The organism is Spirillospora sp. NPDC048819, from assembly GCF_040650055.1.
Lineage (GTDB): Bacteria > Actinomycetota > Actinomycetes > Streptosporangiales > Streptosporangiaceae > Spirillospora.
Map to the genome: position 1 here is coordinate 1 of NZ_JBEZGN010000057.1, position 40,734 is coordinate 40,734.

Below are 40,734 nucleotides of genomic sequence, written 5' to 3' on the forward strand. Positions count from 1 at the left end.
GAGCAGCAGATCACCGAGAAGAGGAGGGCCACGACAGCCCACTACGCCGGGGCCAAGGTGGCATAACCAGTCTCCACACTTTCAGGGGATTGACATTGCCGAGGTCGTCAGCCAGATGAATCAAATCAGGCAAATCGTGCTCCACCACCGCACCATCGTAGGCGTCGCGGACCTTCGCCGGGCGAAAGTTCAACTACCTGCCCCGCCCCGTTCTCCTGCGCCGAAGTCCCGCACGGACGCTTCCTGGGTGTGTCGTGGTGATCCACTGCGTGCGGCCGTCCGCCGATATTCGCGGAACGAGCGCGGAACACGTACCCGGGGTGGGGCAGCGGAGGGCGCAAGCGTTACGCAGGTCGTAGGGACGCTTGGCGAGCGGAGTGGCGAGCTGCGCAGCCGTCAGGGCGTGTTCACGAGCCCGCCGCCAAATAGACTCGTAACTGACCGGAGCGAGCCGGTTGCCCCGCTAACTTCGGAACAACCGACTGTCGTCGTCCGGGCGCAGCGCGACCGACTTCGGCGCCGCTGCCTTTCCGTCCAGATTGACCGCCATCCGGTCAAGGGGCGGGCGGCGCTTGGGCCGCTGCGCGGCCCCGCGCCGGGCCGCGCAGCGCGACGCGCCCGCCCAGTCCGTCGGCGAACGGCCGTCACGGGGTCGCGCCGCCGCCCTACCAGCCCACTGAGCGGCCAGCACCGTGACGGCTCCTGACGAAACGCACTGCGTCACTCACGGCTCCCACCAAAATTCCCACGACAGCACCCATGAGACCAGTGCCGATCGCGCTGTCACCAGATTCGTACCCGTTGCCCACCCATCCCCACGTCGCCCCTAGGCCTACGCCATTGAGCAACCCGACGAGCCATCCGAACCCCACTCGCATAGAGCACTCCCCACCTGACGACAACTCCCCGTAAGCCTTCAGAAGAACGCACCACGTTGTCGAGCCCAAGCCGCCCCCAGCACGCGTCTCCAACCGGCCGTGGCTCGGGGAACAGGTCTCGTCGGGCCGGGAGGGGAAGGCAGGGGGAACGACGCCTACGGGCAGCAGGGGGCCGCGCGCCGGGCGGGTGCGGGTCGGTGCGCGGAACCAGTGCGGAACGGACGGCCCCGTTCGTGCAGGGTGGGGCCGTCCATTTGCGGTCAGGGGTGGCTACTGTCTTCTCGGTCACTCCACCCTGCCGAGGGCGAGCGACGCGCACCCTCGCCGGGCGAAGCTTCATCTACCGGCCCCGCACCGTTCTCACCTGCGTCGGAGTCCCGCCCGGACGCTCCCTGGGTGTCGCGATGATCCACTGAGTGCGGCCGTCCCCCGGTATCCACGGAACACGTACCCGGGGACGGGGCAGCGGAGGGCGGTTACTACGCGGTCAGGTGAGATCGAATCAGATCGCCGATGGCGCGGGATTGGGCCGCGTCTTCGGGCTCGTGCATGTCGTCTGAGACCCCAGCCCAGTACTCCAGCACGGAGATCACCCAACTCCACCGATCACGTGGCAGCCTCACCGTGACGATCTCATCAGCCGGTGGCCAGGTCCCAGAGCGTCGAACACCTGGCGTCGACCCCGCGACCTGATGCCAGCCTGCCTCGCGGACGCTCGTTCCAATGGCCCTTATTTCTTCCCAGTCGGGCCTCTCGTACTGTGTGTTTATTTCGTTGTCGGTCGTTCCGTCGATGATGTGCCATTGCCACATGGGCAAGCTGATCGATAGCTCAGCATCCTGCGAGGAAGGAGAGGAATCCATGGCGAATCATGATCGCCAGGCAGGCGATCAGCGTCAACGGATGTCCCGCGAGGTTCGGAGCAATGGTGGAGCGGATGGGGCTGTTCTGGACGGTGAGTCCGTCCGTTTGGGAGCGGGTTGCTGCTCGGCTTGGTCGCTTGGCCTGCCGTCTTATCTGCGCCGGGGGCCCGTTCGGGAACTGGTCAGGAATTGAGAAGCGGGTACGGGTGGCCCGTGGCTAGCGTCAGGGCATGGACATCAAGTTGCAGGTGAGCGCCATCATGCTCGGCGTCAAGGACGTCGCACGCGCCAAGAAGTTCTATGCCGAAGGGCTGGGCTGCGAGGTCGTCCAGGACTACGGCGGGTTCGTCAAATGCGACCTGGGCGAAGGGTCGTCGTCGCTGGCATTGTACGAATGGGGCGCGGCGGCGCAGGACGCCGGCGTATCGGCTGAGGGGTCCGGGTTCCGCGGCTCCTCGTTCCACTTCATCACCGACTCCAGAGACGCGGTGGACGAGGTCATGCGCACCGCGGTGGCCGCCGGCGGCACCGTGGTCAGGGAGGCGGCCGCCACCGAGTGGGGCGGGTACTTCGGCTACTTCAGTGACCTTGACGGCTACCTGTGGAAGGTCACCACCGCCGGCTGAGCGCCGGTCCTGGCGCACGGGCGGTGCGCCAGGACCGGGGTTGCTCTCAGCCGCCGGCGACGGCGGGGATGATCGAGATCTGGGCGCCGTCGGGGGTGGGGGTGTCCAGGCCGTCGGCGAAGCGGACGTCCTCGTCGCCGACGTAGACGTTGACGAAGCGGCGGATCTTGCCGTTGTCGTCCAGGATGCGGGCGGAGATGCCGGAGTAGCTGGATTCCAGGTCGGCGACGACGGCGCGGAGGGTGGCGCCTTCGGCCTTCACCTCGGCCTCGCCGCCGGTGTAGGTCCGCAGGATGGTCGGGATACGGACGGACACGCTGCTCATGGTGCTCCTCTCAGGCCAGGCCGGCGGCGCGGAACGCTTCCAGGGACGGGGCGATGTTGGCGGACGGGGCGACCACGGGCGCGACGGCGTCCAGGGTCTTCAGGCCGTCCCCGGAGTTGATGATCACGGTCTCGGCGGACGGGTCGAGCGTGCCGGCCTCGACGAGTTTGCGGAGGGTCGCGACGGTCACGCCGCCAGCGGTCTCGCCGAAGATGCCCTCGGTGCGGGCCAGGAGCCGGATGCCCTCGACGACCTGCTCGTCGGTCACGTCCTCGACGGCGCCGTTGGTGCGGCGGGCGACGTCCAGGACGTACGGGCCGTCGGCGGGGTTGCCGATGGCGAGGGACTTGGCGATCGTGTCGGGCTTCACCGGGCGGACGACGTCGTGCCCGGCCTTGAACGCGGCGGCGACAGGGCCGCATCCGGCGGCCTGGGCGCCGAAGACGCGGTACGGCTTGTCCTCGACCAGGCCGAGCTTGATCAGTTCCTGGAACGCCTTGTCGATCTTGGTGAGCTGGGAGCCGGACGCGACCGGGACGACGATCTGGTCGGGCAGCCGCCAGCCGAGCTGCTCGGCGATCTCGTAGCCGAGGGTCTTGGAGCCCTCGGCGTAGTACGGCCGGACGTTGACGTTCACGAACGCCCAGTCGTCCTGCTCGCCGGCGATCTCGGACGCGAGCCGGTTGACGTCGTCGTAGTTGCCGTCGACGGTCACGAACGTCCCGCCGTAGACGGCCGTTGTGATGATCTTCTGGCTTTCCAGGTCGGACGGGACGAACACGGCGCTGCGGATCCCGGCGCGGGCCGCGGCCGCGGCGACGGCGTTCGCGAGGTTGCCGGTGGACGGGCAGGCCAGCACCTTGAAGCCCAGTTCGCGGGCGGCGGCGAGGGCCACGGCGACGACGCGGTCCTTGAACGAGTGGGTCGGGTTGCCGCTGTCGTCCTTCACCCACAGGCTCTGCAGGCCGAGGCTCTCGGCGAGGTTGTCGGCGCGGACGAGACGTGTCAGGCCGGGCTCGGTGTTGGGCGTTTCGGCCACGGTGGACGGGACGGGCAGCAGCCCGCGGTACCGCCAGATGTTGCGGGGCCCGGACTCGATGGCCGCGCGGGTGACGCCGCCGAAGTCGTAGGCGATCTCCAGAGGCCCGAAACACTCTTCGCAGGCGTAGAACGGGCCGAGGTCGCGTGTGGAACCGCATTCGCGGCAGACGAGGCCGGTAGCGGGTCCGAGGTCAGTGGCAGGCGTGAGTGCCATGAGGGCGAGGCCTTTCTCCCCATCTTCCCTGCGCCACCTTGGTCGCAGGCCGGAGTTGGCACCATCTCCCGGCCGGCCCCGCAGGATCGCGAGTGCGCCTGAGCCGAGTGGTTGCCGGGGCTTCGCAGGGCCGGTCCCTCCACCCCTCTGGATGAGCAATATTCAGTTGTGAAAGCGAGCGCGTTTTCAGCGCGTATGCATCGACTTTACATGATCTGACCGGATGCCAGACAGCCGGGTCCACTGGCTGAGACGTTACCCGGACGCGTTCTTGATCACGCCGGTTCTTCGCGGCGGGCGGTGCGCTGGGTGGGGTCGAGGAACACGTGCCGGACGGCCGGGAGCCGCTCCCGAAGCCTGCGGTCGATCTCGCCCGCGACGTCCTCGGCCTCGTCGGCGCTGATGTCGTCGGAGAAGTTGACCTTGGCGGCGACGAGGATCTGCTCGGGACCGAAGTGCATGGTCAGCAGCTCGTCCACGCCGGTCACACCGCGGGAGCCGAGGATCTCCGAGCGGATCTCGCGCTGTGCCGCGGGGTCGGCGGCCCGACCGATGAGCAGGGCCGTGCTCTCGCGGCCGATCCCGAACGCGAGGACGACGAGCAGCAGGCCGATGAGGACGGAGGCGAGGCCGTCCCACAGGTCCGATCCGGTGATCTCGCGGAGCGTCAGGCCGGCGGCGGCGAGCACGAGGCCGATCATCGCGGTGCCGTCCTCGAACAGCGCCGTCTTGAACGTCAGATCGGGCGACCGGCGGACGTGCTCGACGAGCCCCCGGTCGTTCTCGCGGGTCTCCTTGCGCGCCTGGTAGACGGCGCGTGTCCAGGACGTCCCCTCCAGGACGGCCGCCAGGCCGAGGACGGCGTAGGCCAGCCACACGCTCGTGCCGGTGCCGCCGCGGCCCATCATGGTCAGGATTCCGTAGGAGATGGAGAACCCGGCTCCGGCCACGAAGATCCCGAACGCGGCGAGCAGCGACCACACGTACCGCTCGTTGCCGTATCCGAACGGGTGGCGCCGGTCGGGGGGACGTTCGCTGCGCCCCAGGGACGCGAGAAGGAAGCCCTGGTTGAGGGTGTCCCCGACCGAGTGCGCGCCCTCCGCGAGCATCGCGCTGGACCCGGCGAGGACGCCGGCGATCAGCTTCGCCATTGCGAGGACGAGGTTCGCCGCACCGGCGACGAGCACGGTCTTCATCGTCTCGGCCCTGCTCATCCGCGTCGACTACCCGTGGCGGTTTGCCCTAATCCAGGCGGGTTCGGCTTTGGCGTGCACCACGTGGGTCACTTTGAAGCGCCTCGGTCCCAACTGAGACCCTGCCGGTATGAGCCAAGTGCTGGTGGCATCGAACCGGGGCCCGGTGTCGTTCTCGTCCTCCGAGGGCGGTGCGCTCACCATGCGGAGGGGAGGCGGCGGGCTGGTGTCGGGCCTCGCCGCCGTCACGGGAGCGCCGCGGAACCCCGGACCGCTCAGCCCGTCCGCCACCGGGACGGCGTCCGAGGCGTCGGACGTGCTGTGGGTGTGCGCGAGCCTGGGCGAGGCCGACCGGACGGCCGCCCGCCGTTCACCGGACGGCCGCATCGACCTGGCCGGGTACGAGACCGGCGGCGCGGCGGTGCGGATGCTCGACATCCCCGAGGCCACGTTCCAGCGCGCGTACAACGCCGTGGCCAACTCGACGCTGTGGTTCGTCCACCACCTTCTGTACGACACCCCGCGCAGCCCGCACTTCGATGCCCGCGCCCGCCGCGACTGGCAGTCCTATGAGGCGTACAACGCGGCGTTCGCCGACGCCCTCGCACGGGACGCCGCACAGGGCGCGAAGGCGGCGATCCAGGACTACCACCTGTCGCTGGCTCCCCGGATGCTCCGCGACCGGCGCCCCGACCTGAAAATCGTCCACTTCTCCCACACGCCTTGGGCGCCGCCCGAGTACTACAGCCTGCTCCCAGACGACATCGGCACGCAGATCCTTCTGGGCATCCTCGGTGCCGACCACGCGGGGTTCCTCACCGAGCGGTGGGCTTCGGCCTTCCTCGACTGCTGCGAACTGGTGCCGGGAGCCCGCGTCGACCGTGCCGCCCGAACGGTCACCTGTTCAGGACACGTGACGCATGTAGGCGTCCATGGCCTCGGCATCGATGGGACGGCACTGCGCCAACGCGCCGCGGAACAGGACGTCGTGGAACGGGCGCGCGCGCTGCGTGAGCAGGTGGGCGACCGTCAGCTCATCGTGCGGATCGACCGGACGGAACTGTCCAAGAACATCGTGCGCGGTCTCGCCGCCTATCGCGAGCTGCTCGTCAACCATCCCGAGTGGCGCGGACGCGTGGTGCACCTCGCGTTCGCCTACCCGTCCCGCTACGACCTGCCCGAGTACCGGGAGTACACCGCGGCCGTCGAGCGGATGGCGAAGCAGATCACCGACGAGTTCGGCACTGCGGACTGGGATCCGCTGATCCTGCAGGTGAACGACGACTATCCGCGTTCCCTCGCCGCCTACGGCCTGGCCGACGTCCTGCTCGTCAACCCCATCAGGGACGGGATGAACCTCGTGGCGAAGGAGGGGCCGGTCCTGTCGGAGCGCGGCTGCGCGCTGGTGCTGTCCAGGGAGGCGGGTGCGGCGGCCGAGCTCTCCGAGGACGCCCTGATGGTCAACCCGTACGACGTGTCGCAGACCGCCGAGACGCTCCACAGGGCCCTGCTGATGCCGCACGCCGAGCGCGCCAGACGCTGCGCCCGGCTCACCGCCGCCGCGACGGCGCTCCCCCCGCAGCGCTGGTTCGCCGACCAGCTCGCCGCTCTCGACTGACGGCGCTCACTCCGCGGCCACCACGGGCGGCCGGGATCGCCGGGGCGGCCGGGGGGACGTCGCAGGTCACATGGTGGGGCTGACGGTGCTCTCCGCCACGAGGAGGCATTCGACCGGGTTCGGTTCGTGGTGCTGTTTCCAGCGTTCACGCAGGGCGGCCTTGCGCTGCGCGATGCGGCGGTGCGCGCTGGTCCGGGTGAACCGGACGAGCTGGGACGCGGGCGGTTTCGGCAGCCCGCTCGGCTCGTAGCCGTACTCGGCGAGCCGTTCGCCGAACGCGGCCTCCGCCAGGCTGATCTCCCAGGGGTCGAGGCGTTCCGCCCAGGATCCGATGCGGCTGGTCGTGACGGAGTCGTGCGTCCGTCCGTGCCACTTCTTGCTCGCTGAGACGGTCCGCTTGGCCAGGCCCTCGGGGTGGGTCATCGCCGGGTCGAAGTCCTCGCCGAGGAACCCGCAGAGCCGGGTCAGCTCGTCGGCGGGGTCGGCGACGAGCCGCTCGTACTGCATCTCGTAGTAGGTGTCGGGACCGAGGCGCTCGGCCAGCCGGCGGCCGTGGTCGATCGCCTCCCGCCACGCGGACACCGCGTGGTGGAGGTCCTTGTCGTACCAGGGCATCTCCATCAGCGAGGCGACGCAGTCGCGGCCGTCCCGGACGAGGTGGACGAACTGCGCGTCCGGGAACATCCGCAGCAGCGCGCCGGCGTGCCGGAAGTAGCTCGGGCGCTTGTCGCCCCAGCGCGGCTTGCCGTGCCGGCGGGCGTAGGAGCGGAACACGACGCCGATCGCCGAGCCCAGCGTCGGCGGCCCGGCGACGATCTCGTCGACGACCTCACCGGCGTCCAGGCCGAGCGTGTGGAACTTGGTGGTCTTCTCGGCCGTGATCCACTCCGCCAGCGCGCGTCTGTTCTCCCTTTCCTGGAGGTCACCGAACTCGCACCGCCGCGCATAGGCGGGAATGAGGAACTTCGTCTCCGCCGGGATCGCGATGCGGGCGTGCGAGTGCAGCATCAGCTGCAGCAGCGTCGTCCCCGAGCGGGGACAGCCGAGGACGAAGATCGGGCGGTCATGGCGGGGGTCCGGGCCTGATGACATGCACGGCATGGTGTCCCACGCACCGGGCCCGCGACCCAGGTCATGAGGGCACCGTTGCCCGCCGATTACCGACGTTTGACGGTGCCGCCCCACGCTCCCGCGCCCGCGGCCGCCCGCCCGGCCCGCGCGTCACGGGCCGCGACCGGCCACGGTCAGGTGTAGGACTCCCCCAGCGTCTGCCTGACCTGCTTGCGCGCCTCGTGGATGCGGGACTTGACGGTGCCGAGCGGAAGGCCCAGCTGCTCGGCGATCTCCGCGTACTCCAGCTGGGAGACGTCCCGCAGGACGAGGGCCTGGATGAGGTCGGGCTTGCGGGCCTCCAGGTCTTCCATGGCGTCCAGGATGTCGACCCGGGAGCCCGCGATGACGCTGGTACGGCGCGGATCGGGGCGCTGCTGCGGCAGCTCCCCCGCCTGCTCCACCGAGCGCCGCTTCAGCGACCGGTAGGTGGAACGGGCGGAGTTGGAGACGACGACGTGCAGCCAGGTGCTGAACCTCGACCGCCCCTCGAAGCGGTGGATGTTCCGCGCCACCTGCAGCAGTGCGTCCTGGCATGCCTCCTCGGCGTCCTGCCGGCAGGGCAGGAAGCGGGAACTGTGCCGCAGGACGTCCGGCTCGATCTTGCGGAGGAGCTCGTTGAGGGCGCTCTGGTCACCCTGCGCGGCCTTGACCGCCAGCTCCTCGGTCCTCTCGTCGAATGCCATGCCGCCTCATTGCTCGTTCGCACACTCACCCCGTTGTTGGGATGATACGGGTGTGTCTTTCCCACCATCAGTAGGCCGTTACCGGATCGACCGCGTCCTGGGTTCGGGGGCGTTCGCCTCTGTGTGGCTGGGCCAAGACGACGCTCTGGACTCCCAGGTAGCGATAAAAGTCCTGTCTGGCAGCCTGATCGACGATCTGGACGTGCGCAACCGTTTCCTCGAGGAGGCCCGGATCCTGCGCCGGGCCGACTCCGAGCGCCTCGTCCGCGTCCACGACATCGGGGAGCTGCCGGATGGCCGCCCCTACTTCGTGATGTCGTACGCGGACCGCGGAACGCTCGGCGACCGCATGCGCGAACGGCCACTTCCGGTCAACGAGGCGATCGCCCTCGCCGAGGAGATCGCGCACGGGGTCGAGGTGATCAACACGCTGGGCGTGATCCACCGCGATCTCAAGCCGTCCAACGTGCTGTTCCAGTCGACACCGGACGGCGGCGAGAAGCTGCTGATCGCCGACCTCGGACTGGCCAAGGCCCTCGCGCACGCCTCCGGCGCGTTCACCCTGCCGGTCGGCACGCCCGGGTACATGTCGCCGGAGCAGGCGCGGTTCGGCGGCGGTCTGGACGTCCGCGCCGACGTGTACGGGCTGGGCGCGCTCACCTATCACATGATCACCGGACGGGCCCCCGGCCCGGCGCCGGTCAAGTCGCCGCCCAGCGAGATGCGCGAGGGGATCACCCCGGCGTTCGACCAGGTGATCCTGCGCGCCCTGGAGGTCGAGCGGGAGAACCGGTGGCCGACCGCCGAGGCGTTCGCCGAGGCGCTGTCCACGCTTCGCCCTACGTCGATGCCGGGCGCGCCCGCCCCCTCGTACGCGCCGCCGGTCCCGCAGATCAACGCGGACGCGACCGTCCAGGACTTCTACCAGGACGGCACCCAGGCCCGGCCGCCCGGCCCCGGCCCGGGGCCCGTGCTTGGCGCGGGTCAAGCCGTGACCCCCGTCCAGGGCCAAGCGCAGAGCCCTGTCCAAGGCCAGGGGCCTGTTCAGAGGCACGCGCCCGTCCAGGGGCAGCCGCCCGGCCCGCAGGGTGGCCCGCGGGAGATGCGGACACGGCTCGACCAGCCGGCGGAGGACGACGTCCGCACGTCCGAGATGCGCGTCCCGCCGGGGCCGCAGGGCGGCGAGCAGACGATCGTGGACGACCCTGGCGGGCGCGGCACGCCGTTCAGGCAGGCCGAGCCCCCGACCGCACCCGACAACGACAATGACCGCACGGTCGCGATGCAGTCTCCGCCGCCCCCGCAACAGCAGGGCGGCCCCGGCGGTGACAACAAGACCGCCGTCTTCCCGACGCAGCCCCCGCAGAACGGCGCCCCTCAGCAGGGCGGCCCCATGCAGCCGATGGGCCCGGGGCCGGGCGGCCCGCAGCCCTACCTTCAACCGGGCCAGCCGGGGCAACCGGGGCAACCGGGGCAACCGGGGCAACCGGGCCCGCCGCCTCCCACCGGTTTTCAGCCGCCGCCCCCTGGGCCGGTCCAAGGCCAGGGCCAGGGGCCCGGCGGCGGCAAGGGCGGGCTGATGAACAAGCTCCGGGGCGGCGGCGCTCCGGGACGGCCCGGCGGCGGTGGCGGCGCCGGGAAGAAGTTCGTCACTCCATTGATCATCACGGTGGTCGTGCTGGCGGTCGCGCTGGTCGGCGGCCTGACCCTCGGCCTGCTGTTCTCCGGCGACGATGGCGGCAAGGGCAAGGACAAGGACGAAAAGTCCGAGATCCCGAAGGACTTCGCCGCGATATCCGACACCTCGGGCAAGATCAAGGCCGCGGTGCCGAAGGCGTGGCCCAAGGACCAGAGCGAGCAGACGTGGACTCCGTCCACCGTCGGGCTCAGCGACGGCGGGCCGCGTCCGGTACTGCGCGCGACGCCGGACAAGGCCGCGTACCTCGGCAACGGCAAGGGCCCCGGAGTCTTCATCGGCGTGACCACGGACGTGCGCGACGGGCAGCTTCCCCCGCCGAGCGCGGCCGTCCATTCGCAGTGCACGAAGGCCGCCCCGGAGAACTACACCACTCCGGACAAGGCTCTCAGCGGGACGATCACGCGCTTCACCAACTGCAAGACCGGCACGCCGTCCGTCACCGAGGTCGGCCTCAAGGACAAGTCCGGCAAGTTCGGCCTGTGGATCCGGGTCAAGGAGACCGACGACCGCAACGCCACCAAGGACATCCTGGACAGCCTCAAGATCACCGGCCCCTGACCACCACACGCCCCGGGCCCTTGACGGCCCGTCACTGACGATCGGGCGGGGCCGGCTCCCGGTCCCCGCTAGGCCGCGCCACGGTCGCGAGCGCGCAGACACGGCCGAGCACACCGCAGGTACGGCCGACCGAGCATGGATGGTCGGCCGCCTAGGTGCGGCTGGGCGGGCGGTCGTGCGTCTTCGCGTGCCCGCGTCCCGCGTGACCGGGCCCGCCGCGAGGTCGGGCAATGCTGCCGCTCAACGGCGATGCCTCCTCCCTGTGCCCTCTCCTGGCGCGCATCCGCGCGTCCGCGCATCGACGAGCTCAAGACTCGGTGTTGCATCGCGACCTATTCCGATATATCGTTAAGCCATCGCAACCGATCACTAACGAAGGGGACTGCGATGCGTGACAACATGATGAGAGGGCGCGGAGGCCCTCGGGGGCCCCAGGAGCGCGAGCGCCGCGGAGACCAGTTCGGCCCGTGGGGGCCCGGCGGTCCGGGGTTCGGACCCGGGCCCGGCCATCGCGGACGCGGTGGACGCGGGCGGCGGACCCGGCGCGGCAACGTCCGGGCGGCGCTGCTCGCCCTGCTCGCCGAGCGGGCGATGCACGGCTACGAGATGATCCAGGAGCTGGACGGCCGCACCGGCGGTGTCTGGCGGCCGAGCCCCGGCTCGGTCTACCCGACCCTCCAGATGCTGGAGGACGAGGACCTGGTCACCAGCGAGGAGCAGGGCGGCAAGCGGCTGTTCTCCCTCACCGACGCGGGCCGCGAGGCGGCGTCGGGGCAGGCCACGGCCCCTTGGGACGAGGTCACCGCGGCCGCCGGCGAGAACGCCCTGCGCGGGCGTGAGGCGGTCGGCCAGCTGATGGGCGCCCTGCACCAGGTCATGGCGGTCGGCAGCGAGACCCAGAAGGCGCGTGCGCTGGACGTCGTCAACGACGCCCGCCGCCGCCTCTACGGGATCCTCGCCGACGACCCCGAAGCCGAATGAACCGGCTCACCGGTCGGCGCGACACAACGCGCAAGGCCGGCGATCGACCGGAACCGCCGCGGCCGGACGGGCGCGGCGGTTCCGCATGCGTTCGGGCCGGGCGGCGGTGAGGTCAGCCCGGGAAGGGCACCGGCTTGGCGCGCTGGTCGGCCATGTACAGCTGCTTCCACACGTACAGGCCCATGTCCTCGCGGGCGATGTCGTTCTGGACGGGGACGTCGACCGTGGCGCGCACCAGGTACGTCGCGCCCGGCGCCATGTACTTGTCACCGCCCTCGCCGGGGATGAGCGCACCGCCCGCGAGCCTCCGCACCACCTTGCTCTTCGTCGGCGGAGTGCACATGTCCTCCGGGACGCCGGCCTGCGGCATGCACCGTCCCCGCGCATCGGGCGTGACGAGCTCGCGCTTGACGAAGACGTCGCCGGGGAAGTCGAGCAGCACCTTCTCGGCCGTCGGGTTGGTGAGCAGGTACTCGATGTAGGGGAACGACGTCCCGGACGGCGGCGACGACTGGAACGTCGTCACGGCGCCGTCGCTCGCCCCGCTGGTCACCGCGGCGAGCTTGTACTTGGATCCGTCGGCCGTGCCGACCTCGATGGGCGCCCCGGCGGAGGGCAGTCGGACGTCGGCGCCGCCCTGAGGCCGCTCACCGGCCGCCGCGCTTTCACCGCCGTCCCCGGGTCCGCGCGTCAGGACGAGCCCGACCATGACCAGCCCGGCCAGGACGAGCACGCCCGCCGCGACGAGCCCGCTGCGGCGTCCGGCCCGCTGCCGCGCCCTGCGTTCCTGCTCGCGCTCGCGTGACCCGAGCCGCACCTGCACGCCGCTCGTCTCCCGGACCCCCATCGGCCCGGTCGTGGACGACGGCTCGTCCCCTGGCTCTGCGTACTCGTCCTGTCCGGTGTACGCGTCTTGCTCGGTGTAGGCGTCCTGCGCTTCGGAGACGCCTGCCCATGCCGCGCCGCCGCGCTGGTCCGGCTCCGCGCCCGGTTGCTCCGGGGACGGGACGTGCGGCTGGACGTGCGGCTGCGGCGATTCGGGCGGACGGCCCCAGACCCGCGGCGGCTCCTGCCCACCGGGAGCCGCGTGCACGATGGGACGCGTCGGGGCGCCCGGCGGCACCGGGGCGCCCGGCGGAATCCGCACGTCCGCCCGCGGGGACGGCTGCGCGGCCGGCCCGGGGTGGACGGGCGTCCCCTGCACGGGCGTGGCCCTGGCCGCATTCCCATGGGGTGGGGTGCCTCTGACCTCGCCCGGACGGCGTGGGACTCCCGGTTCCGTGTTCACCGTCAAGCCTCCCCATGTCATCGTGCGGATCCCCCGTGAACCACACTTACCGCAATCCATCATATTTTGGCGCAATTAGACAGCCGGTCCACGCTCGCCCCCAGAGTCTCGCGAGATCCGACAAATCCGCCCACGACTCTTGTCACTCGACCCACAACCGGCGGGTTCGGTACCGGTCACCTGTCAGTGGCACCTGTCAGGGCTAGCGGCCGAACCCGGCCACGGGAAGCCCGGACAAGCCGCGACCGGCGCGCGTCACTCCGGGAGAGGGACCTGCTTGGCGGGCTTGTCGGCCATGTAGAGCTGCCTCCACACGAACAGGCCCATGTCCGCGCCGGTGATGTCGCGCTGGATCGGCACCTGGACGGTGATGCGCACCAGGTACGTCGATCCCGGCGGCAGGTACTTGTCGCCGCCGGCGGCGGGGACCAGCTCGCCGCCCGCGAGCCGCCGCACGACCTCACTCTTCGTCGGCGGAGTGCACATGTCATCGGGGACGCCGGTCTGCGGCTCGCACCGGCTCTGCGCGGCCGACGTGACGAACTCGCGCTTGAGGAACACGTCGCCTGGGAAGTTGAGCAGCACCTCTTCCTGCGTCGGGTTGGTGAGGAGGTAGTCGATGTAGGGGAACGACGTGCCGGCCGGCGGCGCGGCCTCCGTCTTCTCGTTGACCCCGCTGGTGACCGCGGCGACCCGGTACCTGAACCCGTCGGCCGTACCGACCTCGACCGGCGCCCCGGCCGGTGGGAGCTCGACGTTCTCGACGCTCTGCCCCGCCTTGCCGGCGTCCGCCTCGCCCTCGTCCCCCGACCCCGGCGTCAGGACAAGCCCGATCGTGACGAGCCCGGCCAAGACGAGCACGCCCGCCCCGGCCAGCATGCCGCGCCGTCCCGCGGACCGGCGCTTCCGGCGTTGCCGTTCGCGCTCGCGCGTCCGCGACCCGAGCCGCACCTGCACACCGCCGGTCTCCCAAGTGCCCGTCTGACTCGGCGCGGACGACCCGTTCCGGTCGGAGTACGCGTCCTGCGCTTCGGGCACTCCGGCCCACACACCCCCCGGCTCCCTATCCGGCACGGAAACATGACCGCGAACATCGTCCGCCGCCGATACCGGCGCCGCGGACTCCCGCGCCAAGGACTCCCGCGCGAAGGACTCCCGCGCGAAGGACTCCCGCGCGGCGGACTCCCGCGCGGCGGGCTCAGGCGCGGCGGGACGTCCCTGGACGATGGGGCGGTTCGGGGCGCCAGGCGGTATCGGGGCACCCGACGGCGGTGTCCGGACACTCGGCGGCTCGGGCGCCGCGGGGTGGACCGGCAGCCCTTCCACGGGTGTCGCCCGGGGCGAAGGCTCACCCTGGGGAGGGGTGTGCCGGGGATCGCCCGGACGGCGTGGGAATCCCGGTTCCGTGTGCACCGTCTGGCCTCGCCTTTCGTAGCGCGGCCCCCCGAGAACCGCACCTTTGCCGCAATTCGCCACATCTTGCCGCACGTGGACGGGCGGCCCGCGGGCGGCTCCGGAAACGAGCGAGATCTGATAAACGCCGACGAGGAACTTGTCACCCGCCGACAGGTAACGGCAGCCCGTGCAGGTCAGGGGGACGGGTCGAGCAGCGTCCCGAGGAAGCCGACGACTCCGGACGGGCCGTCCACGACCACGTCCGCCCGCTCGGCCAGCGCCGTCACCTCGGTGGACCCGCTGCAGACGAGCACCCCCGGCACACCTTCCGCGCGCAGCGACTCCACGGCGTCGAACGCCGCCAGGTCACCGAGATCGTCTCCGGCGAACAGCACGGCCGACGGGCGCGCCGCGCGGCCGTCGATGAACGACCGCAGCGCCATCCCCTTGTCCATCCCGTGCGGCCGCAACTCCAGGACGAGCCGGCCGGGCTCCACCGTCAGCCCGGTACGTTCGGCGAGCGCGGCGAGGATGCTCCGCAGCCGCTCAAGCGCGACCTCCGGCTCGGCGCACCGGCGGGTGTGCACCGCCAGCGCCTGCCCCTTGTCCTCGACGAAGGTCTCCGGCGGCGCACCCGCGGCCGCCAGGACGTCCGGCAGCTTGGCGCGGGCCTCGGCGACACCAGGCGGCGGCTCGGGCACGGTCAGGACGCCGGACTCCCAGCGTTCCAGCCCGTACTGCCCGAGCACGACCAGGCCGTCGATGCCGTCGAGACCGCCGTACTCGACCGCCACCGCGGCGGGACGTCCCGTGACGATCACCACGGCGCCCACCAGCGGAGCCAGCCGCGCCAGCGCCGGGGCCGCGCCCGGATGCGCCCGCGCGGCGGCAGGGTCGTCGACGATCGGCGCGAGGGTGCCGTCGAAGTCGAAGCCGAGCACGGCCCCGGCCGGGGATTCGCGGATCGCGTCGAGGCCGGCGGCGCCGGCGGCCGTCACAGAGCGGGGAGAGTTCACCCGGCCAGTCAACCCTCTTCGTCCGGGGTGTCGCCAGGACCCACCCGGGGCGAGTCCACGGACGAAGACGGTGCGGCCGGTCGGGTCAGGGCCGGATGCCGAGGCGGCGGGCCGCGCGGCTGCGCTGCCGCTGCGACCGCATCCGGCGCAGGCGCTTGACGAGCATCGGGTCGCACTCGAGCGCCTCGGGTCGGTCGATCAGAATGTTGAGGAGCTGGTAGTACCGCGTCGCCGACATGTCGAACAGCTCGCGGATGGCCTGCTCCTTCGCTCCGGCGTACTTCCACCACTGCCGTTCGAAGGCGAGGATCCGGCGGTCACGCTCGGAGAGCTGGTCGGCGGGGAAGGCGGCGTCGTCCGCCCCGCCTTCTTCGGTCACGGGTTGCGGAACCGGGCCATCGTCCATGCTTCCGTCCTGTGGGGGGACGTCACCGCGGGGATCACCGGGGGCGTTCGCCGCTCGCATCAGGTCCCCTCTGTGGTTACTGATCCCGGGTCGTCCGGGTTCGGGCGGGTGTCATGTTACGCGTCCGCGCGGACAAGTTCCGGCGGTTCGCGGGTAACGGCGTCAGGCGGTTCAGTGCATCACATCCCCGTTCACCTGGGGATCTTCAACGCCGCGTGTCCCACCGGGACCGTCCGTCCCAGCAGCCCCCGAACGGGTGCGGATCGCGTTCGTTAGAGTCGGAATTCAGCACCCGTCCGGCGTGGCGTCCGAGCAGGCGGCGATGACAGCACGGAACGGAGACCTCTGCATGGCGACGGACACCTCCGCCACGAAACGGCCCGCCGGACGGAACACGGCCGACCGCGAACCCGCCGACCGCGAACCCACAGGGCATGAGCGGGCCGCGCCGGCTTCGTCTGACGAGCCCGCCTCCGACCCGGTCCTCGCCGACATCAGCGTGGCGCTGCTCCAGCTTCGCCGGGCCTGGGCGAAACCCGACCTCATGAAGCGGATCCGCGCGCAGACGCCCACCGAAACCGGCGGGCGGCCGCTGCAGATCTCGAACCTGATGGTGGTGAACGCCGTCGCCGCCCTCACCGCCGCCGGCGAGCCCGGCGGCGCGGACGAGCCGTCCTGCGAGGTCACCGTCGGCGCCGTCGCGGAACGGCTGGAGATCGACCCGTCCACCGCGAGCCGCCTCGTCGGGCACGCGATCGACGCCGGACTGCTGTCGCGGCGGCCTTCCCCCCTCGACGCGCGCCGCGCCAACCTCGGACTGACCGAGGCCGGACGACGTGTCAAGCAGGTCGCCGACCGGTTCCGCCGCGCCTACTTCGACGAGCTCATGTCCGGCTGGTCGGCGCGGGAGCGGACGGAGTTCGCCCGGCTCCTCACCCGCTTCGTCGACGCGGCCGGCCGGGCCCCGCGCTACGCGGACGGCATCGACAAGATCTTCGAGGAGGCCCGCGCCGACTAGCGCGGGCCTCCCCGTCCAGGCGGGCCGAGGCCCCGGGTCAGGTTCCGTTGCGGAGTGTGGAGATGCGCATCAGGTACTCGTCCTCGTCGATCTCGCCGCGGGCGAACCGCTCGGCGAGCACCGACTGGGCCTTGGCCATCGGGTCGGCCGCCGCCGCGGCCGCCGCGGCGCCGTTGTTCATCCGGCGGCGGATCAGGTAGAACGCCGTCGCCAGCACGGCCAGCCAGAACAGGCCGAAGGTGATCGGGAAGACCGGCCAGAACGCGGGGGCGTCCCCGCCGTCGTGCCAGTTGCCCAGGTTCATCTGCGTCGCCAACGTCGTCAACATGGTTCATCGACCTTCCTGTTGTTCGGATACGTCGATGCTCGGCGACGGGTACGGGGGCCCACATCGTCCGGCCGGAGACTCTCGCGCTACGCCCGGTGGAGTACCGCGGGCGGCGCGGCGTTCACCACCAGGGCGGCCGGTAGTCCTCGTCGTCGGAGGGCCCTGAGCGACGCGAATGCCGCCCGCGCGGCTCGTCGTCCGCCTGGTCCATCGGGGGGACGGGCCCGCGCGGCGGCTCGCCGTCGGCGGGATCGGGCGGGACGGCGGGCAGCGCGCCGGTCGGCCACTCGTCCACGGGCGGTACCGGAGGACCGGGCGGGGGCGGCGGCTGCGCCGGCGGCTCCGGAGGCACGGCGGGCAGCGGGGCCGTCAGGCCGATGTCCGGTGGTTCGTGCCCGTCGAGGGCGTTCCGCCGGAACGCCTCCCAGTCGTCGTCGTCCAAGCCGGACACGTCGTCTCCGGCGAGACCGTCGACTCCGGAACCGTTGAGGTCGGCGCCGTTGAGGTCGGTGTCGCCGGCGCCGTTCCCGTTGTCGTGGTGGCCGTTGCCGAAATCATGCCCGTTCGCCGGCTTGTGCCCGTTGGTGAAGCCGTATCCGTTGAGGTGGCCCTGCCCGTTGGCGTGGCCCCCGCTCCGGCCGTTCGCCGAGTACTCGCCGGGAACGAACGGACGCAGCTCGCTCGACATGATCGGCGGCTGGTGCGGAGCCGGCGGCGGGGGCTCGTCGCGGTCGGGCGGTGCCTCCGTGTCCCAGGAGGAGCCCCAGGACGAGGTGTCCATGGACGGCGTTTCCATGGACGGTGTCTCCATGGGCGGCTCGTCCATGGGCGTTCCGTCCCACGGTGAGCGCTCCCCGCCCGGGACGGCCGAGGGCGGGATGTCGTAAGGCGGGACGTCGAAAGGCGAAATTTCGAAAGGCGGAGCGTTCCCCGGCGGGACGGCGGGCGCGGGCGGCCCCTGGTAAACGTCGGTGCTCTGCCAGAGCGGCGCGTTCACGGGCGCGACCACGGGCGCCACGGCCGCGGAGCGCCGCGGCACGACCACCGCGGCGGCGGGGTGGCGCTGCGCGGGCGGGGCGGACGGCAGGCCGTAGTCGGGCACGGCATCGGTGTCGCCGGTGTCGTCCTCCGGGCGGCGCCGCTGCCGCCAGCCGAGCACGAGCCCGAGGACGACGAGCAGCCCGCCGCCGGCGAGGACCAGCGGGAGCAGCAGGTCCGAGCCCTCCCCCTGGACCTGCGCCACCGGTTCCGGCGACGGGGACGGCGGCGGCGCCTCCACCGGGCCGCTGGACGTTTTGTTGATCTTGTGGGCGGCGAAGAGCGTCAACAGCGCGTCCACCGTCCCCTGGCAGGTGGACGAGCCGGTCGGACGCCCGCGCCGCGCGGGCGACCCCTGGATCAGCGCCTCCCGGACCTCGGCCGGTGTCAGCCTCGGATACCGGGACCGGACGAGGGCGGCGACCCCGGCGACCATGGCCGACGAGGCGCTGGTGCCCGTCCCGACGACGTAGCCGTTGCTGGCGTCGGCGCTGACGATGTCCACGCCGGGTGCGCAGACGGCGGCGTGGGAGCGCCGGTTGCTGTCCTTCCAGAGGCGCAGTCGGCGGTCGAGCGCGCCGACGGCGATCACCCCGGGGTAGGCGGCGGGGAAGTTCTTGCGGTTGGCGCCCGAGCCGTCGTTGCCCGCGGAGGCGATCAGGACGACGCCCTTGTCGAGCGCGTACTTGATCGCGCTTTCCTGGGACTTGGTGCCGTTGTAGAACTGGCGTCCGCCGCCGAGGGACATGTTGATGATGTCGGCGCCGTGGTCGACGGCGTAGCGGATGCCCTGGGCGACGGCGTCGCGGTCGCTGCTCCCGCCCTGCCCGTTGTCGCGCCGCAGCGGATCGTCGTTCTCCAGCGTGACGCGGATGGACAGGATGTGGCTCTGCGGCGCGACGCCCATCATTCCCTGCGACAGCCTGGGCCCGTGGCCGTGGCCGGAGATGATGCTCGCCATCGACGTCCCGTGCAGGCCCCAGTAGCGGGTGCCGGGACTGCGCACTCCGCCGGTGAGGTCGGGCCCGGTGAGAACCTGTCCGGTGAGGTCGGGATGGTTCTTGTCTACGCCGGTGTCGAGGACCGCGACGGTGACGCCGCGTCCTTTGGAGTACTTCCACGCTTTCTGGGTGCGGAGCGCTTCCAGGTGCCATTCGCGGGCGCGGATCTGGTCGGTCGGGGCGTTGAGGAGGGCCCCCGCCGCCGCGCCGCGCACGGTCCGTTCCGGCTGCCGCCGGTCGCCGGTCGCGACGGCCACCGGCACGGCCACGGCGGCGCCGAGGGTGAGCACGGTGAGGGCCGCGGTCGTCCGGGCGCCGAGCCGGGTCGCCGGTCGGGTACGCGCTGGACGGCGTCGACCGGCTTCGGACACGCCGCCGCACCTCCCTCCCGGCAGACCGCCGCGCTCCACGACGGGTTGACATTCTGCCACGCGAACCGGCGTCGGCCCGGGCACTCGGCACATTAGGGCACGTCCGGGACAGCGGGAATCCTCCCCTTCACGCCGACCCGACCAGCCCTTCGATACCCGCCGGTAACCAGGGCGGGCACGAAATGTTAACCCTCCCACACCGGCACGTCACCACCCCCTGCGGGACGGCGGCGTCCCGCAGGGGGCGTCACTGGGTGCCCGCACCCGGTCAGTGGGAGCCCACACCGGGTCAGTGGGAGCCCGCACCGGTCAGTGGGAGCCCGCGCCCGTCAGTGCCCTGACCGACAGGTCGTCGTAGCGCTCCGGGTCTGGCTGTTCGCGTCCGAGGAGGGTCCCCGCGACGGCGCACGCGAACCCGATCGGGATCGAGACGATGCCGGGGTTCTCCAGCGGGAACACGTGGAAGTCGACGCCCGCGGGGAAGAGCGACAGGCTCTCGCCCGTCACCGGGTCGACCTTCCCGGACACGACCGGCGAGAACACCACCAGCACCAGCGAGCTGATCAGCCCGCCGTAGATGCCGGCGACGACCCCGCTGGAGGTGAACCGCCGCCAGAACAGCGACAGCACGATCGCCGGGAGGTTGGCCGCGGCCGCCATCGCGAACGCCAGCGCCACCAGGAACGCCACGTTCAGGTTCCGGGCGACGACCGCGAGGACGATGGCCAGCGAGCCGACGAGGAACGCCGCGAACCGGGCGACCCCCACCTCCTGGGACTCGCGCGGACGGCCGAACATCAGCACCTGGCCGAAGTAGTCGTGCGCCAGCGACGTGGACGAGGCGAGCACCAGCCCGGACACGACCGCGAGAATCGTCGCGAACGCCACCGCGCCGATGAACGCCAGCATGACGTCGCCGCCGAGGTGCCCGCCGACGTGCTCCCCGACCTCCCGCGCGAGCAGCGGGACCGCGGTGTTGCCGGACGGGTCCTGCTCGGCGATCGCCTGCCGTCCGACCAGGGCGGCCGCGCCGAAGCCCAGCGCCAGCGTCATCAGGTAGAAGACGCCGACGAGCCCGATCGCCCACGACACCGAGGTGCGGGCGGCGCGTCCGTCCGGGACGGCGAAGAAGCGGTTGACGATGTGCGGCAGGCCGGCCGTGCCGAGCACCAGCGCGGCGGCGAGGCTGATGAAGTCCAGCTTGTTGACGATCGTGTGGAAGGCGTCGCCGGGGACGTCCTGCCCGTATCGCAGGCCCGGCCGCAGGAACGCCTCGCCCCTCCCGCTGGCGTCGGCGGCCGACCCGAGCATGGCACTGACGTCGAAGCCGAACCTGCCGAGCACCATGACCGCCAGCACGGCGGAGCCCGCCATCAGCAGGGCGGACTTGATGATCTGCACCCAGGTGGTGGCCTTCATCCCGCCGAACGCGACGTAGCAGATCATGAGCGCGCCCACCGCGACGATCGTCACCGTCTTGGCGGTGCCCGCGGACATTCCGAGGAACCGCTCCCCGCTGTGGATGCCGAGCAGCAGCGACACCAGCGCCCCCGCCCCGACCATCTGCGCCAGCAGGTAGAACACCGACACGGTGACGGTGGACACGACCGCCGCCCGGCGCACGGGGGCCTGCTGCCGGACGCGCCGCGACAGCACGTCCGCCATCGTGAACCGGCCCGCGTTGCGCATCATCTCGACCAGCAGCAGCGCGAGCAGCCACGCCACCAGGAAGCCGATCGAGTACAGGAACCCGTCGTATCCGGACAGCGCGATGATCCCCGCGATGCCGAGGAAGGACGCCGCCGACATGTAGTCGCCCGCGAGCGCCACGCCGTTCTGCGCGCCGGAGAACGTCCGCCCGCCCGCGTAGAAGTCGTCGGTGCCGCGGGTGTTCATCCGCGCCCAGACCGTGATCCCGAGAGTGATCAGGATGAACGCGACGAAGAGCGAGAACGTCACCGCATGATGCTCGATCACCGCAGCTCACCGGCCAGCGGGTCGAGCCGCCGCCGCGCGTACGCCACGTACGTCCAGGCCAGCGCGAACGTCGAGACGAACTGCAGGAGACCGAGCAGGAGCGCGACGTTGACGTGCCCGGTCACCGTCCGCGCCATGAAGTCCCGGGCGAACGCGGACAGCCCGACATAGACGAAATACCACCCGAGAAACACCGTGCCGACGACCAGCGCGGCGCGCCGGTACCTCCACCTGAGCAGCCGGAACCGCTCGTAACCCGCTATTGGCGCGTACTGCCCTGAAGGTTCCGTTTCGCTCCGCCGGCGTCCCGTGACCTTCGAGTCCCCCACCATCTGGCCTCCCCTGGACCGGACATGACTCTCCGCATCTGCCTGATCGCTCTATGGGATCAAAGTTTCAATCTCCGCAACCCCCGTTTGGCGAGATCCAGAAGGAGAACGGCGCCCCTCCCGCCCCGGCGGCCGCAAAGGGCCGCGATCGACCCTAGGAAAATGCCAGCATTCAGTGGCATGGTTTCTCCCATGAGACGTCTACTGGCTGGTACGACCCTGTTCCTGTCCACGGTGTCGATCGCGGCGGCACCGGTCGTGACGGTGCCGATCGGCGCGGTGCCGGACACGCCCTCGTCCACCGCGGCCGCCGCACAGGCCGCGTCCGCGCGGGCGGCGGACGGGGAGTGGCGCCGGGTCGGACTGCCGTTCCTCTGGCCGAACGCGGGTCTCGCCGACATCGCGGCGGCCGGCCCCTCCGACGTGTGGGCGGCCGGCGCGCAAGGAGCCTTCTGCATCCCGCAGATCGCCTCGTGGGGCTGCTACGTGCAGAGCGACGGCAACCCCGTGGTCCGCCACTGGAACGGCTCCGCCTGGGAGGAGTTCTCGCTGCCCGGCTGGAACAGCCACGGTCCGATCACCTCGATCGGCACAGTAGCGTCCGACGACGTCTGGGTGTCCACGCCGCCGCACGTCGAGCCGGCGTACCTGGCGCACTTCGACGGCACCGCCTTCACCAGGATCGACCCGCCCGAGACCGGCATGCGGGTCGAGGTCCACGGGGGCGCCGCCGGCGCGTGGCTGTCGGCGACCGGCGGCGACGCGCCGCTCTATCGCTGGACGGGCGGCGCATGGCAGCCCGCCCAAGGCACCGGCCTCACCTACGTGGAGGACGTACGGGCACGGACGGCCACCGACGCGTGGGCCGTCGGCCGAGGAGCCGACGACCATGCCGCCGCGGCCCACTGGGACGGCGACTCCTGGACGCCGGTCGACTACCCGCGCGACGACCGCGGGCTGACCAAGGTGCTGCCGGTCTCCGCCACCGACGTCTGGGCCGCCGTGGACGGAGCCGAGTACGTCGTCCGCTGGAACGGTGCCACCTGGTCGCAGATCGACCTGCCCAGCGGGGTCAAGTGGGTCGAGCTGGCCGTGGACGGCGCGGGAACCGTATGGGTGGGCGGCCGGGAATGGATCAACGTCGACGGCTACGACAAGTGGCGGCCGGTGCTGCTGTCGTACGCCGGCGGCACCTGGCAGCGCACCGTCCTGTCCATGCCGTGGGGCGCGGACGAGATGACCGTCCACGGGCTGACCACGGTTCCCGGAACCGGTGCCCTCTGGCTGGCGGCCACGGCCTCGAACGGTCCCGTCGTCCTCACGAAGGACTGATCATCATGAAACGCGCGCTGGCCGTGCTGGCCCTCCTCGCCTCCGTCATGACCATGGCCGCTCCGGCCACCACCGCCCACGCCGCGGACGGGGAGTGGCGCCGGGTCGGACTGCCGTTCCTCTGGCCGAGCGCGGGCCTGGGCAACATCTCCGCGACCGGCCCGTCCGACGTATGGGTGGCGGGGGTGCAAGGGGCGTTCTGCATTCCCCAGATCGCCTCGTGGGGCTGCTCCCTGGAAAGCGACGGCAACCCGGTGGTCCGGCGCTGGAACGGCTCGGCCTGGGAGGAGTTCCCGCTGCACGGCTGGAGCGGCAACGGCCCGATGGAGACCGTCGCCGCGGCGGCGCCCGACGACGTCTGGGTTTCCTACTCGCTGAGTTTCATCGCGGACCCGCCGCGGTACCTCGCCCGTTTCGACGGCACCGGCTTCATCGAGGTCGACCCGCCCGAGGCCGGCACGGGGTTCGAGGTCGCGGCGAACGCCGCCGGCACATGGGTCATGACGCATGAGGGCGAAGCGCCGTTGTACCGCCGGGCGGGCGACGGCTGGCAGCCCGTCGCGGGCACCGGGCTCTCCCGCGTGATGGACATGGCGGCACGAACCTCCACCGACGCGTGGGCCGTGGGCCAGGGAGGACCCGACGGCCGCTCCGCCATCGCCCACTGGGACGGCCAGATCTGGCAGCCGGTCGACTTTCCGTACGACGGCCCCGCGCTGTACGACGTGCTGCCCGTCTCCGCAACCGACGTCTGGGCTGCCGAGACCGGAACCGGGCGCCTGGTCCGCTGGAACGGTTCCACCTGGTCACAAGTGACTCTGCCCGACGGGGTCGAGGGCGTCCACCTGGCTGTGGACGGTTCAGGAACCGTCTGGGCGGGCGGCGCCGAACGCGTCGTGGTCGACGGCTACCACCGCAGAAGGCCGGTCCTGCTGTCGTACGCCGGCGGAACCTGGCAGCGCACTCCCGTGTCCATGCCGTGGGGCGCGAACACGATGAGCATCAGCGACCTGACCACGGTTCCCGGCCACGGATCCATCTGGCTCACGGCCAACACCTCGACAGGCCCCGTCGTGTTGGCCAAGGAGTCAACTACTCGGCCCTGAAGGACCGAGCTTGTTAACTCAGTCCGGAAAGGCTTCGTTTATGCTCCCGACTGCCCGCTACGGCGGGGCGGTCACGGGTCACATCGCCGGTTCCCGCTCAGGCGGGGGCCGGTGGGGGCATGTTGACAAATACCCACGCCGAGCGTGCGCGGTCGCGCACGTTGACCCCGGCGACGTGGTCGGCCGGCCCAGCGAGGCCGCACCGACGACATTGGAAGTGGTCCCGGCTGCGGCGGTTGCCGCGCTCGGTGTGGCCGCAGCGCGGGCAGCGCTGCGAGGTATAGGCCGGATCCACCTCGATGAACGGCACACCGGCCCGCCTGGCCTTGTAGGCGATGAAGTTGCCGAGCTGGTGGAACGGCCAGGAGGACTGCCGTGCTCGCTGGTCGCGTCGAACCGTGACCCGCTCGCGGATGCCCTGGAGCTGTTCCAGGGCGATGCCGCGTTCGGTGCGTTGGGCGACAGCAACGACGGTCTTGGAGACCTTGTGGTTGGTGTGGGTGGCGTGCCGGGATTCGCGGCGGGCGCGCTTTTTGAGCAGTTGCGCGGCCGAGCGGGTCTTCTTGGCCTGGAGTTCGGCCTTCTTGCGGGCCTGCCGGCGCCGGTAGCGGTCCAGGCGCCGCCCGGAGTGGTTGTCGCCGTCGCTGGTGGTGGCGAGGTTGTTGATGCCCCGGTCCACCCCGATCCAGTCCTTCGGTTCGTACTGCTCGCCCTCGGGAATCTCGCATGTGGCGATCAGGAACCACTTGCCGTCCCGCAGCACCAGGTCCGATTCGCCCTGGCGGCATTCGGTGAGCTGCTTGAGCGCTGTGGGCGAGCAGGCGAAGCGGACGTTCTTCAGACGCCCGCCGGTCGTCCAGATGGATACGGTCTGGGCGTCGTAGTTCCACGACAGGCACCGGTCGTCGTAGGTGTGCGCGGCATCGGCGCGGAATATGATCGGCTTCGACTCCGCTTTGCGGCGTCGTCTGGAGCCCTCACCGCCCAGGTTCCCCGCCCGGATATTGGCCCGCACCGTGGTGTAGGCGTCCGCCACGCGTTTGATGACGTGCTGCGCGGCCTGCGCGCCCAGGCCGTCGGCCTTGAGGTCGCCGTAGGTCATCGACCGCAGGTCCTTGACCGATCCCTTGAGCCCGTGCGTCTCGAACGAGGCGGCCGATACCCGGTTCGCGCACTCGTTGACCGTGCGCAGGGTGCGCTCCAGTGCCGGGGCCTGTGCGGCGTCCGGCAGCAACTTGACCCGCACAACGATCTTCACGCCCGTGATCGTATCATTGGTCTATGTCACCTCGATGGGAGCCGGATCCCGATATCCGCAGGGGCCGCAGCGTCGTCTACACCCTGCATGCACACTTGGTCTTTACAGCGAAGTACCGGGGTGGACCGTTCACCGACGAGATCCTGCGCCGCTGCGAGGAGATCATGCGGGGCGTGTGCGGCGACTTCGGCGCCGAGCTGCGCGAGTTCAACGGCGAGACCGACCACGTGCATCTGCTCGTGCACTACCCGCCCAAGATCGCCCTGTCCCGGCTGGTCGGCTCGCTCAAGGGCGTGTCGGCCCGCAAGCTCCGCCAGGAGTTCCCCAGCCACATCCGCAAGTACCTGTGGGGCGACCACTTCTGGTCCCCGTCCTACTTCGCTGCGTCCTGCGGCGGCGCACCACTGTCGGTCATCGCCGAATACATCGAGAACCAGAAACGACCGGACTAGCTAGGCGGCGCTAGCGCGCCGCACACGAGGGAAGCGATTCCTCCCGGCCCTGAAGGGCCGGGGTTCCTCGCTAGAAAACTGCTGAACCGGACTCCAACTAATTTCCTGAATCTGAACTTCTTACTTCAAAAACAAGAAGTGATCCTCTAGAGTCGGACCCACCGATGAGGAGGGTCCATGGTGGAGACGCGGGTCGGCTATCTGCTGCCGACGCGGGAGCAGAGCCTGCTGGACGAGCACGATCCGGGACGGCTGGTCGAGCAGGCGCGGCGGGCCGAAGCGCTCGGGTTCGACTCGGTGTGGGCGGGTGACAGCCCCGTGACCCGGCCGCGCGCCGACCCGCTGCTGCTCCTGGCGGCCGCGGCGCACGTCACCGAGCGGGTCGAGCTCGGCACGGCGGTGCTGCTGCCCGCGCTGCGGCACCCGATCCTGCTGGCGCACCAGCTCGCCACCCTCGACCGGCTCGCGGACGGGCGGCTGATCGCCGGCATGGGCGCCGGATTCCCGAACCCCCGGACCGAGGCCCAGTTCGACGCGATCGGCGTGAGCTTCAAGCGCCGCGTGAGCCGCATGGAGGAGTCGATCGAGGCCATGCGGAAACTGTGGTCGGGCGCCGGCCCGGTCTCGTACCGGGGCGAGCATTTCGCGTTCGAGGACGTGACGCTCGCGCCGCCGCCCGCCCGTCCCGGAGGGCCGCCGATCTGGCTGGCGGGCGGGGGCGGGCCGGCGCTGCGGAGGGTGGCCCGCCTGGCCGACGGCTGGCTGCCCTACCCGCCCGAGGTGCGGACGTATGCGGAGGAACGGGACGTCATCCAGACGGCGGCGACCCGGCCCGTCACGCCCGCCCTCTACGCGACCGTCTGCCTGGACGAAGACGCCGAGCGCGCTCACCGGCGTCTGCGAACCAGCATCGAGCGCTACTACGACGCCCCGCTGGAGTTCATCCAGTCGATCCAGGCCACGTTCGCCGGCACGGCGGGCGAGGCCGCGAAGTGGTTGACGTCCTACGCCGAGGCCGGCGCACGGCATCTGGTGATCCGGCTGGCGACCGACGACCACGACGCCGGACTTGAGGCCTTCGCCGACCTCGTCCTGCCCCTTCTGCGACAGGAGCGCCCCGCATGACCACGTTCGTTCTCGTTCACGGCGCATGGCACGGCCCCTGGGCCTGGGAGAAGGTAACGCCGTTCCTTCACCGAGCCGGTGCGCACACCCTCGTCCCCAACCTGCGGGACGGTGACGTCGGCCTGCGCGAGCACGTCGAGGACGTCGTCACCGCACTCGGCACCGCACAAGACGACGTCGTGCTCGTCGGGCACAGCTACGCGGGCCTGGTCGTGAGGGAAGCGGCCGACCTGCGTCCCGATCGGGTGGCCCACATCGTGCTGGTGGACGGGTGGGCCGGGCCGGACGGCTCCGGCATGTTCACCCTGGCCCCCGACGCCTTCGTCCAGACGGTCCGGTCCTGGGCGGACGGAGCGCAGGTGCCCGCCCCTCCCCCGGCGGCGTTCGGCATCACCGACCCCGACGAGGCGGAACGGCTCCTCCCGCGCCTGCGCCACCAGCCGCTGCGCACCTTCACCGACACCACGCGCCTCGCCGGAGCCGTCGACCGGATTCCGGGAACGGCCGTCCACTGCCGTCCGCAGTCGTTTCCGTTCGACCGCTTCGGCAAGGCGCTCGGATACCGGACGCTCGGGCTGGACGGTCCGCACAACGTGATGGTCACCCATCCGGAACCTCTCGCCCGGCTGCTCCTGGACATCGCCGGGGACTTCGAGAACAAGAAGCCCGCGCCATAGAGTGATGTAGTGGACCAGCGGACGTACAACCAGTACTGCGCGACCGCGCGCACCCTCGACCTCGTCGGCGAACGCTGGACGCTGCTGCTGATCCGGGAGCTGCTCACCGGCCCCAAACGGTTCGGCGACCTGCAGGCCAGCCTGCGCGGCCTCGGCGCGGGCCTGCTGTCGGCGCGGCTGAAGCATCTGGAGCGCGAGGGCCTCGCCCGCAAGGTCACGTTGCCGGCGCCCGCCCGGACGCCCGCGTACGCGCTCACGGAGGCGGGCGAGGAACTGGGCCCGGCCGTCCTGGAAATCGCCCGGTGGGGGATGAAGTGGGCGCTCGGTGAACGGCGCGAGGGTGAGACCTTCCACCCGGGGTGGGCCGTCCTGGGGCTCAAGTCCTGCTTCGATCCCGAGGCGGCCGCCGGGCTGCGGGCCGTCTACGAGTTCCGCATCGGCGACGAGGTGCTCCACGCCCGCGTCGACGACGGCACGGTCGAGATGTCGCACGGCCCGGCGCAGCGTCCGGACGCCGTCGTCGAGATGGACGAGGACGCGCTCCTCGGCATGGCCGCGGGCCGGTCGGCACTCCGCGAACTGATCGACGGCGGGAGGGCCGCCGTGTCGGGCGACCGCGAGGTCCTGTCCAGGCTCGGCGACCTGTTCCGCCTCCCCGGCCCGCGCTCCCGGACCCCCGAACAGCCTCCCTCCTGACCGGCCGCGTTGCCGGCGGCGGCCGCGTTGCCGACGGCGCCCGCGATGCCGGCGGCGGGCCGGTCAGCGTTCGACGTTGCGGTGTTTGCGGCGCGCTCTGAGCGCGGCGACGATCGAAACGCCGAGCATGGCCAGGCCGACCTGGAACACCAACTCGATCCAGTCGATCCCGCGGGTGGTGTCGACGCCGACCGTCTGCGCGATCGCCGTCCCGATGAGCGCCGCCGCGATGCCGACGAGCACGGTCAGGATGATGCCGATCGGCTGGCGTCCCGGCAGCAGCAGCCGCCCCAGCGAACCGATGATCGCTCCGATGACGATCGCGGTGATGATCCCTGTGATGTTCATGCCCCTCGTGTGCCCAGAAAGGACACGCAGTCACATCGGCGCAGGTCGGCGGTGGACGGCTACGGGGCCGCGGTGTCCTGCCCGTCCCCGATCGACTGCAGGTCGTCGAACGTCAGAGAGGGGCCGCCGAGCGCCTGCGCCCGTCCGGCCGTGGCGCGCAGGCCGTCGATGAGCAGGTCGAGGTGGCGGTGCGCCAGGTCCTCGGTGAGTTCCCGGGGAAGCGGGCCGGGAAGGGGGCGCGACAGGCGCACGAGCAGCATCCCGATGTCGCCGTGTGTGACGTCCGGGCGCAGGTCACCCTCCTGCTGGGCGGACGCGACCAGGCCCTGCATGATGCCGACGCCCTCGTCGCGGACGGCCGCGATCTCCTCGTCCTCGAACGGGATCTCCTCCAGCAGCACGGGGAACACCGCGCCGATCCGGATGTCCAGGACACGGTGCATGTAGCGGGTCAGTGCGGCGAAGGCCGTCGGCTCCTCGTCGCGCGCCCGCGTGACCTCGTCCATCGTGCGCTGCAGGGCATCCAGCGCGACCGCCCTGGTCAGCGCCTTGCGGTCGGGAAAACGGCGGTACAGCGTGGCGATCCCGGTGCCGGCCCGCTTGGAGATCTCCTCGAGCGGGGCGCCCGGCCCCTGCTCGACGAAGACCTCCCCGGCGGCGGCGAGGATCCGGTTGCGGTTGTCGCGCGCGTCGGCCCGCAGCGGCGGCCGGGCGGCGTTCGGCTTCTGCCCCATGGCGTCAGCATAACAAGCATGTGGAGGAATATCCTCCGATTGATTTTTAGTCACGGATCTTGACTATCAATATCCGTGACTATAACGTCGACTCAGAAGACCTGGAGGGGGCGCTCCCCCGAGAAATCCAGAACTAAGTGGAGACAAATCCTCCGGTCAGTGTTACGGTCCGAGTAAGTGGAGAAAAAACCTCCGGAAGGAACAAGATCATGAACACCTCGTCCGCGACCCGAACGATCACCCCGCCCACCGGCCCGCTCACCCTCGAAGCCGAAGGCCCGGCCGACGTCCGGACCGCGATCCTCACCGCCCGCGACCGCGGCCTGCCGCTCACCGTCCAGGCCACCGGGCACGGCACCGTCGTCGCGCCGGACGAGGGCCTGCTCCTGAAGACCTCGCGGATGGCGCACGTGCTGGTCGACCCGTCCCGCCGGACCGCCCGCGTCGGCCCCGGCGCCCGCTGGAGCGACGTCATCGCCGCCGCCGCGCCCCTCGGGCTGGCCCCGCTGTCGGGCTCGCACGCGTCCGTCGGCGTCACCGGCTACACCCTCGGCGGCGGCGTCGGCTGGCTGTCCCGGCGGTACGGGTTCGCCGCCGACCACCTGCTGCGCGCCGGCGTCGTCACCGCCGACGGCCGTCACCTGACCGCCGACGCCGACCACCACGCCGACCTGTTCTGGGCACTGCGCGGCGGCGGCGGCAACTTCGGCGTTGTGACCTCACTGGAGTTCCGGCTCCACCCGGTCTCCACCGTCTACGCGGGCACCGCCCTGTTCCCCGCCGACCGCGCCGGCGACGTGCTCACCCTCTTCCGGGACGAGTCCGACGCCCGTCCCGACGAGCTGACCGTCTCGATCGTCGTGACCGACCACGACCGGTACGGGCGCGTCGTCGCCGTCCGCGGCGTCCACACCGGCGACCCGGACGACGCCCGGCGGGAACTGCGATCACTCTGGGAGGCCGCCGGCCCGCCGCTGCACGAGGACTTCCGGACGATGCCGTACGCCGAGACCGAGTCGCTCGGCGGCATCCCGCCCCTCCAGTTCGACCTGTTCGCCGACCTGCCCGACCCGCTGATCGCGGCCATCGCCGGCAGCGACGCGTCCGCCGTCGAGATTCGGCACTGGGGCGGCGCGATGGCCCGTCCCGCCGCGGACGCCGGCCCCGTCGGACACCGCGACGTGCCCTTCTCGATCACCGTCAACGGCTCCGCCGAGACCGCGGCGCCGCTGGCGGCGTACTCGACCGGCGGCTCGTTCCTGAACTTCCTGCACGACCCGTCCAGGACGGCCGCCGCCTACACCCCCGACAACCACCGGCGGCTCCGCGAGATCAAGCGGGCCTACGACCCCCAGAACGTGTTCCACCGCAACCACAACATCAAGCCCGCCTGAATGCGAGGAAACCGAAATGACCACGCTCACCGCACCCGGTTCACCACCCGCCACCGCACCGGCCCTCGACCGAAGACTCATCGCGATCGGCTCGGTCGTGGTGCTCGGCACGATCATGTCGATCATCGACGCGACCGCCGTCAACGTCGCCACCCGCACCCTCGCCGAGGAGTTCGGCTCCTCGATCCGCACCGTCCAATGGGTCCTGACCGGTTACATGCTGGGCCTCGCCGGCGTCATCCCGATCAGCGGCTGGGCCACCGAGCGGTTCGGGGCCCGCCGCGTGTGGATCACCGCGCTGCTGCTGTTCGTCGCCGGCTCCGCCCTCGCCGGCCTCGCCTGGTCGATGCCCAGCCTCATCCTGTTCCGCGTCGTGCAGGGCGTCGGCGGAGGACTGATCGTCCCGGTCGCGCAGACGATCCTCGCGCAGGCCGCCGGCCCCGACCGGATGGGCCGCGTCATGGGCTTCATCGGGCTGCCCATGCTGCTCGGCTCCGTCGCCGGCCCGATCGTCGGCGGCCTGATCATCTCGACCGCCGGCTGGCGCTGGATCTTCCTCGTCAACCTGCCCCTGGGCCTGATCGCCGTCGTGGCCGCGCTGCGCCTGCTGCCGCGCTCCGCTTCGCGTCCGACGTCACTGGACGTCCGCGGCCTGGTCCTGCTGTGCGCCGGGGTGACGGTGTTCGCCTACGGCACCGCCGAAGCGGGACGTCCCGGCGCCCTGGACTCGCCCCGCACCTGGGCCGTCATCGGCACGGCGGCCGTCCTCATCGGCCTCTACGTCCTGCACGCCCGCACCCGTCCGGCCCTGATCGACATCTCCCTGTTCCGCAACCGCGGCTTCACCGCCGCCGTGCTCACCAACGTCGTCGTCGCCATCGCGCTGTTCGGCGTTCTCGTCCTCCTCCCGTTGTACTGGCAGATCGTCCGCGGCCACGGCCCGCTCGCCACCGGCCTCCTCCTCGCCCCCCAGGCGCTGGGCGCCGCGGTCGCCATGCCGCTGGCCGGACGCGTCACCGACCGGGTCGGCGCCGGCGTGGTCGTCCCCGCCGGGATCGTCATGGGCCTCATCGGCACCGCCGCCTACACCCAGATCCACGCCGCCACCTCACCCGTCCTCCTCGCCGCGGCCCTCTTCGTCATCGGCCTCGGCCTGGGCGCGACGATCATGCCGTCCCTGGCCGCCGCCTACCAGGCGCTGCCGGGACATCTGATCCCGCGGGCGACCAGCGCCATGAACACGCTCCAGCGCATGGGCGCCTCCGTCGGAACCACGGCCCTGGCCGTGATCCTGCAACGCGAGATCACCGCCCAATCGCCCGCGCTCGGTCACGCGGCGCTCGCCCCGATGCCCGACGAGACCCGCGTTCAGGTGGCGCCGCTCCTGGCCACGGCCTTCGGGCATACGTTCTGGATCGCGCTGGCCATCGGCGTCCTCGCCCTCGTCCCCGCCCTGATGCTTCCCCGTCAGAGGGCGTGACGTCACCCGCCGAGCCCGGGGCCGCGACTCCGTGGCCCCGGGCAGGCTTGTCCCGCGGACTATCTGCGTGACACCCGCATCGGGACGGGCCCGGCCGGCCGCAACGTGATCTCGGCCCGTCCGCGCACGGGCACCCCCGGGGCCAGATCGAGCCGGTGAGTGCGGCTGACGGCCGCCAGCACCAGGATCGCCTCCAGCATCGCGAATCCGGCCCCGACACAGATGCGCCGGCCACCCCCGAACGGCAGATACGCGTAGCGGGGACGCTGCTGCTCACCCATGAACCGCTCCGGCTGGAAACCCTCCGGATTGGGCCAGATCTCCGTGTTCCGATGCAGCAGATACGGCGGGACGGCGATCGTCGAACCCGCGGGGACCCGTACCCCCGCGATGTCGTCCTCGTCGACGGCGTCGCGCTCAATGGTCCATGCCGGCGGATAGATCCGCATGGCCTCGGAGAGGACGGCGCGCGTCCAAGGCAGCCGGTCCACGTCGCCGGCCTGCGGATCCCTCCCGCCGAGCACCTCGTCCACCTCGTTCTCCAGCCGCTCACGCGCCGCCGGATACCGCGAAAGCAGCACGAAGGTCCACGCCAGCGAAGCCGCCGTCGTCTCATGCCCGGCCAGCAACAGCGTCAGAACCTCATCCCGCAATTCGGCCTCGGAGAACTCACCGCCCTCCTTGAGCAGATGCAGAAGCTCCCCACCGGACGACCCCCGGACGACCCGCTGCACCAGGTCGTCCAGCTGGCCGATCGCTGCGCCCAGCCCGGGCACACGCTGATACACCCCGCGTCTCGCGGTCGCCCCCGGCAGGAAAGTCCCCACGACCGCGCCCCGCTGCAGCGCCTCAAGGGAACGCCCCGTCCGCCCGGCCTCCCCGGCGAGCTCGCTGCCGAACAGCGCCCGTCCCACGATGTCCAGCGTCAGCCGCCGCAGCTCACCCGCCGCGTCCAGCACCACCCCGTCGGGCCACCGCCCGACCGCCGCAACGGCCGTCTCGACGATCTGCGGCGCGAACCCGACGACGTGCCGCTGCGCGAACACCGGCTGCACCACCCGCCGATGCCGCCGCCACGTCTCCCCCTCGCTGGTCAGCAGCCCTTCCCCGATGACCGCCCGCAGCGGCCGATACGTAAACGCCTTCACATAGTTGTCCTGGTTCGCCACCAGCACATGCTCGGCGTGCTCGGGCCGCGAAAGCACATAAAGAGCCCGCCCCACGCCGAACGGCACCCGCACCACATCCCCGTAACGCCGCCCGAGCGCCCCATACGTCTCCAGCGGATTCCGCATCATCCGCAACCACCACCGGGCGGCCTCCGCAGCACCCGGCCCGGCAACACTTCCACCCGACACCAACGCCATACCTCCACCGTAAACCCGCCCCGATCCGGAGCGGGGCCACGTCCGGCCAGAAGGCTCCGGCCCCGACTCCAATCTGATCAAGATTGCCGCGTGGAAATAGCCGAACTCATCCTGAACTACATCAGGGCCCTCATATGGCCGCTACTGATCATCTCCGTCCTGGTGCACTACCGCCACCATGTGAGCGACCTGATCAGACGAACCCGCAGCCTGGACACCCCGGCCGGAACAATTCAGTTCTCCGCCGCCAGAGACCTCCTCGACGAGGCGGCGAGCAAAAGCGACGAGCCCGCGACACCCGAAACCCGCCGCGGCGTCCTCCGCCGCCTGGACCACGCGGCCGAATACCTGACCGACGGCCGCATCCTCTGGGTGGACGACAACCCGAGCTACAATTCAAGCCTCATCCGCCTCTTCCGCAAATTCGGCATGGACGTGGAAACGGCACTTTCCACTGAAGAGGCTCTGGCCGAACTCCGGGCCCACTCCTACGACATACTCCTGACCGACATGCGCCGCGGCAACGACCCGGAGGCCGGCAACACCCTCCTCCGGGAACTCACCCGCCTGGACAACGAAGTCCCCGTCATCGTCCACTCCACCCCGTCCCGCACCGAGAAAGGCGTGAACCCCCGAGCCTTCGCCGCCACCTCCTCCACCGACGAGGTCGTCCACTACGTAATAGACCTAATGGAACGAATAAACTTACCTGACAATGGCGTCCGGGCGACACCAGGGCCCCGTCCACGAGATTCCGCCACACGCCGGACCTCGTCCATGGCGAACGCCCGCCACCGCCCCATAAGCTCACTGGCCATGATCCCCCCAGCCGGACGGTGGCTCGCCATCCTCTCCATCGCTCTGCCGCCGTTCACCGGTGCGGCCGCCTGCAGCGGCCCGGCGTCCCATCACACGAACGCCGAAACCGACTGCCCACAACAGGCCGGAAACGCCGCACCCCCCATGCACCGTGACATTCGAACGAGCAGAAGAGGCCAGCGCCTCCGCCTTCGGCACCCGCATCGATCTGGTGTCCGCCACCACCGATTCTGTCGAACTCAGAGTCGCCGGAATCCCCTTCACCGTGGCCAAGGGCGAAACCGGGAGCCAGGAGGCCAACCTGAACATCACCATCAAGTCCATCACCGCCAACAAGATCGTCCTGAAGATCGGCGATGTATCAGGCGTCTGACCATGCAAAACCCTATCGGCCAACATTGATGCTGCGATCCTTCAAGCCCGGCAGCCGCAGCGAGAGCGGCACGCGAACGCATGCCACCCTGAAGGTTGCGGGCCTCGCTCCGGGGGCGCCATGCTCCGCAGGATACAATACGCCCCTGATGATCACCCAAGATAGTTGAGGAGGAAGGCGGTCCATGAGGAGCAGAAGCCCCCAGGAAAAGAAGCAGCTAAGTTATGCCAAGGACCGCCGCAACGCCTACGCGGAGAACGATAAGAGTTCCAGGAACGCGGTACGGCTGAACAAGCGCTTTCCCAATCGAGCCAACCGCCACCGCCTTAATCAGCTTCTTCAGGAAGCCGCTGGCCGTCCCGACATCGTGAAGGCGGTCGAGGTTGAGGAGCGTCTGACGCGTCGTCGGCCGAAGATGTGGCGCAAGGAGCCCGACCTAGCGCTGGGAGATTGGGTCGAAAGCAGATTGCAGCGGCGTATCCGCCTGGAGGACGACGGACGGGCCGATGAACAACGTCCTGCCCGCGTCCGGCGGCGCCGCAGCCGGCGAGCCAAGCTCCGCACCCTCCCCACGGCACGTGTCGCGACCAAGGGCACTGTAGAGCGGAGTTGGTAGTACGTTGCTCCCGGCGCAGAGTCGGGAATCACGACGAGATTCCGGCATCACCCCGGCTTTGGACTCGCTCCACCGGCCTGGCGTGTCGGCCGTCGCTTCCAGAATTGGCACTGCTCAAGGACGGTCGATTTCGATCAGTGAGCCGTCAGCGGCGTACGTGAAGCGTCGTGGCAGCCCCATGGCCTGGACGGCCTCATTGATGGCGGCATCGTGTTCGGAAACCTCGTCTGGGTTGGATGGATCGGTGAGCTGGAATCCGAGGAGGCCGACATCGTACGGATCGACGTCGTCCGGCTCGGGCGCGCCCTCCAGGATGAAGCCCAATAGCGCACGCAGCGCGTCTTCGCCGAGTTCCAGAGGATGGAACGCCAGTGGGTACGGCTCGTCCGACCAGACAGGATTGTGCGGGACCGGATGTTCCCCGGCCCAGTAGGCCGCTTCGAATGGAAACGGCTCGCCGATGTTCTCCATGACCCCGCTGTCAGGAGACAGGCTGAGTGAACGGATCAACTGTCCGTCCTCCCATACGGCGAAGGCCAGCCCGTCGACGACGCTGTGCATCGCGTGCAGGACCAATCTGCGCCCCCTGCTCGCCTCGACCAGATGAGCCGCGAGTTGCGAGGGACGGTCGATCATCACCCGCCGGTCGCAGACGATGTCGACTCCCGGAAGGCTCGTGGCGTAGGTCGTCCCATAGGGCGGGTAACAACCGTCGCCGAGAGATGACGGTTCGGCCTCTCGGACTGTCCAACCGGGATAAAGTCGCTCGATCAGGACCGCGGTCTGCTCCGGGTCCGGTGCCGGTGCAGCACGAAGGGCCTCACTGACATCCCTTTCGGCGTATGCCAGCAGCCCAGTCTTGGCTCCCATGCCTGCCCCTTCCCAAGTCTGCAACGGCGGGGAGCGTATCGGCCCACTGGGACAGTCTCAGCATTGCTGAAGTGGTTGCGCCCGAAACCAGCCCCCGGGCATACGCTCCGAACGAAGAAGTCGAGGCGAACCAGTCCGCTTTCCAGGCGGCAACGACACGTCGACCAAGGTCAGACGGCCCCTACCTACACCCGTGGTGACCGCCGTATACCGACATGCCTGCCGTCACCTCCGGCCCACCGACCTCTGCGCTTCAAACCGCCGAACGTGGCGTTCGCGCTGTCCGACGCATCCGGGGTTCTGCTTGCCCTTCCGTCGGCCTCACGACCATCCTCGGCCCGCATTCGGCACGTGTTCCGCGCCGCCTGAAAGACTGGAGGTGTGAACGGTTCAGCGTGGGACGAGGTTCTTGCCGCCGTCCAGGCGGCGCCCTATCCGGTCGAGATGCTGGCCCCGGTCGCCGAGCGCGCAGAGGTCTGCTTGGCGGAGCTGGGAATCACGACGAGATCGTGGCTCGGGGCCGTCGTCGCCCACACCGGCGGGATCCGCGTAGATCACGGCTGGCTGCGAGTACTCGGCAGTGGCGGAGGCGGCCTGCCCGACATCATGGACAAGGCCGATCACGCGTCGCGCTGGCTCGTGGTGGGTTACGACATACTCGGCGGTCAGTTCGCTTGGGTTCCAGCCGAGCCCGGGGCACCGCCCACAGTCCACTACTTCGGCCCGACGATCTGGGCTGGCTGGACCTGGAGCAGGGGTACGCCGATTGGCTGTACGCCGTGCTCGCCGGCTCCTTGACGCAGTTCTACGACACCCTGCGCTGGCCCGGCTGGAAGACCGAAGTGGAGGCACTCAGGCTGGACGAAGGCATCCACGCTTGGCCGCCACCGTCGACCGAGGAGGGCAAAGACCTATCCGAGGTCTCGCGAAAAGCCGTACCCATGGCAGAACTCGTCTCCTTCCACCACGAGATGGCACGGCAACTGGGCTAAGCCACCAACAACCACCACGGGCTGAGCCGGGAGCTGACAATTACGAGTCTTCCGAAGAACCACGCCGGTCCACAGGCATCCCCCGACCTGCCCGGCACGACCCTCAGAAGCCCGGCCGACTGAGTTGGCAGCGCCCGTATTAGCCCAAGATCGCTTGTCCAACGCCAACCGGTCAACCGGCTCTCCCTTGGCCATAACAATGCGGCTCTGCGTCGGGGCCGAGTGCCATCATGGGCGGCGTGACAGATCAAGACGTGCTGCTGAGCCAAGTCGCCGCCCGCGCGATGCAGGAGTCCGGTGGCGCGATCTGCTGCGCCACAGGCGAACAGATCATAGAAGCTGAAACGCTGCTCGGGTTCTCGGTGCCTCCCCTGCTGTCACGGCTCTACCAGGAAGTCGGCAACGGCGGATTTGGACCCGACTATCAACTACTACAGCTGATCGCTCCAGAAGGCCGCACCGCTGTCAGCACCTACCACGCGGAGCGAACGCCCCGACGGTGGCCGGAGGGGGTACTTCCGATCCTCGACTGGGGCTGCGCCATGTACGCGGCAGTCGATTGCACCGACCCTCAAGCACCCGTCCTGCTCTTCGAACCCAACGCCGTAGACGACGACTGGAGCAACGCATGGTTCGAGGACGCCGTCAGCCTCTCTGATTGGCTGCACACCTGGCTTTCCGGGACAGGGTGGTACACGGAAGAGATCATGATGAGTGATGACTTCTCAGAGCCGCGACCATGGCCCCAAGTCAAGCAGCGCCTGAGCCGGGAGCAGGCCCCTGACCTCGACACTCATCGTGAGCGGCCGTCGGCCTAGAACCCGCATTCTCAGGATGGACCCGGCCGACATCGCCCACATCCCGGGACGATCGTGATCGATACGCCGAAGACCTGGGCCGGGGAGCGCACTGTGTCGCTGGACTTCGGCACCGCCGAACTGATTCCCGCGCATCTGCGCATGATCTGGCGGGAGAGGTTCGCGGCCGAGGAGGCGTATCAGGATCATGGGCTGCTGTTCTGCCGGGAGGACGGCACCCCGTACGCCCCGACTTCGTCTCGAAGCATTTCCGGTGGCTGGCCGCCGAGGCGGACCCGCCGCTGATCCGGTTGCATAAGGCGCGGCACACGGCGGCGACGCTCGCGCTCGAGGCTGACCGGAAGATCGTGTCGACTCAGCGGGGCATTCGACGGTGCGGATCACGGAGGACCTGTACACGCGTGTGCGGCAGGCGGTGCATGATGAGGCGCCGAGACGCTGCTTCGTCTGCTGCCCGAGCAGGGGAAGGCCGATCGGGCTGGCATGTCACCATGAGGGCCGCGCGAGCGCCTGAGAGGCAGGAGAGGTCATGCAGAAAATACCGACGGTCTTCGTTCGCGACTGGGAGAACAACCCCAAGTACGTCACCAGCGAGCCGCATCCGGACTGTGCCTGGGTGCTGGACGGTGAGGGGGTCGCCACGCGCAAGTACGACGGCACCTGCGTGATGTACGACGGCGAGCGCTGGTGGGCCCGCCGGGAGGTCAAGGAAGGCAAGCAGTTCCCGCCCGGATTCATGGCCCTGGCCGCCGACGCGGACACCGGCAAGACGGTCGGGTGGGAGCCTGTGGAGCAGTCGGGCTTCGCCAAGTTCCACGCTGAGGCTGTCGCGGTGGCGGGTGAGTGGGTGCAGGGGACGTACGAGTTGTGCGGCCCGAAGATCAACAAGAATCCTGAGCGGCAAGAAGCGCACGTGCTCATCGAGCATGAGTCCGCCGAACGCATCCCCGGTTTCCCGCTCACCTTTGCCGGCATCCGGGATGCCGTGCTGCGGCTGGCCAAGGATGACGGCGTTGAGGGGATCGTGTGGCATCACCCGGATGGCCGCATGGCGAAGATCAAAGCGCGCGATTTCGATGGGTCGTGAGGCGCGGTCGTGACGCGGTGGGCACTTTTGGCTCCCCGGATTCGGGGGTTTGAAGAAGGCCCCTGCTCAAGATCGCAACAGGGGCCTGACCTGGTCGAGCCGGCGGAGGGGACTTGAACCCCTAACCTTCTGTTTACAAGAAACCGGCCACCCCGACTCGACTGACTTCCCCCCAGGTCAGACGGTGTGTGCCCGGTGGTCGACGTAAGCCACCGTGCGGCCCTGTTGCGGTACTTCCGTGCTGTACTTCAGACCCCATGGCTCAGACCGACGATGACCGCCCCTCGGTGGCGCCACCACCCCGAACGCTCGGCCGCGCCCTCCACCGGACGGCAAGCCCCGTAGACTCATGATGACGGCTGGCAAGGGACAGAGAGTTCTGAGGAGGGGGCGTCATGACGGCTGAACCGCTCAATCACGATCATGGCCCGCTCGACCCCGAAGACATCCTCCGCCGGCTACCCCATGACGAGCGGGACCGGTTCATCCGGGACTACCGCAGCGCCCTCGACGCCGCACACGAGCTCTGGCGCTACCGCCAGCTCCAAGAGGTCCTCCGCCTCTGGGACATGCGGGCCGTCGCCTACGCCCGTCCCGACTTCGCAGAACGTGCAGAGCAAGCACGCGCGGGTGACCCGGCCGTCTTCACGTCCGCAGAAGAAGCGATCCCAGGATGGTCCGAGCGCACGGACGGCGCTCGTTGAACCACCGCGTCGAGCTGCACGCAACCGCACTCGCCCAGATCGCCGGCCTGTCACCGAAGCCTTCGACGCCCTGGTGACCTCCCTCGCCGACGTCGCCGAACGCCCTTGGGACGCCATGGCCCTCTACAACGACGAGCCCGAATACCGCCAAGTCATCTTCGGCACCCACGGCCTGGTCTCCTTCTACGTCGACGACACAGCCGAGATCATCCGCGTCTTCGACATCACCTGGACCGGCTAACACCAGGACGAACCTCGGCACGCTGAGCAGCGGCTTTACAGTCCCCCCGCCAAACTCCGCTGGCCTGCACCCTCTTGAGCGTAGGACAGACCTCGACACGCATTCGGCACGGCGGTCCTCCGGGCGGCGCTCCGGCTAGCCGACCCCACTGGCCTCCCGAGCCGTTACCTGACGATGGAATTCGTTGAGTGCGGTAGGTGTCAAGTCAAATGGGACAGGGGCCAGTGATCGTTAGGCGGCTTGTTTCTCCTGGTCAGAGCTGATCGGGTCGGTGGTTTCTTCGTCG

General features: G+C 70.2%; 38 protein-coding genes, 2 pseudogenes and 1 riboswitch. Of the genes and pseudogenes, 22 read left to right on the forward strand and 18 right to left on the reverse strand.

Annotation, left to right across the window (positions count from 1 at the left end):
- Window positions 1-1,971 precede the first annotated feature (1,971 nt).
- Entirely contained in the window at window positions 1,972-2,367 is a 396-nt protein-coding gene (locus AB0C35_RS42650) for a VOC family protein (protein WP_358469193.1), read from the forward strand.
- A gap of 46 nt (window positions 2,368-2,413) precedes the next feature.
- Here the strand turns inward: AB0C35_RS42650 and AB0C35_RS42655 are convergent, their stop codons facing one another.
- From AB0C35_RS42655 to AB0C35_RS42665, 3 genes are all read right to left on the reverse strand, one after another.
- Complete coding sequence (locus tag AB0C35_RS42655) at window positions 2,414-2,692, reverse strand: MoaD/ThiS family protein (RefSeq protein WP_358469195.1); 279 nt, start codon at window positions 2,690-2,692, stop codon at window positions 2,414-2,416.
- Between the two features lie 10 nt (window positions 2,693-2,702).
- Window positions 2,703-3,947 (reverse strand): threonine synthase, encoded by a 1,245-nt coding sequence (gene thrC / locus AB0C35_RS42660; RefSeq protein ID WP_358469198.1) that lies wholly within the window; start codon window positions 3,945-3,947, stop codon window positions 2,703-2,705.
- Between the two features lie 16 nt (window positions 3,948-3,963).
- Window positions 3,964-4,105, reverse strand: a riboswitch (SAM riboswitch).
- A 117-nt stretch (window positions 4,106-4,222) separates the two neighbouring features.
- Window positions 4,223-5,161, reverse strand: coding sequence for a cation diffusion facilitator family transporter (locus AB0C35_RS42665; RefSeq protein ID WP_358469201.1), 939 nt, complete (start codon window positions 5,159-5,161; stop codon window positions 4,223-4,225).
- Between the two features lie 109 nt (window positions 5,162-5,270).
- Here AB0C35_RS42665 and AB0C35_RS42670 point away from each other — a divergent pair, with 109 nt between their 5' ends.
- Window positions 5,271-6,758: a trehalose-6-phosphate synthase gene (locus AB0C35_RS42670; protein ID WP_358469204.1), complete on the forward strand. Its 1,488-nt coding sequence runs from the start codon at window positions 5,271-5,273 to the stop codon at window positions 6,756-6,758.
- A gap of 66 nt (window positions 6,759-6,824) precedes the next feature.
- Here AB0C35_RS42670 and AB0C35_RS42675 read toward each other — a convergent pair whose 3' ends face one another.
- A complete protein-coding gene (locus tag AB0C35_RS42675; protein ID WP_358469206.1) occupies window positions 6,825-7,850 on the reverse strand; it encodes a sulfotransferase in 1,026 nt (341 codons plus the stop codon).
- A gap of 152 nt (window positions 7,851-8,002) precedes the next feature.
- Window positions 8,003-8,554: an RNA polymerase sigma factor gene (locus AB0C35_RS42680; protein ID WP_358469208.1), complete on the reverse strand. Its 552-nt coding sequence runs from the start codon at window positions 8,552-8,554 to the stop codon at window positions 8,003-8,005.
- Between AB0C35_RS42680 and AB0C35_RS42685 the strand changes: the two genes are divergently transcribed.
- Both AB0C35_RS42685 and AB0C35_RS42690 read left to right on the forward strand, forming a co-directional pair.
- Window positions 8,553-10,811 carry a serine/threonine-protein kinase gene (locus AB0C35_RS42685; RefSeq protein WP_358469210.1) on the forward strand — a complete coding sequence of 753 codons (2,259 nt, stop codon included), beginning with the start codon at window positions 8,553-8,555 and terminating at the stop codon, window positions 10,809-10,811. The two genes, AB0C35_RS42680 and AB0C35_RS42685, sit on opposite strands and share 2 nt — an antisense overlap.
- 387 nt (window positions 10,812-11,198) lie before the next feature.
- Window positions 11,199-11,792 carry a PadR family transcriptional regulator gene (locus AB0C35_RS42690; RefSeq protein ID WP_358469213.1) on the forward strand — a complete coding sequence of 198 codons (594 nt, stop codon included), beginning with the start codon at window positions 11,199-11,201 and terminating at the stop codon, window positions 11,790-11,792.
- A gap of 112 nt (window positions 11,793-11,904) precedes the next feature.
- Here the strand turns inward: AB0C35_RS42690 and AB0C35_RS42695 are convergent, their stop codons facing one another.
- The 4 genes from AB0C35_RS42695 to AB0C35_RS42710 form a co-directional block, all read right to left on the reverse strand.
- The gene (locus AB0C35_RS42695) at window positions 11,905-13,080 is read right to left on the reverse strand and encodes a hypothetical protein (RefSeq protein WP_358469216.1); all 1,176 of its coding nucleotides are present in this window, start codon (window positions 13,078-13,080) and stop codon (window positions 11,905-11,907) included.
- Window positions 13,081-13,335: 255 nt separating this feature from the next.
- Entirely contained in the window at window positions 13,336-14,118 is a 783-nt protein-coding gene (locus AB0C35_RS42700) for a hypothetical protein (protein WP_358469219.1), read from the reverse strand.
- 551 nt (window positions 14,119-14,669) lie between these two features.
- The gene (gene otsB / locus AB0C35_RS42705; protein ID WP_358469222.1) at window positions 14,670-15,491 is read right to left on the reverse strand and encodes a trehalose-phosphatase; all 822 of its coding nucleotides are present in this window, start codon (window positions 15,489-15,491) and stop codon (window positions 14,670-14,672) included.
- 85 nt (window positions 15,492-15,576) lie between these two features.
- Complete coding sequence (locus tag AB0C35_RS42710; RefSeq protein WP_358469225.1) at window positions 15,577-15,897, reverse strand: DUF3263 domain-containing protein; 321 nt, start codon at window positions 15,895-15,897, stop codon at window positions 15,577-15,579.
- Window positions 15,898-16,246: 349 nt separating this feature from the next.
- Here AB0C35_RS42710 and AB0C35_RS42715 point away from each other — a divergent pair, with 349 nt between their 5' ends.
- Window positions 16,247-16,915 (forward strand): MarR family transcriptional regulator, encoded by a 669-nt coding sequence (locus AB0C35_RS42715; RefSeq protein ID WP_358469228.1) that lies wholly within the window; start codon window positions 16,247-16,249, stop codon window positions 16,913-16,915.
- 37 nt (window positions 16,916-16,952) lie between these two features.
- Here AB0C35_RS42715 and AB0C35_RS42720 read toward each other — a convergent pair whose 3' ends face one another.
- The 4 genes from AB0C35_RS42720 to AB0C35_RS42735 form a co-directional block, all read right to left on the reverse strand.
- Window positions 16,953-17,243 (reverse strand): hypothetical protein, encoded by a 291-nt coding sequence (locus AB0C35_RS42720; protein WP_358469231.1) that lies wholly within the window; start codon window positions 17,241-17,243, stop codon window positions 16,953-16,955.
- A gap of 121 nt (window positions 17,244-17,364) precedes the next feature.
- Window positions 17,365-19,653 (reverse strand): S8 family serine peptidase, encoded by a 2,289-nt coding sequence (locus AB0C35_RS42725; protein WP_358469234.1) that lies wholly within the window; start codon window positions 19,651-19,653, stop codon window positions 17,365-17,367.
- A 309-nt stretch (window positions 19,654-19,962) separates the two neighbouring features.
- Window positions 19,963-21,612, reverse strand: coding sequence for a cation acetate symporter (locus AB0C35_RS42730; protein ID WP_358469237.1), 1,650 nt, complete (start codon window positions 21,610-21,612; stop codon window positions 19,963-19,965).
- Window positions 21,613-21,626: 14 nt separating this feature from the next.
- Window positions 21,627-21,962, reverse strand: a complete 336-nt coding sequence (locus AB0C35_RS42735; RefSeq protein ID WP_358469239.1) for a DUF485 domain-containing protein — start codon at window positions 21,960-21,962, stop codon at window positions 21,627-21,629.
- Between the two features lie 189 nt (window positions 21,963-22,151).
- On the opposite strand from AB0C35_RS42735, the gene AB0C35_RS42740 reads away from it, so the two are divergent.
- Both AB0C35_RS42740 and AB0C35_RS42745 read left to right on the forward strand, forming a co-directional pair.
- A complete protein-coding gene (locus AB0C35_RS42740) occupies window positions 22,152-23,291 on the forward strand; it encodes a hypothetical protein (protein ID WP_358469242.1) in 1,140 nt (379 codons plus the stop codon).
- A 5-nt stretch (window positions 23,292-23,296) separates the two neighbouring features.
- The gene (locus tag AB0C35_RS42745) at window positions 23,297-24,397 is read left to right on the forward strand and encodes a hypothetical protein (RefSeq protein ID WP_358469245.1); all 1,101 of its coding nucleotides are present in this window, start codon (window positions 23,297-23,299) and stop codon (window positions 24,395-24,397) included.
- 97 nt (window positions 24,398-24,494) lie between these two features.
- Here AB0C35_RS42745 and AB0C35_RS42750 read toward each other — a convergent pair whose 3' ends face one another.
- The gene (locus AB0C35_RS42750) at window positions 24,495-25,655 is read right to left on the reverse strand and encodes a transposase (RefSeq protein WP_358469248.1); all 1,161 of its coding nucleotides are present in this window, start codon (window positions 25,653-25,655) and stop codon (window positions 24,495-24,497) included.
- A gap of 23 nt (window positions 25,656-25,678) precedes the next feature.
- On the opposite strand from AB0C35_RS42750, the gene tnpA reads away from it, so the two are divergent.
- The 4 genes from tnpA (at window position 25,679) to AB0C35_RS42770 (ending at window position 28,605) form a co-directional block, all read left to right on the forward strand.
- Window positions 25,679-26,107 (forward strand): IS200/IS605 family transposase, encoded by a 429-nt coding sequence (tnpA, locus tag AB0C35_RS42755; protein ID WP_358469250.1) that lies wholly within the window; start codon window positions 25,679-25,681, stop codon window positions 26,105-26,107.
- Between the two features lie 177 nt (window positions 26,108-26,284).
- Complete coding sequence (locus AB0C35_RS42760; RefSeq protein ID WP_358469253.1) at window positions 26,285-27,232, forward strand: LLM class flavin-dependent oxidoreductase; 948 nt, start codon at window positions 26,285-26,287, stop codon at window positions 27,230-27,232.
- A complete protein-coding gene (locus AB0C35_RS42765) occupies window positions 27,229-27,909 on the forward strand; it encodes an alpha/beta hydrolase family protein (RefSeq protein WP_358469256.1) in 681 nt (226 codons plus the stop codon). The genes AB0C35_RS42760 and AB0C35_RS42765 overlap by 4 nt, the downstream gene beginning before the upstream one ends.
- Before the next feature lie 9 nt (window positions 27,910-27,918).
- Complete coding sequence (locus AB0C35_RS42770; RefSeq protein WP_358469258.1) at window positions 27,919-28,605, forward strand: winged helix-turn-helix transcriptional regulator; 687 nt, start codon at window positions 27,919-27,921, stop codon at window positions 28,603-28,605.
- A 63-nt stretch (window positions 28,606-28,668) separates the two neighbouring features.
- Here the strand turns inward: AB0C35_RS42770 and AB0C35_RS42775 are convergent, their stop codons facing one another.
- The gene (locus tag AB0C35_RS42775; RefSeq protein WP_358469261.1) at window positions 28,669-28,953 is read right to left on the reverse strand and encodes a GlsB/YeaQ/YmgE family stress response membrane protein; all 285 of its coding nucleotides are present in this window, start codon (window positions 28,951-28,953) and stop codon (window positions 28,669-28,671) included.
- Between the two features lie 59 nt (window positions 28,954-29,012).
- On the reverse strand, window positions 29,013-29,687 hold the full coding sequence (locus AB0C35_RS42780; protein WP_358469264.1) for a TetR/AcrR family transcriptional regulator: 675 nt from the start codon (window positions 29,685-29,687) through the stop codon (window positions 29,013-29,015).
- A 209-nt stretch (window positions 29,688-29,896) separates the two neighbouring features.
- Between AB0C35_RS42780 and AB0C35_RS42785 the strand changes: the two genes are divergently transcribed.
- Together AB0C35_RS42785 and AB0C35_RS42790 are read left to right on the forward strand one after the other, a co-directional pair.
- A complete protein-coding gene (locus tag AB0C35_RS42785) occupies window positions 29,897-31,081 on the forward strand; it encodes an FAD-binding oxidoreductase (RefSeq protein WP_358469267.1) in 1,185 nt (394 codons plus the stop codon).
- A 16-nt stretch (window positions 31,082-31,097) separates the two neighbouring features.
- A complete protein-coding gene (locus tag AB0C35_RS42790; RefSeq protein WP_358469269.1) occupies window positions 31,098-32,561 on the forward strand; it encodes a DHA2 family efflux MFS transporter permease subunit in 1,464 nt (487 codons plus the stop codon).
- A gap of 59 nt (window positions 32,562-32,620) precedes the next feature.
- Here the strand turns inward: AB0C35_RS42790 and AB0C35_RS42795 are convergent, their stop codons facing one another.
- Entirely contained in the window at window positions 32,621-33,856 is a 1,236-nt protein-coding gene (locus AB0C35_RS42795; RefSeq protein WP_358469292.1) for a cytochrome P450, read from the reverse strand.
- Between AB0C35_RS42795 and AB0C35_RS42800 the strand changes: the two are divergent.
- From AB0C35_RS42800 to AB0C35_RS42810, 3 genes and pseudogenes are all read left to right on the forward strand, one after another.
- Window positions 33,737-34,480, forward strand: a pseudogene (locus tag AB0C35_RS42800) (hypothetical protein); the annotation flags it as partial. The gene AB0C35_RS42795 and the pseudogene AB0C35_RS42800 overlap by 120 nt on opposite strands.
- Window positions 34,481-34,898: 418 nt before the next feature.
- The gene (locus tag AB0C35_RS42805; RefSeq protein WP_358469294.1) at window positions 34,899-35,120 is read left to right on the forward strand and encodes a hypothetical protein; all 222 of its coding nucleotides are present in this window, start codon (window positions 34,899-34,901) and stop codon (window positions 35,118-35,120) included.
- Window positions 35,121-35,304: 184 nt separating this feature from the next.
- Window positions 35,305-35,736, forward strand: a complete 432-nt coding sequence (locus AB0C35_RS42810) for a hypothetical protein (RefSeq protein ID WP_358469272.1) — start codon at window positions 35,305-35,307, stop codon at window positions 35,734-35,736.
- A 114-nt stretch (window positions 35,737-35,850) separates the two neighbouring features.
- Here the strand turns inward: AB0C35_RS42810 and AB0C35_RS42815 are convergent, their stop codons facing one another.
- Window positions 35,851-36,606 carry a hypothetical protein gene (locus AB0C35_RS42815; RefSeq protein ID WP_358469275.1) on the reverse strand — a complete coding sequence of 252 codons (756 nt, stop codon included), beginning with the start codon at window positions 36,604-36,606 and terminating at the stop codon, window positions 35,851-35,853.
- Between the two features lie 444 nt (window positions 36,607-37,050).
- On the opposite strand from AB0C35_RS42815, the pseudogene AB0C35_RS42820 reads away from it, so the two are divergent.
- The 6 genes and pseudogenes from AB0C35_RS42820 to AB0C35_RS42845 all read left to right on the forward strand — a co-directional run bounded on the left by AB0C35_RS42820 (window position 37,051) and on the right by AB0C35_RS42845 (window position 40,448).
- Window positions 37,051-37,598 (forward strand): annotated as a pseudogene (locus AB0C35_RS42820) (DUF2625 family protein).
- A 239-nt stretch (window positions 37,599-37,837) separates the two neighbouring features.
- Entirely contained in the window at window positions 37,838-38,416 is a 579-nt protein-coding gene (locus AB0C35_RS42825) for an SMI1/KNR4 family protein (protein WP_358469277.1), read from the forward strand.
- Between the two features lie 54 nt (window positions 38,417-38,470).
- Window positions 38,471-38,701, forward strand: coding sequence for a hypothetical protein (locus AB0C35_RS42830; RefSeq protein ID WP_358469280.1), 231 nt, complete (start codon window positions 38,471-38,473; stop codon window positions 38,699-38,701).
- A 244-nt stretch (window positions 38,702-38,945) separates the two neighbouring features.
- On the forward strand, window positions 38,946-39,503 hold the full coding sequence (locus AB0C35_RS42835; RefSeq protein WP_358469283.1) for a hypothetical protein: 558 nt from the start codon (window positions 38,946-38,948) through the stop codon (window positions 39,501-39,503).
- Window positions 39,504-39,898: 395 nt separating this feature from the next.
- Window positions 39,899-40,207 carry a DUF6247 family protein gene (locus AB0C35_RS42840; RefSeq protein WP_358469286.1) on the forward strand — a complete coding sequence of 103 codons (309 nt, stop codon included), beginning with the start codon at window positions 39,899-39,901 and terminating at the stop codon, window positions 40,205-40,207.
- 73 nt (window positions 40,208-40,280) lie between these two features.
- Complete coding sequence (locus AB0C35_RS42845) at window positions 40,281-40,448, forward strand: hypothetical protein (protein ID WP_358469289.1); 168 nt, start codon at window positions 40,281-40,283, stop codon at window positions 40,446-40,448.
- Window positions 40,449-40,734 lie beyond the last annotated feature (286 nt).

What these genes read in the sequence shown, in the direction of transcription:
- AB0C35_RS42740 (WP_358469242.1), top strand. Translation starts at nt 22,152, where the DNA reads ATGAGACGTCTACTGGCTGGTACGACCCTGTTCCTGTCCACGGTGTCG.
- AB0C35_RS42765 (WP_358469256.1), top strand. Translation starts at nt 27,229, where the DNA reads ATGACCACGTTCGTTCTCGTTCACGGCGCATGGCACGGCCCCTGGGCC.
- AB0C35_RS42840 (WP_358469286.1), top strand. Translation starts at nt 39,899, where the DNA reads ATGACGGCTGAACCGCTCAATCACGATCATGGCCCGCTCGACCCCGAA.
- AB0C35_RS42795 (WP_358469292.1), bottom strand. Translation starts at nt 33,856, where the DNA reads ATGCGGAATCCGCTGGAGACGTATGGGGCGCTCGGGCGGCGTTACGGG.
- AB0C35_RS42790 (WP_358469269.1), top strand. Translation starts at nt 31,098, where the DNA reads ATGACCACGCTCACCGCACCCGGTTCACCACCCGCCACCGCACCGGCC.
- AB0C35_RS42680 (WP_358469208.1), bottom strand. Translation starts at nt 8,554, where the DNA reads ATGGCATTCGACGAGAGGACCGAGGAGCTGGCGGTCAAGGCCGCGCAG.
- AB0C35_RS42835 (WP_358469283.1), top strand. Translation starts at nt 38,946, where the DNA reads ATGCAGAAAATACCGACGGTCTTCGTTCGCGACTGGGAGAACAACCCC.
- AB0C35_RS42685 (WP_358469210.1), top strand. Translation starts at nt 8,553, where the DNA reads ATGCCGCCTCATTGCTCGTTCGCACACTCACCCCGTTGTTGGGATGAT.
- AB0C35_RS42815 (WP_358469275.1), bottom strand. Translation starts at nt 36,606, where the DNA reads ATGGGAGCCAAGACTGGGCTGCTGGCATACGCCGAAAGGGATGTCAGT.
- AB0C35_RS42655 (WP_358469195.1), bottom strand. Translation starts at nt 2,692, where the DNA reads ATGAGCAGCGTGTCCGTCCGTATCCCGACCATCCTGCGGACCTACACC.
- AB0C35_RS42735 (WP_358469239.1), bottom strand. Translation starts at nt 21,962, where the DNA reads ATGGTGGGGGACTCGAAGGTCACGGGACGCCGGCGGAGCGAAACGGAA.
- AB0C35_RS42780 (WP_358469264.1), bottom strand. Translation starts at nt 29,687, where the DNA reads ATGGGGCAGAAGCCGAACGCCGCCCGGCCGCCGCTGCGGGCCGACGCG.
- AB0C35_RS42785 (WP_358469267.1), top strand. Translation starts at nt 29,897, where the DNA reads ATGAACACCTCGTCCGCGACCCGAACGATCACCCCGCCCACCGGCCCG.
- AB0C35_RS42710 (WP_358469225.1), bottom strand. Translation starts at nt 15,897, where the DNA reads ATGGACGATGGCCCGGTTCCGCAACCCGTGACCGAAGAAGGCGGGGCG.
- AB0C35_RS42720 (WP_358469231.1), bottom strand. Translation starts at nt 17,243, where the DNA reads ATGTTGACGACGTTGGCGACGCAGATGAACCTGGGCAACTGGCACGAC.
- AB0C35_RS42810 (WP_358469272.1), top strand. Translation starts at nt 35,305, where the DNA reads ATGAGGAGCAGAAGCCCCCAGGAAAAGAAGCAGCTAAGTTATGCCAAG.
- AB0C35_RS42675 (WP_358469206.1), bottom strand. Translation starts at nt 7,850, where the DNA reads ATGTCATCAGGCCCGGACCCCCGCCATGACCGCCCGATCTTCGTCCTC.
- AB0C35_RS42775 (WP_358469261.1), bottom strand. Translation starts at nt 28,953, where the DNA reads ATGAACATCACAGGGATCATCACCGCGATCGTCATCGGAGCGATCATC.
- AB0C35_RS42745 (WP_358469245.1), top strand. Translation starts at nt 23,297, where the DNA reads ATGAAACGCGCGCTGGCCGTGCTGGCCCTCCTCGCCTCCGTCATGACC.
- tnpA (WP_358469250.1), top strand. Translation starts at nt 25,679, where the DNA reads ATGTCACCTCGATGGGAGCCGGATCCCGATATCCGCAGGGGCCGCAGC.
- AB0C35_RS42715 (WP_358469228.1), top strand. Translation starts at nt 16,247, where the DNA reads ATGGCGACGGACACCTCCGCCACGAAACGGCCCGCCGGACGGAACACG.
- thrC (WP_358469198.1), bottom strand. Translation starts at nt 3,947, where the DNA reads ATGGCACTCACGCCTGCCACTGACCTCGGACCCGCTACCGGCCTCGTC.
- AB0C35_RS42665 (WP_358469201.1), bottom strand. Translation starts at nt 5,161, where the DNA reads ATGAGCAGGGCCGAGACGATGAAGACCGTGCTCGTCGCCGGTGCGGCG.
- AB0C35_RS42670 (WP_358469204.1), top strand. Translation starts at nt 5,271, where the DNA reads ATGAGCCAAGTGCTGGTGGCATCGAACCGGGGCCCGGTGTCGTTCTCG.
- AB0C35_RS42650 (WP_358469193.1), top strand. Translation starts at nt 1,972, where the DNA reads ATGGACATCAAGTTGCAGGTGAGCGCCATCATGCTCGGCGTCAAGGAC.
- AB0C35_RS42760 (WP_358469253.1), top strand. Translation starts at nt 26,285, where the DNA reads ATGGTGGAGACGCGGGTCGGCTATCTGCTGCCGACGCGGGAGCAGAGC.
- AB0C35_RS42690 (WP_358469213.1), top strand. Translation starts at nt 11,199, where the DNA reads ATGCGTGACAACATGATGAGAGGGCGCGGAGGCCCTCGGGGGCCCCAG.